Below are 56,295 nucleotides of genomic sequence, written 5' to 3'. Positions count from 1 at the left end.
CCTGGATGGCCTACGGCCTGCAGGACATGGTGATGCTCAAGCAGATGCTGCAGAACTCCGAAGGCGACGAGCGCCACAAGCGCATCGAGCAGCACAAGCTCGACGCCATGCTGGCACTGTGCGAAGAGACCCGCTGCCGCCGCCAGTCGCTGCTGGCCTACTTCGACGAGGTGCTGGAGCAACCCTGCGGGCACTGTGACAACTGCGTTGACCAGGTGCAGACCTGGGACGCCACCGAGCCTGCCCGCCAGGCCCTGTCGGCGGTGTTCCGCACCGGCCAGCGCTACGGTGTGGGCCATCTGGTCGATGTGCTGCTGGGCAAGGACACTGACAAGATCCGCAACTTCGGCCACGAGAAACTTTCTGTATTCGGCGTCGGCAAGGCCATGGCCGAGGCCGAATGGCGCTCGCTGTTCCGCCAACTGGTGGCCCGCGGCCTGGTCGACATCGACCTGGAAGGCTACGGCGGCCTGCGCCTGTCCGACAGCTGCCGGCCGCTGTTGCGTGGCGAGGTAAACCTGCAACTGCGCCGCGACCTCAAGCCGCAAACCACTGCCAAGTCCTCCAGCAGCAGTGGCGGCAGCCCGGCGAGCCAGTTGGTGCGCGGCGAGGAACGCGAACTGTGGGAGGCCCTGCGCACCCTGCGGCGCAAGCTGGCCGAAGAGCACAGCGTGCCGCCTTACGTCATCTTCCCCGACTCGACCCTGCTGGAAATGCTGCGCAGCATGCCCACCAGCCTCAGCGACATGGCCCAGGTCAGTGGCGTCGGCGCACGCAAGCTGGAGCGCTATGGCCAGGCCTTCCTCGAAGTGCTCAACGGCGCCGGTGGCACTGAGGAGGCGCCGAAGGTGGTGCTCGACCTGCGCCACGAGCTGGTCAGCCTGGCCCGCGCCGGCATGACCCCGGTGCAGATCGCCGGCCAGCTCAACTGCACCGAGAAGAACGTCTACAGCCTGCTGGCCGAGGCCATCGGCCGCCAGGAGCTTAGCCTGGAGCAGGCCCTGGACCTGCCCGAGGAGTTGATGATGGAGGTGCAGGACGCCTTCCTCGACGGCGAGGGCGAGCTGCCGGCAGTGTCGGCCATTGCCCCGCTGTTCGGTGCGCGGGTACCCGAAGGGGTGCTGCACTGCATCCGTGCCGCGCTGGCGGCGGAGTTCGAGCTCTGATCGACGCCATTTGCGTCATTGTCTGACCTTTGTCATATCAATTGACGACTTTCAGCCTTGCCTGATCAGTTGGGGCATGGTTAGCTGACTAATAATTAGTTCTATTCATCGAGTTGCTTATGCCCCTGACCGACAACCAACACCGCTTTGGCATGCAGCTGGCCCAGATGTCCCGGGGTTGGCGTGCCGAACTGGACCGCCGCCTGGCCGGGCTCAACCTTTCGCAGGCGCGTTGGCTGGTGCTGTTGCACCTGGCGCGCTTCGACGAGGCGCCCACCCAACGCGAGCTGGCCCAGAGCGTTGGCGTCGAGGGCCCGACCCTGGCCCGGCTGCTGGACAGTCTGGAAACCCAGGGCCTGGTGCGCCGCCAGGCGGTGATGGAAGACCGCCGGGCCAAGAAAATCCTGCTGTGCCCACCGGCCAAGCCGCTGATCGAGCAGATCGAGACCATCGCCAATGCCTTGCGCCTGGAGCTGTTCACCGGCGTCGACGAGGCAGACCTTGAAGTGTGCATGCGCGTGCATGCGAAGATTCTCGGCAACCTCGAAAAGTCCTGACTGCCCCACCCCTGTAGGAGATCACCCAGCCTTTTGGGCTGCGCTGTCGCGCAGAGAACTGGCCCCGCAGATGCGGCACGGTCTCCGTGGGAAGCGGCCTTGTGTCGCGATGGGGCGCGAAGCGGCCCCAAGGCTTCGGCCTCATGCAAAAATGCCGGGGCTGCTGCGCAGCCCATCGCGACACAAGGCCGCTTCCCACAGGGACCGTGTTAAATCAATGAGTTGTAGTTTGTTCTATGAGAGCCGGCTTGCCGGGGATGAGGCCGGGCCTGCTTGTAAAGATCCGGGTACAGGGCTGGTGCTGCTGGCCCTATCGCCGGCAAGCCGGCTCCTACAGGGGGCGTGGCGAATCTAGAAGGTATGCCCCAGGTTCAGGTACACCGCCTGCTCATCGGCATCATTGACCCCATAACTCAGGTTCAGCGGCCCCAGCGGCGTTTCCAGCCCGAGGAACACGCTGGCGGCATTGATGTAGCCGCTGTCGAACTGGTTGTCGTTGTTCCACGCCCGCCCGCGCTCCAGTGACCCACCCAGGTACAGCGGGAAATCCAGCGGCAGATAGGCGCGTGGCGTCAGCCGGCGGTAGTAGACCATGCGCAGCAGGCTCATGTTCTGCCCCGAGATCGAGTCCTGGCGAAAGCCCGACAGCTGCCGCGCACCGCCAAATACGAAGCTTGAGGTGACCACCTCGGCGTCATCCAGGGTGCGCCCGTAGCGCCCGCCCAGCACCAAGGTGTTGGGGCCGCTGCTCAAGGCCTTGTCGAGGTTGAGCAGCCATTGCCGGTAGTTCTGGTCTGAATCCAGCGATTTATCGTACTTGCGCAGGGTCAGGCCGATCTCTTCGCCGCTGTGCGGGAAGTACACATTGTCGAAGGTATCGAACGAGTATTTGAGCTCATAGAAACCCTCGTTGAAGCTGACCTTGGGCAAGTCCTGGTCGCCAATGCGCACGTCGGCCTGGCCCCAGGCCTTGCCGACACCCAGGCGCACCTCGCCATAGGTGCCGATCTGCCGGCCCAGGTTCAGGCCGAAGCCGTAGCGTTCCAGGCGGTATTCGGCCACCGGGTCGTTGTCCAGGGTGGCCTCGACGTTCTGCGAGCCGAGGTCTATGTAGGGCGCGACGAAGTAGCGCGAGCCGATGTCCAGCGGCTGGTAGAACTCGCTGTACAGCTCTTGCTGGTCGCCGATCTGGGCGCGAGTGAGCCATTCTGCGCCCAGGCGGTTGATGCCGTTGACCCGGTAACTGGCGCCCAGGTTGAAGGCGCTGTCGCCGCGCATGTCGTCGGACAGGTTCAGGCCCAGGCGCAGGTAGTCGGTGCCGCCGCGCCGGCCGCGGGCGTTGATCACCAGAGTGTTGTCCTCGCCCTTGTGCACCACGCGGTACTGCACCTGGTCGAAGTAATCCAGGCCGTACAGGGTGCCCATGTCGGTTTGCAGGCGGTCGAGCTGCAACGGCTCGCCCACCGGCTGGCGGATGTAGTAGCGGATCACATCGTCGCTGACCTTGGAGTCGTTCTCCACCTTGATCGCGGTGATTACCGGGGTGCGCTGGCGTGGCGAGCGGGCCACGGCCAGCTCTGCGTCACTGCCCGGCTGGCGTAGCGCAGCCAGGCGCGAGTCGAGTGCGAGGGTGGCGCGGTAGCCGGCATCGATCATGTCCTGGGCGCGGCCGAAGTCGGTGACGCCGAAGCTGGCCAGTGGCGGCTGCACCAGGATGTCGTCGCGGTGCAGGCTGGCCAGTTGCTCCTCGGAGTTGCGCCTTGTCATCAGGGTGATCGACTGGTTGAGCACATCGACCACCGTGGCCAACTGCTTGCGGTTGCGCAGCGGGGTGCCGATATCGACCACGATGGCGATGTCCACACCCATGTCGCGCACCACATCCAGCGGGATGTTGTCGGTCATGCCGCCATCCACCAGCAGGCGCCCGTCAAGCTCCACCGGGGCGAACACCGCCGGGATCGACATGCTGGCGCGCACCACCTGGGGCAGGTGGCCGCGGCGAAATACCACCTTCTCGCCGTTGGCGATATCGGTGGCCACGGCGCGGAAGGGGATCGGCAGCTTGTCGAAGTCGCGAATGTCGGCGGTGTGCGCCAGCTTGCTCTCCAGCAGCAGCGACAGGTTCTGGCCCTGGATCACCCCCAGCGGAAGGCCCAGGCTGCCATCGTCGCGAAAGCTGAGCTTCTGCTTGACCAGGAAGTCGCGGTCATCCTGCTTGCGCCGGAACGGCACATCCTTGCGTGGCGGGGCGTCCGACAGCGCTTGTTGCCAGTCGAGGGTGGTGGCCAGTTTTTCCAGCTCCTCGACACTGTAGCCAGAGGCATACAGCCCGCCGATCACCGCGCCCATGCTGGTGCCGGCGATGGCGTCGATGCGCACCCCCTGTTGCTCCAGGGCCTTGAGCACACCTATATGGGCCAGGCCGCGGGCGGCACCGCCGGACAACACCAGGCCGACCTTGGGGCGAGCGGCTTCGGTGGCGTGCAAAGTGAGCGAGGTGAGCGTCAGCAACAAGCAGAGCAGCAAACGGCGCATCGTGAGTCTCAAACCAGAGGGTAAAGACCGCTAGTATAAGCGGCCCCCCAACCGGAGATGCCCAACATGGCCGACAGCAAGCCGCATATTGTCATCACTTATTGCACCCAGTGTCAGTGGTTGCTGCGTGCGGCCTGGTTGGCCCAGGAGCTGCTCAGCACCTTCGCCGACGACCTCGGCCAGGTGGCCCTGGCCCCGGGCACCGGCGGGGTGTTCCAGATCACCTGTGACGGTGTGCAGATCTGGGAGCGCAAGGCCGATGGTGGCTTCCCCGAGGCCAAGGTGCTCAAGCAGCGGGTGCGCGACCGGATCGACCCGCAGCGCGACCTGGGCCACAACGACCGCTGATCAGGCGCTCTCGGCAACCGCCTGGCGCGCAGGTTGCCCGGCGGCCAGGCGGCTGGACAGCACGATGGCGAAGATGATCAGCGCGCCGCCGGCGAGCATGCTCACGGTTGGTTTTTCAGCGAACACCACCCAGGCCACGGCGATGCCGTAGACCGGCTCCATGCCGAACACCACCGCTGCGGTGCGGGCCTTGATCACGGCCAGGGCGGCGACGAACAGGCTGTGGGCAATGCCTGTGCAGAAGATGCCCAGCAAGGCGATCCACAGCCAGTCCAGCGGCGCCACGGCTGCAAGGCCCGGGGCTGCGAAGGGCAGCAGGCACAGGCTGACCACCAGGTTTTGCCACAGCGCCGCCTGTACCGCCGGCAGGCGCCCGGAGCCGGCGCGGTTGGTCAGTGACAACAACGAGAACAGCAGCCCCGAAAGCAGTGCCCAGAGCAGCCCGCCGGTGGCTTCGCTGGCCAGGTCGAATTCGGGGGTGACCAGTACCAGGCCGATGCTCACCAGCAGCACCAGCAGCGCTTCGTTGCGGCGGATGCGTTCGCGGAACAATACGCCTTCGAGGATGACGGTGAAGGCCGGAAAGCTGGCAAAGCCCAGGGTGGCGATGGCCACGCCGCCGACCTTGACCGCAATGAAGAAGCTCACCCAGTGCCCGGCCAGCAGCACCCCGCCCAGCAGCAGGCGGCGCAGGTCGCGGCCGTGCAAGGGTTGCCAGGCCTGGCGGGCGAGGCCGGCGAACAGGCCCAGGGCGAGCACGGCGAAGGTGGCGCGGCCGAACACGATGATCGCCGGGCTGGCGCTGGCGGCCAGTTTGCCGAATACGCCGGTGAGGCCGAAGAACAGCGCGCCGATATGCAGGGCGCCGAGGGCGGTGCGGTGGTTCATGGTGGTCCTATGCATGTGAGGTATGTCGCGCGGGCCTCATCGCGGGGCAAGCCCGCTCCCGCAGGAGGCGGAACGTGGGAGCGGGCTTGCCCCGCGATGAGGCCGGTACAGACACAGTGTAAAACCACAAGCCAACCGCTTCTGTCGCCAACCTACTGCCCGTTATCGCCAGCCTCGCGCCGCAACGCCAGCGGCGTGCAACCGAACGCACGCATCACAGCTGCGCTGAACGCGCTTTGCGAGCCATACCCCACCTGCGCCGCGACCTCGCCGACCGGCAGGCGGGTTTCGACCAGTAACCGCCGGGCCTTGAGCAGCCGTTGCTGGCGGATGTAGTCCATCGGCGTCATCCCTGCTTCGCTTGCGAACCGCGCATGCAGGCGCGCGGTGGACAGCCCGGCCAGGCGCGCCAGGTCGGCCACTTGTAGCGGGTAGGCGGCGTGCTGGTCGATATGGGCATCAAATGCGGCATAGGGCAGGCGGGTACTGGGGGCAATGGGCGCGGCCTGGGGGTTGAGGCTGGCCAGCAACAGCACCGCGCCCTGGCGGGCAATCAGCGGGTCGTCCATGGGGCTTGTGGCCAGCCAGTCCACCAGTTGCTGCTGGCGGCTGTCCAGGCCGACGGCGCCGGGGCGGTCGAGCAGGCGGCGGCTGGCGTCGGCGTGGGTGCCCAGTTGCTCGCTGAGCCAGTGCTCGCCGGGAACGTCCAGTACCAGGCAGTGGCTGCCATGGGTGCTACCGCAGGTGTGGTGGGCGCCGGAAGGCACCACGATCAGGCCCTGGCGGTCGAGCCGCGCGCCAAGGCCGTCGACCTCGAAGTCCAGGCGACCGCGCAGGGCGAATACCAGCTGCGGGTGGTCGTGGCTGTGGGCGATCAGCTCGTCGCGGTATTGGCGCAGGGAGAGTAATGGGGCGGTGGTCATTGGGGATCCCTCTTTCAAGGGGGAGTGTACACCGCTGGCCCCGGGTTGGTTGGCGGCCCTGACGCGAACACCTTGAAAGCCCAGACCGTCACATACCCGCCACCAATCTGTCACCTGCACCTGCGAGTCTGCGACAAACAGCGCCGCACCGGAGCCCCCCATGACCCACGCCGAACTCGCCCGCCCCTCCCGAAAGCTGCGTGTCCGCACCCTGTGGATCTCCGACGTGCACCTGGGCACCCGGGACTGCCAGGCCGAACACCTGTCGCACTTTCTCAAAGGCTACCAGGCCGACCGCATCTACCTGGTCGGCGACATCATCGACGGCTGGAAGCTGCGCGGCGGCATTTACTGGCCCCAGGCCCACACCAACGTCATCCGCCGCCTGCTGACCATGAGCAAGCGCGGCACCGAGGTGATCTACGTCACCGGCAACCATGACGAATTCCTGCGCCGCTACTCCAAACTCATCCTTGGCAATATCCAGCTGGTGGACGAGGCCGAGCACCTCACCGCCGACGGCCGGCGCCTGCTGGTGATCCACGGCGACCAGTTCGACGTGATCACCCGCTACCACCGCTGGCTGGCGTTCCTCGGCGACCGCGCCTACGAGTTCACCCTGGTGCTCAACCGCTGGCTCAACCACTGGCGGGCACGCTATGGCTACGGCTACTGGTCGCTGTCGGCCTACCTCAAGCACAAGGTCAAGGGCGCGGTGAACTTCATCAGCGACTTTGAAGATGCCATCGCCCACGAGTGCACCAAGCGCGGCTTCCAGGGTGTGGTGTGCGGGCATATCCACCATGCCGAAATCCGCAAGGTGGGCGAGGTGGAGTACCTCAACTGCGGTGATTGGGTTGAGTCATGCACCGCGCTGATCGAACACTGGGACGGGCAGATCGAGCTGTACCGCTTTGCCGATGCCCAGGCCCGGGAAGCGGCAAAGCGCCTGGCGGAGCTTGGCGAGCCGGCGTAAAGGCCATCGCGGGCAAGCCCGCTCCCACAAGATTGCGCGAGGCCCGAATCAAGCGCTGTACCTGTAGGAGCCGGCTTGCCGGCGATGAGGCCGGTTCAGGCAGCACAAGACAGTTGTTCCCACAGGTGCTCTGCGACGCAGTCAGAGGGCGATACGCCCCAGCAATATGTCGCGGAACATGGCGAAATCGCCCACCAGGCTGTACCACGGGTGGCTGAAGGTGGCCGGGCGGTTTTTTTCGAAGAAGAAATGCCCGGCCCAGGCGAAGCCGTAACCTGCCAGCGGCACCGCCAGCAGCAGCAACCACTTGCCACTGCCGATGCTGTAGGCCAGCAGGGCGATCACCAGGCTGGTGCCGACGAAGTGCAGGCGCCGGCAGGTGGGGTTGTTGTGCTCCCCCAGGTAGTAGGGATAGAACTCGGCAAAACTGCGGAACTGCGCTGTGCGGGTCATGGCTGTGCTTTCCGGATCTGCGGGTCGGGAACAGGATACACGGCGTGGAGCCTGAATCGAGTCTAGAGTCACTCAGAATGATGGCCAGTGACAATCAGCGCCAATTGAGTATCCTTTCGATTCACCGCAGGAGCGGTTCAGCACAAGAAGCCTGTCATGAGTGAAAGAACCACCTCGGCCAGCTGGGCCTCAGGGATCGTCAAGGCGCTCGAGCTGGAAGGGCTCGATTGCCCGGCCATGTTCCGCCAGCTGGGCCTGGACTTCGCCGCCCTCGACGACCCCGATGCACGCTTCCCCCAGGACGCCATGACCCGCTTGTGGCAACTGGCCGTGGAATTGTCCGGCAACGAGGCGATCGGCCTGAACATGGCCCGGGTGGTACGCCCGGCATCGTTCCATGTGGTCGGCTACGCGCTGATGTCCAGCCGTACCCTGGCCGAGGGCTTCCAGCGCCTGGTGCGCTACCAGCGCATCATCGCCGAAAGCTCGGATTTGAGCTTCGTGCTCGGCGCCGAAGGTTATTCGCTGATCCTGACCGTACATGGCGACCACCTGCCGCCCACCCGGCACAGTTCCGAAGCCTCGCTGGCCTGCGCCCTGGCGCTGTGCAAATGGCTCAGCGGGCGGCCGATCCAGCCGCGCCGGGTGCTGATCCAGGGGCCGCAGCCGAAGAACATCGACCCTTACAAGGTGGCGTTCCATTCACCGCTGGTGTTCGGCGCAGCGCACGACGCACTGCTGTTCGAGCGTGCCGACATGGAAGCACCGCTGCCCACGGCCAACGAAGCCATGGCGGTGCTGCATGACCGTTTTGCCGGTGAGTACCTGGCGCGTTTTTCGGAAAGCCGCGTGACCCACCGGGTACGCCAGGTGCTGTGCCGCATCCTGCCGCAAGGTGAACCCAAGCGCGAAACCGTGGCCCAGGCCCTGCACCTGTCGCAGCGCACCCTGCAGCGGCGCCTGCAGGATGAAGGCACCAGTTTCCAGGCGCTGCTCGATGACACCCGCCGCGAGCTTGCCGAGCAATACCTGGCGCAGCCCACCACCACCCTGCTGGAAACCGCCTACCTGCTGGGGTTCGCCGACCCGAGCAACTTCTACCGGGCGTTTCGCCGCTGGTTCGACGTCACCCCCAGCGAGTACCGGGCGCGCCTGGCGGTCAGTGACGCCAGAACGCCGGCATGCACAACACCAGCACCGTGATGATCTCCAGCCGGCCCAGCAGCATGCCGCCGGCGAGAATCCACTTGGCGGCGTCCGGCAGCGAAGCGAAGTTGCCCGCAGGGCCAATCACCTCGCCCAGGCCCGGCCCCACGCCCGACACGGTGCTGGCCGCGCCGGTCAGTGCGGTCATCCAGTCCAGGCCCAGCAGCGACAGCAGCAGGGCGATAATGGCGATGGTGGCGGCGAAGAAGAACGAGAAGGTCAGGATCGAACGCACGATTTCTTCGTCGAGGCGGTGACCGTTGTACTTCTGCTTGATCACCGCCCGCGGGTGGATCAGCTGGTTGAGGCTGGCCTTGAGCAGGATATACGCCACCTGGAAGCGGAAAATCTTGATGCCGCCGGCGGTCGAGCCCGAGCAGCCGCCAATGAAGCCCAGGTAGAAGAACAGCATCAGCGAGAAGTTGCCCCACAGGCTGTAGTCGCCCAGCGCAAAGCCGGTGGTGGTGACCACCGAGGTGACGTTCAGCGCCACGTGGCGCAGGGCGTCAAGCCAGTGCAGGTTGGTGGTGGCCCAGTACCAGGTGCCGAGCACGATCCAGGTGGCCACCAGCAACCCCAAAAAGCCCTGCACCTGCTGGTCGCGGATCAGCGCCTTGCGGTTGCCGCGCAAGGTTGCCACGTACAGGGTGAAGGGCACACTGCCGAGGATCATCACCACCACCGCCACCCAGTGCACGGCGGGAATGTCCCATTTGGCCAGGGACTGGTCGGAGGTGGAGAAACCGCCGGTGGAGATCGCCGACATGGCGTGGTTGATCGCATCGAACGGGCTCATGCCCGCCCACCAGAACGCCAGGCTGCCCAGCACGGTGATGCCCACGTACACCGCGACGATGTACTTGGCGACCATGTGCGAGCGCGGCATGACTTTTTCTGAGCGGTCCGAGGATTCGGTCTGGAACAGGCGCATGCCACCGATGCGCAGCAGCGGCAGGATCGCCACTGCCATACCGATGAAGCCGATGCCGCCCAGCCAGTGCAGCATCGAGCGCCACATCAGGATGCCCGGCGACATGTTGTCCAGGCCGCTGAGCACGGTGGAGCCTGTGGCGGTGATGCCGGACATGCTCTCGAAGAACGCGTCGGTGTAGCTGATGTGCTGGGTGAGCAGGAAGGGCAGGGCGGCGAACACGCCGACTACCAGCCAGCTGCTGACGGTCAGCAGGTACATGTCGCGCGGGCGCAGGTGCACATGTTCGGGGCGGCCCTGCACCACCAGGCCCAGGCCTGCGACGAAGGTGATCATGCTCGCCCAGAGGAACGACGGCATGTCGCCGGTGCGCTCGAAAATCACCAGGGTCGCCATGGGCACGACCATGCTCACCGCCAGGGTGATCAGGAAGATGCCGATGATGAAACCAATGATCCTTAAGGTCGGCAACGCCATGTGATCTGCTCTGACTGGCTACGGAAGGGGCGCCATTCTACCTGTGGGCCGGGTGTTGTAAACGGCGTCGTTGAACCGGCGTGGGAGCAGGCTTGCCCCGCGCTGGCGCTATCGCGAGGCAAGCTCGCTCCCACGTGGCCCGCTTGTTGGTGCAAAATGGCGGCACTTTCAATTTGCCAGGAGGGTAGCCCATGGAGGCTCTCGACGCTCTGCTCAATCGTGTTTCCGTGCCACGCCTGACTGAACCGGCGCCCAACGCCGCCCAGCGCGAGGCGCTGTTCCAGGCCGCGTTGCGCGCACCGGACCACGGCCAACTGCGGCCATGGCGCTTTCTGACCATCGAAGGCCAGGGCCGCGAGAAGCTCGGCGAGCTGTTCGCTGCGGCGCTGCAAGCCAAGGGCGACGCCAGCCAGGCCGCGCTGGACAAGGCCCGCGCCATGCCGCTGCGCGCGCCATTGCTGATCGTGGTGGTGGCCAGGCTGCAGGATCACTTCAAGGTGCCCAAGTCCGAGCAGCGCCTGGCGGCCGGCTGCGCGGCCCACGGCATCCTGATCGCGGCCCATGCCCAGGGCGTGGGTGCGGTGTGGCGTACCGGTGACATGGCCTTCGATGCCCATGTGCACAAGGGTTTGGGGCTGGCCGAGAACGAAGAGCTGATCGGCTACCTGTATGTCGGTACGCCGGCGACCGAGCCGCGCACGGCGCCGGTGCTGGCGACCGAGGATTACGTCAGCGCCTGGGGCGAGTGATGTGAATGGGGCCACGTTGTGGCCCTTCGCGGGTAAACCCGCTCCCACAGGTACAGCGCTGGATTCAGGCTCGGCGCGGTCCTGTGGGAGCGGGTTTACCCGCGAAGGGGCGCGCAGCGGCCCCAAAAGCCTTCAGGCTGGCGCAGCTTCACAGGGCAATTCCAACGTCGCCACAAACCCGTCCTGCGGGTGGTTACCCAGGGTCAGGCTGCCGCCATGGCGCTCGGCCGCCTTGCGCGCAATGGCCAAACCCAGCCCGTGCCCGGGGGCTTCCTGCCCTGGCGCGCGGTAGAACGGCTCGCCCAACTGCGCAAGATGCTCCTCTGCCACCCCCGGCCCATGGTCGCGCACGCTCAGCACGATGCGCCCTTGCTCGCGGCTGGCATGGATCTCGATGGGCTGCCCGGCAGGGTTGAAGCGCAGGGCATTGCGCAGCAGGTTGTCCACCGCCCGCTCGATCAGCGTCGGCCAGCCCTGCAGCGTAAGGCCTGGCTCGGCCTCCAGGCGTACTTCTTGCTCCGGCGCACTGAGCTGGGCATCCTTGCGTACGCTGCCCAGCAGCGCGTTGATGTCCACCGGCTCCGCATGGGCCTGCTCGGCGTCGACCCGGGCCAGCACCAGAATTTCGCTGATCAGCGCCTCCAGGCGGTCGCATTCGCGGGTCAGGCGCGGCCACAGCGCCTGGCGTTGCTCGGGCTCGGCGCGTTCGGCCAGGGCCAGGGCGATGCGCAACCGCGCCAGTGGTGAGCGCAGCTCGTGGGACACGTCGCGCAGCAACTGGCGCTGGCTGCCGATCAGGCTCTGCAGGCGCGCGCCCATCTTGTTGAAGTCGTTGGCCAGCACGCCGAACTCGTCGCGCCGCACGGCCAGGCGGGCCAGGCTGTTCTGCTGGTAGCTGGCCTGCCCCAGGTCGTGCACCGCGCTGCGCAGGCGGCTGAGCGGGCGGGTGATCGACAGGGTCACCAGCAGGCTGAACAGGGTCAGCACCACCAGGGCAATGCCCAACGCGCTCAATGGCCAGATCAGACTTTCACGGTGCCAGGCTTCGAGCTCCGGGTGCGGGATGCGGTAGATCAGCAGGTAGGTCTCGCCGCTGGTGGGGCTGGTGTATTCCTCGGTCAGGCGGCGCCAGGGCAGGCGGCGCTGGTCGTTGTGCTGGCGCGCCTCGAAGGCCGCGGCGCGGCGCGGGAAGGTGCCCGGCACCACGGCTTCACCGCTGTCGTCGAGTACCTGTACGTCGATCTTGAAGCGCTCTTTGCGCCGCTCGAGGAAGCGCTGCGAGGCTTCCAGGCCTTCCTGCTCGTAATGCTGCACCCAGCGGCTGGCCAGGGTGTTAAGGCCCGGGTGGCGGCTGAGAATCCAGGTGTCCTGGTTGAGCATGTGGCCCAGCAGGATCGACAAGCCGGCGACCAGGGTGATGGCCAGCCAGAAACTGGCCAGGATGCGCCAGAACAGTGAACGCAAGGCGAGCACCTCCGTGAAATGGCAAAAGCCCGGCCCGCAAGGGTGCGGGCCGGGCGTGGGGCTGACAGCTTACTGGGCCTTGTGCTGTTTTTCAGCTTTCCAGGCCTGGAACTCCTGCCATTCGGCTTTCTTGGCGGCGCGTTCCTTTTGCAGTTCGTCGAACTTCTTCTGCTGGTCGGGCTTGAGCAGCGCGCGGACTTGGCTATCGGCCTTGTCGCGGCTGGCCTTGATTTCGTCTTTCATGGCCTTCTGGTCGGCGGCCGGCAGCTTGTTCAGGTAGCGCTCGGTGATGTCGCGGCGCTGCTGCATCTGCTCGCCCATCAGCTTGCCGATCTGCTGGCGCTGGTCGCGGCTCAGGTCCAGCTGGGCGAAAGGCGCGTCACCGCGGTGGTGTGGGCCGTCGTGGCGCGGGCCACCTTCTGGCATGGCCATGGCAACGGTCGGCAGGGCAGCGGCGAACATCAGGGCGATAAGGGTCTTGCGCATGGTGTCTCTCCTGTCATGGGCCGGTGTTTACCGGATGAGCCCAGTTTAGGGAGATCAAGGTCAAGGGCGGTCAGGTGAGGGTAAAGGCAGGGTAAAGACGCAGGTAGCCGCTACGCGACCCCTGTGGGAGCGGGCTTGCCCGCGAATGCGCTGGTGGGGCAAAAGACGCAATCGCGGGCAAGCCCGCTCCTACAGGTATGCGGTTGCCTGTTACAGGCTGTAGTAATAGCCCCGGCTGCGCAGCGCGACGATGCGCGGGCGGCCGTCTGCATGCGGGCCGATCTTCTTGCGCAGGTTGCTCACGTGCATGTCCAGGCTGCGGTCGTACAGGGTGAGCTTGCGGCCCAGGCCGATTTGCGCCAGTTCCTGCTTGTCCAGCGGCTCGCCCGGCTGGCGCAGCAGCGCTTCGAGGATGCGGCTTTCGGACAGCGTCAGGGTCATCTCGCGCTCATCGATGCTGACCACGCCGCGCACCGGGCTGAACGCCAGGTCGCCGACCTCCATCTGCGTGGCCGGCGCACTGGGGTGGCTGCGACGCAGCACCGCGCGCAGGCGGGCGGTGAGCTCGCGCGGGTCGCAGGGCTTGGCCAGGTAGTCGTCGGCGCCCAGTTCCAGGCCGAGGATGCGGTCCAGCGGCTCGCCGCGGGCCGAGAGCATCAGCACCGGCAGTTCGGCGTGTTCGCTGCGCAGTTGCTTGAGCAGCTCAAGGCCGCTGCCGTCGGGCAGCATCACGTCCAGCACCACTGCCGCCGGAGCCTGGGCGGCCAGGGCCTGGCGCGCGCTCTGGCCATCGTGGCAGGCGCGCACTGCAAACCCTTCCTGGGTCAGCCAACTGCCCAGCAGTTCGCACAGTTCCTGGTCATCATCAATCAGTAACAGCTCGCTCATGTCTCACTCAATTCAACCATTGACGGCGTCTTCTGTGTCCGCCGCTGGCTAAGATACCGCAGACTACCGATAACAGTGCAACGCCCGAACCAATCAGAAACCACTGCTGCTGGTCGGTCAGCAGGCGTTGTGGCGTGCTGGCACTGGCCTGCAGCTCTTTGACTGCCAGCTTCAGGCGCTGGTTGTCCTGGCGCAGGCGGGTCAGTTGCGCGCTCTCGCGCTCGCTGTCCTGGTTCTGCAATTGTTGGGTCAGCGCGCCGCGCTGCTTCTCGCTTTCTTCCAGGCGCTGCTGCAGGTCGGTGATCCGCGCCCCGGCTTCCAGCGACAGCGGCTGTTCGGCCACGGCCAGGGGAGAGAGCAGCAACAGGCACAGCAGGAGGAACATCGGGCCTTGACGCATTGGAACTCCTGAATGGAATCGGTTCAGGAGGTTGTCGGCCGTTGGTCCGAATTTATGAATGGCCCGAAAAACAAGTCGCCTTCTTCGCGGGTAAACCCGCTCCCACAGGCAATGATGAACCTGTGGGAGCGGGTTTACCCGCGAAGAAGGCGACTCGGTATTACGGCTTGCAGCTTAAGGCAGCACTTGCTTGAACGGCTTGACCACGACCTTGTCGTACACGCCGGCGGCGATGTACGGGTCGGCGTCGGCCCAGGCTTGCGCTGCGGCCAGCGAGTCGAACTCGGCCACGATCAGGCTGCCGCTGAAGCCGGCTTCACCCGGGTCGTTGCTGTCGATGGCCGGGTGCGGGCCTGCCAGTACCACGCGGCCTTCGGCCTTGAGCTGTTGCAGGCGCTCGATGTGGGCAGGGCGCGCGGCCAGGCGCTTTTCCAGGGAATTGGCGACGTCGCTGGCGATGATGGCGTAGAGCATGTCAGTCCTTGGTCTTGGAGGTGGATGGGTCGGCGTCGTGCAGGTGACGCGAAAGATAAACGCCCTGGGCCACCAGGAAGATGACAGTCATGCCCAGGCTGCCGAACACCTTGAAGTCGACCCAGAAGTCCTGGAAGGTGAAGGCGACGAACAGGTTGGCCGCGCCGCATACCAGGAAGAACGCGATCCAGGCGACATTCAGGCGGCTCCACACGGCTTCCGGCAGCGTCAGGGCGTGGCCCATGATGCGCTTGATCAGCACCCGGTCGCCGATGAAGTGGCTGCCGGCGAAGGCCAGGGCGAACAGCCAGTTGACCACCGGCGCCTTCCACTTGAGGAAGGTCTCGCTGTGGAAGGCCAGGGTCAGTCCGCCGAACACAAGGCACGCGACCAGGGTCAGCAACTGGCCCTTTTCCAGCTTGCGATGGCGCAGGAACAGCGCGCCGTAGACCACTATAGAACTTGCGATCAGCATCGCCGTGGCGCTGTAGATGCCGCCGAATTCGAACACGTGGCCGGCGAAATCGACCGGGCGCGGGTCCAGCTTGTAGACGATGAAGAACAGCAGCAGCGGGATGAAATCGATGAATTGTTTCACAATGGCAGCCAGAAGCGGGATGTGACGGCATAATAACAAACATCGATTCCTGCGAAAGCGCCGCACCATGAATGTTGATCTGCACTGTCACAGCACGGCCTCCGATGGCGCCCTGTCGCCCACGGCACTGGTCGCCCGGGCCCACGAGCACGGGGTGCGCACGCTCTCGCTCACCGACCACGACACCCTCGAGGGCCTGCCCGAGGCGCGCCAGGCCTGCGCCGAGCGGGGCATGGCCTGGGTCAGCGGGGTGGAGCTGTCGTGCACCTGGGGTGGCGCCACCATCCATGTGCTGGGCTACGACTTCCCCCTCGACGCACCGCCCTTGCTCGAGGCCATCGCCAACCTGCACCGTGGCCGCTGGCTGCGCGCCGAGGAAATCGACCGCAAGCTGGCGGCCAAGGGCATGCCCGGTGCGCTGGACGGCGCCCGGGCGGTGCAGCAGGCGCTGGGCGACAGCGGCAATGCCCCGGCACGCCCGCATTTCGCCGAGTATCTGGTGCGTGCCGGCTTCGTCAAGGACCGTGGCGAGGCGTTTCGCAAGTGGCTGGGCGCCGGCAAGCTGGGCGACGTCAAGCTGCACTGGCCGACGCTGGACGAAACTGTCGCCACGCTGCGTGAGTCCAACGCTTGGGTGAGCCTGGCTCATCCCATGCACTACGAGCTTACCCGCAGCAAGCGCAGACGGCTGATTGCCGACTATATTCAGGCTGGAGGGCAGGCACTGGAAGTGGTCAACGGGATGATGCCGCCCGAACAGGTGGGGACGATGTCCATCCTCACCCGTGAGTTCGGCCTGCTGGCAAGCGCTGGCAGCGATTTCCACGGCCCCGGCACCTGGGGCGAGATCGGTGCCTACCGGCCATTGCCTGAGGACCTGCCACCCCTGTGGCGCCGATTCCGACATGAACAGCCTATGGCGGTATGAACAGGACGACTTCGTGAGCCAATTTTTCCAGATTCATCCGGAGAACCCGCAGGCGCGCCTGATCAAACAGGCCGTGGAAATCATCCGCAAGGGTGGCGTGGTGGTGTACCCGACCGACTCGGCCTATGCCCTGGGTTGCCAGATCGGCAACAAGGCGGCCATCGAGCGGGTGCGCAAGCTGCGTGGCCTGGACAAGACCCACAACTTCACCCTGATGTGCTGCGACATGTCGCAGCTGGGGCTGTACGCCAAGGTCGATACCGGCACCTTCCGCCTGCTCAAGGCCCATGTGCCCGGCCCTTACACCTTCATTCTCAACGGCACCCGCGAGGTACCGCGCCTGCTGCTGCACGAAAAGCGCCGCACCATCGGCCTGCGGGTGCCGGACCACGCCATCACCCTGGCGCTGCTCGAAGAGCTGGGCGAGCCGCTGATGAGCGTCAGTTTGATCCTGCCAGGTGATGACGAGCCGATGGTCGACCCCTACGAGATCCGCGAGCGCCTGGAGCACCATGTCGACCTGGTGATCGATGGCGGTTTCGGCGACCTCAAGGCGTCCACCATCATCGACCTGTCCGGCGACGAACCTGAGCTGATCCGCGAAGGCTGCGGCGACCCCACGCCGTTTCTGGTCAACGCGTGAGCCAGGTGCAAGCGCCCGAGGCGCCGGCGGTTGACGCCGAAGCGCCGTTCCAGCTGCAGCTGGCGCTGGTCTACGGTGAAGCGCTCACCGAAATGCCGGTGGACCTGTATATCCCGCCAGACGCCCTGGAAGTCTTCCTCGAAGCCTTCGAAGGCCCGCTGGACCTGTTGCTGTACCTGATCCGCAAGCAGAACGTCGACATTCTCGACATCCCGGTAGCCGAGATCACCCGCCAGTACATGAGCTACGTGGAGCTGATGAAGAACGTGCGCCTGGAACTGGCCGCCGAATACCTGGTGATGGCCGCCATGCTCGCCGAGATCAAGTCGCGCATGTTGCTGCCGCGCTCGGCCGAGGTGGAGGAAGAGGAGGGCGACCCGCGCGCCGAACTGATCCGCCGCCTGCAGGAGTACGAGCGCTTCAAGGCCGCCGCCGAGGGCATCGACGAGCTGCCGCGGGTCGGCCGCGACGTGCTGGTGCCACGCCTGGACGCCCCCCAGGCCAAGGCGCGCAAGCTGTTGCCCGACGTGGCCCTGGAGGAGATCCTGCTGTCCATGGCCGAGGTGATGCGGCGTAATGACCTGTTCGAAAGCCACCAGATCACCCGCGAGGTGCTGTCGACCCGCGAGCGCATGAGCGAAGTACTCGAGCGCCTCAAAGGCGGCGCCTTTGTGCCGTTCGTCGAGTTGTTCACCCTAGAGGAGGGCAAGCTCGGCGTGGTGGTCACCTTCATGGCGATTCTGGAGCTGGTGAAGGAATCGCTGATCGAACTGGTGCAGAATGAACCCTTCGCCCCGATTCACGTCCGTGCCCGGGCAGAGTGACCTGACGACCGATGAACCTGAACGAACCCCGCGAACTTGCCTCCTTGATCGAGGCTTTTCTGCTTGCCTCGGGCAAGCCGCAATCCCTTGACCGCCTGTACGAGTTGTTCGACGAGGCCGAGCGCCCGGCGCCGGCGGTGTTCAAAAAAGCCCTCGAGGTGTTGGCCAAGTCGTGCAATGGCCGCGCCTTCGAGCTCAAGGAGGTGGCCAGCGGCTACCGCCTGCAGATTCGCGAGGCTTATGCGCCCTGGGTTGGCCGCCTGTGGGAGGAGCGCCCGCAGCGTTATTCCCGTGCGCTGCTGGAAACCATGGCGCTGATTGCCTACCGCCAGCCCATTACCCGCGGTGAAATCGAAGACGTGCGCGGCGTGGCGGTGAACAGCAACATCATCAAGACCCTGATGGAGCGCGAGTGGATCCGTATCGTCGGCTACCGCGAGGTGCCCGGCCGCCCGGCCATGTTCGCCACCACCCGGGCGTTTCTCGACCACTTCAACCTCAAGAGCCTCGATGAATTGCCGGCATTGGCCGAGCTGCGCGAGCTGGAGCCGGTTGCCGAGCCTGAGCCTGAGTTCGATCCGGATGAAGCCCCGGTGCCGGCGCACCTGCAGGCCTTGGCCGATGCCAGTCTGGGTGATGAAGAAGAGGTGGGTGAGCCGAAGGAGGAAACCAGCTTCCGCTCGTTGCTGGTGGAACTGGATGCCATGGAAGAAGGGCTGAAGACCGATTTCGATGATTTGCGCGAGGAGCAGCCCGAGGCTTCGGTGGAAGAAGAGGGCAAGTTGCAATCCTGATTGGCTCGTAACGCCTGTGCCGGCCCTTTCGCGGGTAAACCCGCTCCTACAGGCGATGCGTTCTCTGTGGGAGCGGGCTTGCCCGCGAAGAGGCCAGTCCAGGCGCACACCGGTCATTGGGCAGAAAACAATCCCGTACCCCGAAAAACCCTCTACCCTCCAGATGCGTTAATTCCCCGAACCGCGTATGATGCGCGCCCGCTTTCACTACTACACCGGGAGGTGCCCAGATGAGTGACAAAGACCTGCAAGACCAACAACCCACCCCGCCATCCGGCGAAAAACTGCAGAAAGTGCTGGCGCGCATTGGCGTCGGCTCGCGCCGTGACGTCGAGGCCTGGATCAGCCAGGGCCGTATCAAGGTCAATGGCGTGGCCGCCACCTTGGGCCTGCGCGTCGACCTGCACGACGCCATCACCGTCGATGGCAAGCTGATCAAGCGCGTCGAGGCCGCCGAGGCGACCCGCCGGGTGATCATGTACAACAAGCCCGACGGCGAAATCTGCACCCGTGACGACCCGGAAGGCCGCCCGACCGTGTTCGACCGCCTGCCACGGCCCAAAGAAGGCCGCTGGATCAACATCGGCCGCCTCGACATCAACACCACCGGGCTGCTGCTGTTCACCACCGACGGTGAGCTGGCCAACCGCCTGATGCACCCGTCCTACGAGATGGACCGCGAATACGCGGTACGTGTGCGTGGCGAGGTCGACGACGACATGCTCGACCGCCTCAAGGCCGGTGTGATGCTCGAAGACGGCCCGGCCAAGTTCACCGACATTCAGAAGGCCCCGGGCGGTGAAGGCTTCAACCACTGGTACCACTGCGTGGTGATGGAAGGCCGCAACCGTGAGGTGCGTCGCCTGTGGGAATCCCAGGGCGTGGTGGTCAGCCGCCTGAAGCGCGTGCGCTTTGGCCCGGTGTTCCTCAACTCCGACCTGCCGATGGGCCGCTGGCGCGAAATGAGCCAGGGCGAGATCGACATCCTCGCCGCCGAAGTGGGCCTGCAGCCCGTGGCGCTGCCAGCCCTGAACCTCAAGGCCAAGGATAAGCTCGAGCGCCTGCAGCGCAAATCGACCCGCCCGCTGGGCCGTGGCGAGCGCGTGCGCACCCTGCGCCCGGCCCAGGGCGATGCAGCCCCGGCAGAGCGCCCGGCGCGTGCCCCGCGTGAGGAAGCCCCGCGCGGCAAGCCGAACCGCGGCAGCGCTGTGGCCGAACGCCCGAGCGAGATGCGCAAGCGCCCGGCGCGCCCGGACGGCGACAAGCCAGCCGGCCGTGGCCGCGGCAAGCCGCGTGGCTGATCCCGCCTGAGTGCAAGAGCCAGCCTTCGGGCTGGCTTTTTTGTACCTGCAGTTTTTGTGTCGCGGGCAATCGCCGGCAAGCCGGCTCCTACAGGGTTATGCGATTCCCTGTAGGAGCCGGCTTGCCGGCGATTGGGTCGTAAAGCGACCCCAACATACTGATCTCAATAACATTTCCGGCAAGGTTGGAAAGTTTTCAAACCGCCTCGTAAAGAAATCTATACGCCTGAGGTACGGTTTCCTTGCAAAACCCGATTTTTCCTACGGCTGTAAAGCAAACTTGCCAAGCGCTCCTTCGCCAATCCCCCCTCGCCCCGTCCCGCCCCCTTGCCCGGCCCCCGGCAAACCGTTGATATAGCCGCATTGCCGTGTGCAACGCCTGGCCACAGAGCCCGGCGAACAGAACAACAAATGGAGGCGCCATGTACGCCGATCACTGCGCCTTTTCAGGCCACATCCCCAGGACCGCTGCGTTTTTTCCACAGGAAGCGACGCAACGCGTTGACGCCTGCGCGTTTGCAGGGGTATACAATGCGCCGCGTTTTACCTGTGACCCCCTTGCGTACCGCGCACTCTTGCTGACACCCGGTTGATCTGCCCTGGGCCCTGCGCCCGTCGCTTGACTACCCGTCCAAGAAACCAAGGTAACCACCTTGCCCATTCCGCTGCGCCACGAGCGCGGTGGGTCCGATTCCGTCACAGATAAAAACAAGCAGGTGACTTCGTTCATGAGTGGACACAACCCTCAGTCCGGCGAACTCAAGCGTGGCTTGAAGAACCGCCATATCCAGCTGATCGCCCTGGGCGGCGCCATCGGCACCGGATTGTTCCTTGGCTCGGCCGGCGTGATGAAATCCGCAGGCCCGTCGATGATCCTCGGCTACGCCATCTGCGGCTTCATCGCCTTCATGATCATGCGCCAGCTCGGCGAGATGATCGTCGAGGAGCCGGTGGCCGGCTCCTTCAGCCACTTCGCCCACACTTACTGGGGCGGCTTTGCCGGCTTCTTGTCGGGCTGGAACTGCTGGGTGCTGTACATCCTGGTGGGCATGTCCGAGCTGTCGGCGGTGGGCAAGTACGTGCACTACTGGTGGCCGGAGATCCCGACCTGGGTCACGGCAGCGGGCTTCTTCGTGCTGATCAACGCCATCAACCTGATGAACGTGAAGTTCTTCGGTGAGGCCGAGTTCTGGTTCGCCATCATCAAGGTGGCGGCGATCGTCGGCATGATCGCCCTGGGTGCCTGGCTGCTGACCAGTGGCAGCGGCGGCCCGGAAGCCTCGGTGACCAACCTCTGGGCCCATGGCGGCTTCTTCCCCCACGGTGTCAGCGGGCTGGTGATGGCCCTGGCGTTCATCATGTTCTCCTTCGGCGGCCTGGAAATGCTCGGTTTCACCGCAGCCGAGGCCGACAAGCCGAAGACCGTGATCCCCAAGGCGATCAACCAGGTCATCTACCGCATCCTGATCTTCTATGTCGGCGCCCTGGTGGTGCTGCTGTCGCTGACCCCGTGGGACAGCCTGGTGGCCAGCATCGACGCCTCTGGCGGCAGCTACGGCTCCAGCCCGTTCGTCCAGGTGTTCTCGATGCTGGGCAGCGACACCGCGGCCAACCTGCTGAACTTCGTGGTGCTGACTGCAGCGCTGTCGGTGTACAACAGCGGCACCTATTGCAACGCCCGCATGCTGCTGGGCATGGCCGAGCAGGGTGACGCCCCGGCGGCCCTGGCCAAGGTCGACAAGCGCGGCGTGCCGGTACGCTCGATTTTGGTATCGGCGGCCGTGACCTTGATCGCCGTGCTGCTCAACTACCTGATGCCGCAGAATGCGCTGGAGCTGCTGATGTCGCTGGTGGTCGCCACCCTGGTGATCAACTGGGCGATGATCAGCTACTCGCACCTGAAATTCCGCCAGCACCTGGACCGTACCGGCCAGAAGCCGCTGTTCAAGGCGCTGTGGTACCCCTACGGCAACTACATTGTGCTGGCCTTCGTGGTGCTGATCCTGGGCATCATGCTGATGATCCCGGGCATCCAGGTATCGGTGTACGCGATCCCGGTGTGGCTGGTGGTGATGTATGTGGCCCACCTGCTCAAGGGCAAGCGTGGGGCGCAGGAGGCGGGTAGCGTGGCCAAGTAAGGCTGCGTTCCGCTTGAGAAAAACCCGATGCCGGGTGACTGGCATCGGGTTTTTTGTTGTCTGGGCTGGCCCTATCGCCGGCAAGCCGGCTCCTACAGGTATTTGCGCAGGGCTCGAAAATGGCGCTGTCCATGTAGGGGCCGGCTTGCCGGCGATAGGGCCCTCAAATTTGCTCGAGCAACCAGCTGCGAAACGCCCGCAACGACGGCAGCGCCTCGTTGCGCGGCGGGTAGATCAGGTAGTAGCTGCGCTGGCTGGCAAACGGCGCGCCGGCACTGACCAGCTCGCCGCTGGCCAGCTCTTCCTCGACCAGAATGCGTGGCACCAGGCCGATGCCGATACCGGCGCGTACCGCCTGGATCAGGTGCGAGGTCAGCTCGAAACTGGGCCCCAGGCGCATGGCGCGGTGGGGCAGGGCGTGGTGCGAGAACCACTCGCCCCAGGCGTGGGGATTGTTGGCCACGTTCAGCAGCAGCTGCCCGCTGATGCGCGCCGGGTCCCAGGGGCCTTCGGCCGCAGCCTGGGGCGGCAGGATCACCACCAGTTCTTCGGCGTGCAGGCGATGGCAGACCAGCCCCGGCAGGTCGTGGCTGGCCACACCGATGGCGGCGTCGATCTCGCTGGTGTCGAAGTTGATTGCCTCGATGCGCGAATGAATGTGCACCAGCATGCCGGGGTGGGCGCTGTAGAAGGCATGCAGGCGCGGCAGCAGCCACTTCGAGCCGAAGGTCGGCAGGGTGGCCAGGCGCAGGTTGCCGACCCCGGACTGGTACGCCAGCGCCTGCAGGGTGGCGCTGCGGATGCGCCCCAGGGCTTCGCTGAGTTCGCGCTGGTACAGCCGGCCAACGTCGGTCAGTTGCACCTGGCGGCCCTCGCGGCGGAACAGCGTGAGCCCCAGTTGCTGTTCCAGCGCCTGCACCTGCCGGCTCACCGCGCTTTGCGTCAGCGACAGCTCGACGGCGGCGCGGGTGTAGCTTTCATGCCGGGCGGCAGCCTCGAACGCCAGCAGCAGCGACATCGAGGGCGTGAGGTGGCGGTAATTCATTCATAAAACTCATTGATAGCGGCAGGAATATCCGTTTGCCCCTGGCGTGAAACTACAGGAACATTGGCGCATTCGTCATCCGCTATGAGAAACCCATACCGGAATTGCAGGATACACCTCCTAACCTGTAGGAGCGGGCTTGCCCGCGATGGCGTCAGCCCAGGCAACATCGATTGTGCTGCTGACGCCATCGCAGGCAAGCCTGCTCCTACAGGAGGGGCAACGCCTGAAACCGTGAACCAGCCCAAATACCAAGAGGCCATCCCCAGATGATCGCCCAGCTGCCGACCCGTGCGCCTGACGCCAACTACCCCGATTTCCTCGAAGCCCTGAAACACAGCGGCTTTGCTGGCCAGATCAGCGCCGACTACGGCACCCGCACGGTGCTGGCCACCGACAACTCGATCTACCAGCGCCTGCCCCAGGCGGCGGTGTTCCCGCTGGACGCAGGCGACGTGGCGCGCATCGCCACGCTGATGGCCGAGCCGCGGTTTCGCGACATCAAGCTGACCCCGCGCGGCGGCGGCACCGGCACCAACGGCCAGTCGCTGACCGACGGTATCGTCGTCGACCTGTCGCGGCACATGAACAAGATCCTCGAGATCAACGTCGAGGAGCGCTGGGTGCGGGTGCAGGCCGGCACCGTCAAGGACCAGCTCAACGCCGCGCTCAAGCCCCACGGGCTGTTCTTCGCCCCGGAGCTGTCCACCTCCAATCGCGCCACCGTCGGCGGCATGATCAATACCGACGCCAGCGGCCAGGGCAGCTGCACCTACGGCAAGACCCGCGACCACGTGCTGGAGCTGCACAGCGTGCTGCTGGGCGGCGAGCGCCTGCACAGCCTGCCGATCGACGACGCCGCCCTGGAGCAGGCCTGCGCTGCACCCGGCCGGGTGGGTGAGGTGTACCGCATGGCGCGGGATATCCAGCAGACCCAGGCCGAGCTGATCGAAAGCACCTTCCCCAAGCTCAACCGCTGCCTGACCGGCTACGACCTGGCGCACCTGCGTGACGAGCAGGGCCGCTTCAACCTCAACAGCGTGCTGTGCGGCGCCGAAGGCTCGCTGGGCTATGTGGTCGAGGCCAAGCTCAATGTGCTGCCGATCCCCAAATACGCCGTGCTGGTCAACGTGCGTTACTCAAGCTTCATGGACGCGCTGCGCGATGCCAACGCGCTGATGGCGCACAAGCCGCTGTCGATCGAGACCGTCGACTCCAAGGTGCTGATGCTGGCGATGAAAGACATCGTCTGGCACAGCGTCGCCGAATACTTCCCCGCCGATGCCGAGCGCCCGACCCTGGGTATCAACCTGGTGGAGTTCTGCGGTGACGAGCCGGCCGAGGTCAATGCACGGGTGCAGGCGTTCGTCGAGCACCTGCAGCGCGATACCAGCGTCGAGCGCCTGGGCCATACCCTGGCCGAGGGCGCCGAGGCGGTGACCCGCGTCTATGTGATGCGCAAGCGTTCGGTGGGGCTGCTGGGCAACGTCGAGGGCGAAGTGCGCCCGCAGCCGTTTGTCGAAGACACCGCAGTGCCGCCGGAAAAGCTCGCCGACTACATTGCCGACTTCCGCGCGCTGCTGGACGGCTACGGCCTGGCCTACGGCATGTTCGGCCACGTCGATGCCGGCGTGCTGCACGTGCGCCCGGCGCTGGACATGAAAGACCCGGCCCAGGCAGCACTGGTCAAGCCGATCTCCGATGCGGTGGCAGCGCTGACCAAGAGCTACGGCGGCCTGTTGTGGGGCGAGCATGGCAAGGGCTTGCGCTCGGAATACGTGCCGGAGTATTTCGGCGCGTTGTACCCGGCGCTGCAGCGCCTGAAGGGCGCGTTCGACCCGCACAACCAGCTCAACCCGGGCAAGATCTGCACCCCGCCAGACAGCGCCGAAGGCCTTACCCCGGTGGATGGCGTGACCCTGCGCGGCGACCTCGACCGCACCATCGATGAGCGGGTCTGGCAAGACTTCCCCAGCGCTGTGCACTGCAACGGCAACGGCGCCTGCTACAACTACGACCCCAACGACGCCATGTGCCCGTCGTGGAAGGCCACCCGCGAGCGCCAGCATTCGCCCAAGGGCCGTGCTTCGCTGATGCGCGAATGGCTGCGCCTGCAGGGCGAGGCCAACATCGACGTATTGGCGGCAGCGCGCAACAAGGTGTCGTGGCTCAAGGGCCTGCCGGCGCGGCTGCGCAACAACCGGGCGCGCAGCCAGGGCCAGGAAGACTTCTCTCACGAAGTCTACGACGCCATGGCCGGGTGCCTGGCGTGCAAGTCGTGCGCCGGGCAGTGCCCGATCAAGGTCAATGTGCCGGACTTCCGCTCGCGCTTCCTCGAGCTGTACCACGGCCGCTACCAGCGCCCGCTGCGTGACTACCTGATCGGCTCGCTGGAGTTCACCATCCCCTACCTTGCCCATGCGCCGGGGCTGTACAACGCGGTGATGGGCTCGAAGTGGGTCAGTGGTCTGCTGGCCGACAAGGTCGGCATGGTCGACAGCCCGTTGATCAGCCGCTTCAACTTCCAGGCCACTTTGACCCGCTGCCGGGTGCAGGTGGCCAGCGTGCCGGCGCTGCGCGAGCTGACCCCGGCCCAGCGCGAGCGCAGCATCGTGCTGGTGCAGGATGCCTTCACCCGCTACTTCGAGACGCCGCTGCTGGCGGCCTTCATCGAACTGGCCCATCGCCTGGGCCACAAGGTATTCCTGGCGCCCTACAGTGCCAACGGCAAGCCGCTGCACGTGCAGGGCTTCCTCGGCGCCTTCGCCAAGGCGGCGATTCGCAACGCCACCCAGCTCAAGGCCCTGGCCGACTGCGGCGTGCCGCTGGTGGGCCTGGACCCGGCCATGACCCTGGTCTATCGCCAGGAATACCAGAAGGTCGATGGCGTGGAGTGCCCGCAGGTGCTGCTGCCGCAGGAGTGGTTGATGAGCGTGTTGCCCGAGCAGGTTGCGGCCAGCACTGGCAGCAGTTTCCGCCTGATGGCGCACTGCACCGAGAAGACCAACGTGCCGGCCAGCACCAAGCAATGGGAGCAGGTGTTCGCGCGCCTTGGGCTCAAGCTGGTGACCGAGGCCACCGGTTGCTGCGGCATGTCCGGCACCTACGGGCACGAGGCGCGTAACCAGGAGAGTTCGAAGACCATTTTCGAGCAGTCCTGGGCGACCAAGCTGGACAAGGAAGGCGAGGCGCTGGCCACCGGTTATTCGTGCCGCAGCCAGGTCAAGCGCATGACCGAGAAGCAACTGCGCCACCCGCTGGAAGTGGTGTTGCAGTTCGCGTCGCGCTGACCGGTTGTAGTCCTGTACCGGCCTCTTCGCGGGTAAACCCGCTCCCACAGGCTCTGAGTTATCCCTGTGGGAGCGGGTTTACCCGCGAAAAAGCCGGCACTGATCGTGACTGGTTCAGCTGCTTTCGCGCAATCGCCGCGCCTGCCGGTACAGGTACAAGCTCAGCACCAACCCGCAAGCTGCAGCCGAGGCGGCGAACAGGAACATCGAAGCAAAGCCGAACCCCGCCGCCACCGCGCCCACCAGCGGCCCGGTGATCCCCAGCGACAGGTCGATGAACAGCGAATAGGCCCCCACCGCCGCGCCGCGGTTGGCTGCCGACACCTGGTTGACCGCTTCCACCCCCAGCGCCGGGAACACCAGCGAAAAACCGAACCCGCTCAACGCCGCGCCCGCCAGGGCCGTCCCAGCATCGGGGGCCAGCCACAGCATCAGCAGCCCCAGGGTTTCCACCGACAGGCAGACGATGGCCACGCGAAAGCCGCCCAGGCGGTTGATCATGTTGCCGAACAACAGCCGCGCGCAGATGAAGCTGGCGCCGAACAGGCTCAAGGTCAGCGCCGCGTTGGGCCAGTCACGGCTGGCGTAGTACAGGGTGATGAAGGTGGCGATGGTGCCAAAGCCGATCGAGCCCAGGGCCAGCCCCGAGCCGTGCGGGAACACCTTGCCCAGTACCTGCATGAACGGCAGGCGCTTGCCGCTGACCACCGGCGCCGCCTGCTTGGGCCAGGCCAGCAGCAGGCCGAGCACACCCAGCAGGATGATGCTCACGCCCATGCTCCATAGCCCGAGGTTTTTCACCATCACCACCCCCAGCGGGGCACCGATGGCCAGCGCGCCGTAGCTGGCGATGCCGTTCCACGAGATCACCTTGGCGGTGTTGTCGGCGCCCACCCGGCCGATGCCCCAGCCGATGGAGCCCGAGCCCACCAGGCTTTCGGCGCTGCCCAGCACCAGCCGGCCGACCAGCAGGCAGGCCAGGCTCAGCCAGGGCCAGGGGGTGAGGAAGTGGCAGGCGAGCATGAACACGCCGCTCAGGCCGCAGCCGGCCAGGCCCCACATGACGGCTTTCTTGCTGCCGAGGTTGTCGATGATGCGGCTGGCGGTAGGTCGGCTGAGCAGGGTGGCGAGGTACTGCACGCTGATCACCAGGCCCGCGATCACCGCGCTGAAACCCAGCTGGTTGTGCACATAGCCCGGCAGTACGGCGAGGGGGATGCCGATGTTCAGGTAGCCGATGAAGGTAAAGAGGACGATGGAGACGACTTGCAGGGTGACCGCAAGGGGGCGCGGTGAATCGGGCATGGGGGCCTTCGGCGGGTAGTGGTTCTGGACGGTGTGAAAACGCGATGGCGGGGAGGTTCCCGCAGGCCAGCCGTTTTCACACTGTCGATGGGGGCGCGGTTATTCCTGGTCGGCGCTGGATTGATCGTCGCTACCTGGTTCGACGGCAGGCGTCGGTTCGGCGTGGGCAGCAACGGATTGCTCTTCAGGGTTCAGGCTTGGGAAGGGAAGATTCGGGATTTCATGCATCTCGTCGTTCCTCGCAAGTGTGAGTGAAAAGGCAGCGCTTGGCGCATGTGTGGAGCTTCGAAAAGCTGGGGCAGGATACAGCAGTCTGGATGACAGTTTGAGAATTTTCCGATTCGCTTGTCGGTTTTTGCGGGCGGATATCGGACAGGGCAGGGGGCAGGCGGGTGCTTTTCTGTAGGAGATTACCCAGCCCTGCGGGCTGCGCTGTCGCGCAGAGAACTCGGCGCGAACCCGCCGCGACCCCTGTGGGAGCGGGCTTGCCCGCGAACACCGGCGAAGCCGGTGCCAGACACCGCGTCGCCTGCTTCGCGGGCAAGCCCGTTCCCACAGGTCCCTGCTAAATCAATGAGTTATGTGCAGTTCTATGAGAGCCGGCAAGCCGGCTCCTACAGAGGGGGATGGTGTTACTTGCGGCCTTCGGCGCCTTCGGCAACTTTATCGGTGCGTGCGCACATGATGAAGTCGTTGCGGTGCAGGCCCTTGATCGAGTGGCTCCACCAGGTCACGGTAACCTTGCCCCACTCGGTCAAAAGGCCTGGGTGATGGCCTTCGGCTTCGGCGATTTCGCCGATGGCGTTGGTGAAGGCCAGGGCGTGCTTGAAGTTCTTGAACAGGAATACGCGCTCGAGCTCCATGTGGCCGTCGCGCACTTCGATGTTCCAGTCCGGGATTTCGCGGATCAGTACCGCCAGCTCTTCGTCGGTGACTTTCGGCGCGTCGGCGCGGCAGGCTTCGCAGTGGGCTTGGTTCAAGGCATTCATGGCTGTTGTCCGGTTTGAGTTGTTATCGGCAAGGGGCGGCTCAGGCCGCTGCCTTGGGTGGAAACTTCGGTGCGTGCAGGCCCAGCTGCATGGCCTGCTGGACCATGCCCGGGATGTCCTCGTGGGCCAGGTCGAACAGGCGCTTGAGGTTGGGCAGCACGAAGTACACCGGTTGCAGGATGTCGATGCGGTACGGGGTGCGCATGGCCTCGACCGGGTCGAAGGCCTGGTACTCGGGCTCGCCGGATAGACTGTAGACGGTCTCCTTGGGCGAGGAGAGGATGCCGCCGCCGTAGATCTTGCGGCCCTGTGCGGTTTCCATCAGGCCGAACTCGATGGTCATCCAGTACAGGCGCGCCAGGTATACGCGCTGCTCCTTGGTGGCCGCCAGGCCGAGCTTGCCGTAGGTGTGGGTGAATTCGGCGAACCAGGGGTTGGTCAGGAGCGGGCAGTGGCCGAAGATCTCGTGGAAGATGTCGGGCTCTTGCAGGTAGTCGAGTTCTTCCGGGGTGCGGATGAAGGTGGCTACCGGGAAGCGCTTGCTGGCCAGCAGCTCGAAGAAGGTCTGGAAGGGGATCAGCGCCGGTACCCGGGCAACCTGCCAGCCGGTGGTGGCGCCCAGCACCTTGTTCACTTCACCCAGTTGCGGAATGCGCTCGCGGGGCAGCTTCAGCTGCTCGATGCCGTCGAGGTATTCCTGGCAGGCACGGCCTTCGATGACCTTCATCTGCCGGGTGATCAGGGTGTTCCATACCCCGTGCTCTTGCTCGGGGTAGTCGATAAAACCCTGCGCATCGGGCTCGCGTGCCACGTAGTGCGTCTGTTTCATGTGGCTCTCCTGGTGAGGGCTTTCTTGTTATGGGCAAGACATGCAACAGAATTAACCCTGCAGCCGTTGCATTGCACGGGGTGCGAGCGCCATGTCGGGGCTGTGCTTGGCGCTATTTCGTAACGATAAGTTTACAAAATGCGGCCGCAGCCGGAAAATCTACGCCATATCGAGCAGTGATCGGCTGCTTTTGTCAGGTTTTCTTTACGACTTTTGTGCGTGGCCAGCAGATAGTTGCCGCGCTTCGAGGCTATTCATGCGTATCAAAGTGCACTGCCAGAACCGCATCGGCATCCTGCGCGACATCCTCAACCTGCTGGTGGAGTACGGCATCAACGTGCTGCGCGGCGAGGTGGGGGGCGACCATGGCAACGCCATCTACCTGCACTGCCCGAACCTGATCAACTTGCAGTTCCAGGCGCTGCGGCCCAAGTTCGAGGCCATCACCGGGGTGTTCGGGGTCAAGCGCGTCGGCTTGATGCCCAGCGAGCGGCGGCACATGGAGCTCAACGCGCTGCTGGGTGCGCTGGACTTCCCGGTGTTGTCGATCGACATGGGTGGCAGCATCGTCGCGGGCAACCGCGGCGCGGCGCAGTTGCTGGGGGTACGGGTGGACGAGGTGCCGGGGCTGCCGCTGTCGCGCTATGTCGAGGACTTCGACTTGCCCGAGCTGGTGCGGGCCAACAAGTCGCGTATCAATGGCCTGCGGGTCAAGGTCAAGGGCGATGTGTTCCTGGCCGATATCGCGCCGTTGCAGTCCGAGCATGATGACAGCGAAGCCCTGGCCGGCGCGGTGCTGACCCTGCATCGCGCCGACCGTATCGGCGAGCGCATCTACAACGTGCGCAAGCAGGAGCTGCGGGGCTTTGACAGCATCTTCCAGAGCTCGAAGGTGATGGCTGCGGTGGTGCGCGAGGCGCGGCGCATGGCGCCGCTGGATGCGCCGCTGCTGATCGAGGGCGAGACCGGCACCGGCAAGGAACTGCTGGCCCGCGCCTGCCACCTGGCCAGCCCCCGTGGCCAGGCGCCGCTGATGGCGCTCAACTGTGCAGGCTTGCCGGAGTCGATGGCCGAGACCGAGCTGTTCGGTTACGGCCCGGGGGCATTCGAGGGTGCGCGGGCCGAGGGCAAGCTCGGGCTGCTGGAACTGACGGCCGGCGGTACGTTGTTCCTCGACGGGGTAGGGGAGATGAGCCCGCGGTTGCAGGTGAAGCTGTTGCGTTTTCTGCAGGATGGCTGCTTTCGCCGGGTGGGCAGCGACGAGGAGGTATACCTGGATGTGCGGGTGATCTGCGCGACCCAGGTGGACTTGTCCGAGCTATGCGCCCGCGGCGAGTTCCGCCAGGACCTCTACCACCGGCTGAACGTGCTGTCGCTGCACATCCCGCCGCTGCGCGAGTGCATGGATGGCCTGGATGGTTTGGTGCAGCACTTTCTCGACCAGGCCAGCCGGCAGATCGGCTGCCCGATGCCGCGCTTGCTGCCGGCGGCCATGGACAAACTGGCGCAGTACCACTGGCCGGGTAATGTGCGGCAACTGGAGAACGTGTTGTTCCAGGCGGTTTCGTTATGTGAGGGCGGCGTGGTGAAAGGCGAACATATTCGCCTGCCGGATTATGGCGTGCGCCAGCCGTTGGGCGAGTTTTCGCTGGAAGGGGAACTTTCGGATATTGTCGGGCGTTTTGAAAAGGCCGTGCTTGAAAGTTTACTTGGCGAGTTTCCCAGCAGTCGGGCGCTGGGGAAAAGATTGGGTGTGTCGCACACGACCATTGCCAACAAGTTGCGGGATTATTCCCTGGGCAAGTCGGCAGAGTGAAGGCGATTATTCAATAGCCTGTTAATGAGGCATTAACTTCATCGCGGGCAAGCCCGCTCCTACAGGTATGGCGCTGCACTCAGGCTTTGCGCTGTACCTGTGGGAGCGGGCTTGCCCGCGAAGGGTGCTGAATCAATCAACCGTTGGAACAACCGTTCCCCATCACGCGGTATTCGAGAATGTGCTTCTGGCCCTTGGAGTCCTCGTAGGTCATGCGGGCGGGCACGACTTCGCAGACGTTCGGGACTTCGCTCATGGAAATGACGCGGGCGATGTCCAGGTGCTGCGAGTAACTGTACTGTTCAACCGGAATCTGCTCGGCATCTTTTGCCTCGCCGGCCATTGCCGCGCCGCAAAGACTGCCAAGTACCAATACCAGTAAAGCTTTCATTTTCTATTTACCTGTCTAAGGTCGTGAGGGGGCACGCGGCACTTTTGGCGCCGCGAGTACAGCAAGTTTTAGATGGTTTGATTAGTTGCCGATTAACACGTTGCCTTCGTGGGGGCTGTGACCAGTTAGTTAATCGCGTTGCCGTTGCTGGCGAGGTGAATTTTATGGCGCTGGTGGCGGCTGAAACAGAGGGTCTTTTGATAAAGACTTTTGACAGAAATCGTAACAATCCCTCTGGCGTTACCTTCGCTCATGGCTGTATGCCACGATCTAGAGCGGTCGTGCCAATTTTGGGCGGGTGCGGCCCGTCGCGTTACTACCAACGTCGAATGGTGTTTGGCGCTCTGGTACAGTTACAAACAGTTCCATACAAAAACAACTATTACACCGAGGTAACACAGATGAGTGCGGCTCCACTGTATCCCGTTCGTCCCGAGGTTGCGGCCAGTACCCTGACCGACGAGGCCACCTACAAGGCCATGTACCAGCAATCGGTGATCAACCCGGACGGCTTCTGGCGCGAGCAGGCCCAGCGTCTGGACTGGATCAAGCCCTTCACCAAGGTCAAGCAGACCTCGTTCGACGACCACCATGTCGATATCAAGTGGTTCGCCGACGGCACTCTGAACGTCTCCTCCAACTGCCTGGACCGCCACCTCGAAGAGCGCGGCGACCAGTTGGCAATCATCTGGGAGGGCGACGACCCTTCCGAGCACCGCAACATCACCTACCGCGAGCTGCACGAGCAGGTCTGCAAGTTCGCCAACGCCCTGCGTGGCCAGGACGTGCACCGTGGCGATGTGGTGACCATCTACATGCCGATGATCCCCGAGGCCGTGGTGGCCATGCTGGCCTGTGCCCGCATCGGCGCAATCCACTCGGTGGTGTTCGGCGGCTTCTCCCCTGAGGCGTTGGCCGGGCGCATCATCGACTGCAAGTCCAAGGTGGTGATCACCGCCGACGAAGGCGTGCGCGGCGGGCGTCGTACCCCGCTCAAGGGCAACGTCGACCTGGCGCTGACCAACCCTGAAACCAACAGTGTGCAGAAGATCATCGTGTGCAAGCGCACCGGTGGCGACATTGCCTGGCACCAGCACCGCGACATCTGGTACGAAGACCTGATGAAGGTCGCCTCCAGCCACTGCGCGCCGAAAGAAATGGGCGCCGAAGAGCCGCTGTTCATCCTTTATACCTCGGGCTCCACCGGCAAGCCGAAGGGTGTGCTGCACACCACCGGTGGCTATCTGGTGTACGCCGCGCTGACCCACGAGCGGGTGTTCGACTACCGCCCGGGCGAAGTCTACTGGTGCACCGCCGACGTGGGTTGGGTCACCGGCCACAGCTACATCGTCTACGGCCCGCTGGCCAACGGCGCCACCACCCTGTTGTTCGAAGGCGTGCCGAACTACCCGGACATCACCCGCGTGTCGAAGATCGTCGACAAGCACAAGGTCAACATCCTCTACACCGCCCCGACTGCCATCCGCGCCATGATGGCCGAAGGGCAGGCGGCGGTGGCCGGCGCCGATGGCTCCAGCCTGCGCCTGCTGGGCTCGGTGGGCGAGCCGATCAACCCGGAAGCCTGGAACTGGTACTACAAGACCGTCGGCAAGGAGCGTTGCCCGATCGTCGACACCTGGTGGCAGACTGAAACCGGCGGCATCCTGATCAGCCCGCTGCCGGGCGCCACCGGCCTGAAACCTGGCTCGGCCACCCGCCCGTTCTTCGGTGTGGTGCCGGCGTTGGTGGACAACCTGGGCAACCTGATCGAGGGCGCCGCCGAGGGCAACCTGGTGATCCTCGATTCGTGGCCAGGCCAGTCGCGTTCGCTGTACGGCGACCACGACCGCTTCGTCGACACCTACTTCAAGACCTTCCGTGGCATGTACTTCACCGGTGACGGTGCCCGCCGCGACGAGGACGGCTACTACTGGATCACCGGCCGCGTGGATGACGTACTCAACGTGTCCGGCCACCGCATGGGCACCGCCGAGATCGAAAGCGCCATGGTGGCCCACTCGAAGGTGGCCGAAGCTGCTGTGGTGGGGGTACCCCACGACATCAAGGGCCAGGGCATCTATGTGTACGTCACCCTGAACGCCGGCGAGGTGCCGAGCGAGCAACTGCGCCTTGAGCTGAAAAACTGGGTGCGCAAGGAAATCGGCCCGATCGCCTCGCCGGACGTGATCCAGTGGGCGCCCGGCTTGCCGAAAACCCGCTCGGGCAAGATCATGCGCCGCATCCTGCGCAAGATCGCCACGGCCGAATACGACGCCCTGGGTGATATCTCCACCCTGGCCGACCCAGGCGTGGTGCAGCACCTGATCGACACCCACAAGGCCATGAGCCTGGCGTCGGCCTGACCCGTCTCCTACAGAGGGCGCGCGATGCCCGAACCAGGCGCCGTACCTGTGGGAGCGGCTTTAGCCGCGAAGCAAGCGACGCGGTGGATGGCACCGGCTCTGCCGGTGTTCGCGGCTGAAGCCGCTCCCACAGGGATTGCATAAGCTTCACGCCAGTGCCGTACCTGTAGGAGCCGGCTTGCCGGCGATGAGGCCGGTTCAGGTAGCACAAGACAGTTGCTCCCACAGACTCTGCTCAAGGCTCAACGAAAACCCCGCCGCGCAACCGGCGGGGTTTTTGCTTTACTTAAAGAATTGTTACTCCGACATTCATCGGTAACCAATCCTGTCGGACAGTTCGCACAATAGTGGGGCTTGCGGGAACATTTCTGCGCCATCCAGGGGCGTTTTTGTAGTCGTTTTCTGCACTGGGGCACGCTGCGCTTGCCGGAATTCAAGGCTTTGCCAATAATGGGCGCGCTTATTGCTTTGGGTAAAGGTTATTTTTCTTTTGCGCTTGCATAATATGCAAGAGCTGTCAATATCGCCCGCCGCGGTTTCAGGCGCTTCTATAACTAGTTGTCGCTTTGAAGAAATATCGACTAACGGGCTGTCGCTAAAATGCCACTCACTCGCTCGTGGTCTGCGACCTTGGTCGAAACCTGCGCGGCTCGCGTTGTACCCATTCGCATATCGGGCAGCCGTTGCACCTGCCTTGTATTGCCCCGTACCGATGGAGTTACCTGATGAAGAAGCTCGCACTGCTTGGCGCCCTGGCGCTTTCCGTGTTTTCCCTGGTATCGCAGGCCGATGAGAAACCGTTGAAGATCGGTATCGAGGCCGCCTACCCACCGTTCGCTTTCAAGCAGCCTGATGGCAGCATCGCCGGCTTCGACTACGACATCGGCAACGCCCTGTGCGAAGAGATGAAGGCCAAGTGCACCTGGGTCGAGCAAGAGTTCGACGGCCTGATCCCGGCACTGAAGGTGCGCAAGATCGACGCCATCCTGTCGTCCATGTCGATCACCGAAGACCGCAAGAAGTCCGTCGACTTCACCAAGCGCTACTACCTGACCCCGGCCCGCCTGGTCATGAAGGAAGGCACTGCGGTCAGCGACAGCCTGGATGAGCTCAAGGGCAAGAAGATCGGCGTGCAGCGTGGCTCGATCCACGACCGCTTCGCCAAGGAAGTGCTGGCCCCGAAAGGCGCCACCGTAGTGCCTTACGGCACTCAGAACGAGATCTACCTGGACGTTGCTGCCGGCCGCCTGGACGGTACCGTGGCCGATGCCACCCTGCTCGAAGACGGTTTCCTGAAAACCGACGCCGGCAAGGGCTTTGCCTTCGTCGGCCCATCGTTCACCGACGTTAAGTACTTCGGTGACGGCGTCGGCATCGCCGTGCGCAAGGGCGACAAGGCCAACGCCGACCGCATCAACGCGGCCATCGACGCCATCCGTGCCAACGGCAAATACAAAGAGATCGAGAAGAAGTACTTCAACTTCGACATCTACGGTCCAGACTCGAAGTAAACCGTCGAGTTTCACCTGTGCAATGGTGCAAACAGCAGAAGCTCTGAGGTTTGCACCATTTTTCATTCCCAAGCCCTGAGGAATCCGAATCATGTTGAAAGGCTATGGGGCAGTCATCCTCGACGGGGCGTGGCTGACGCTGCAGCTCGCCCTGTCGTCGATGGCCCTGGCCATTGTCCTCGGCCTGATCGGCGTGGCGCTGCGCTTGTCGCCGGTACGCTGGCTGGCCTGGCTGGGGGATCTTTACTCCACGGTGATCCGTGGCATCCCTGACCTGGTGCTGATCCTGCTGATATTCTACGGCGGCCAGGACATCATCAACCGGGTGGCGCCGCTGCTCGGCTACGACGACTACATCGATCTGAACCCGCTGGCTGCCGGTATCGGTACCCTGGGCTTCATTTTTGGTGCCTACCTTTCGGAAACCTTCCGCGGCGCCTTTTTGGGCATCCCCAAGGGCCAGGCCGAGGCCGGCGCGGCCTATGGCATGAGCGGCGTGCAGGTGTTCTTCCGGATCATGGTGCCGCAGATGATCCGCCTGGCCATCCCAGGTTTTACCAACAACTGGCTGGTGCTGACCAAGGCCACCGCACTGATTTCGGTGGTGGGCCTGCAGGACATGATGTTCAAGGCCAAGCAGGCGGCCGATGCCACCCGCGAGCCTTTCACCTTCTTCCTGGCGGTGGCGGCACTGTACCTGGTGCTGACCAGCGTCTCGCTGCTGGCGCTGAAGTACCTCGAGAAGCGCTACTCGGTTGGCGTCAAGGTGGCTGAATTATGATCTTTGACTACAACGTCATCTGGGAGGCCATGCCGCTGTATGTCGGCGGCCTGCTGACCACCCTCAAGCTGCTGGCGCTGTCGCTGTTCTTCGGCCTGCTGGCGGCCGTCCCGCTGGGCCTGATGCGGGTGTCCAAGCAGCCGGTGGTGAACATGACCGCCTGGCTGTACACCTACGTGATCCGTGGCACGCCGATGCTGGTGCAGCTGTTCTTGATCTACTACGGCCTGGCCCAGTTCGAAGCGGTGCGCGAGAGCTTCCTGTGGCCGTTGCTGTCCAGTGCGACCTTCTGTGCCTGCCTGGCATTTGCCGTCAACACCAGCGCCTACACCGCCGAGATCATCGCCGGCAGCCTCAAGGCCACGCCCCATGGCGAGATCGAGGCAGCCAAGGCCATCGGCATGTCGCGCATGAAGATGTACCGGCGCATCCTGCTGCCCTCGGCGTTGCGCCGCGCATTGCCGCAGTACAGCAACGAAGTGATCATGATGCTGCAGACCACCAGCCTGGCCTCGATCGTCACCCTGATCGACATCACCGGTGCCGCGCGCACGGTCAACGCCCAGTACTACCTGCCTTTCGAGGCCTATATCACGGCGGGCGTGTTCTACCTGTGCCTGACCTTCATCCTCGTGCGCCTGTTCAAGCTGGCCGAACGCCGCTGGCTCGGCTACCTGGCGCCGCGCAAGCACTGACCGCTCTGTGAGAACCGACAGCATGTACAAACTGCAAATCCAAGACCTGCACAAGCGCTACGGCAGCCACGAAGTGCTCAAGGGCGTCTCCCTCGAGGCCAAGGCGGGCGATGTGATCAGCATCATCGGCTCCAGTGGTTCGGGCAAGTCCACCTTCCTGCGCTGCATCAACCTGCTCGAGCAGCCCCATGCCGGCAAGATCCTGCTGAACAACGAAGAGCTCAAGCTGGTGGCCGGCAAGGACGGCGCGCTCAAGGCCGCCGACCCGAAACAGCTGCAGCGCATGCGCTCGCGGCTGTCGATGGTGTTCCAGCACTTCAACCTGTGGTCGCACATGACGGCGCTGGAGAACATCATCGAGGCGCCGGTGCATGTGCTGGGTGTCAACAAGAAAGAAGCACTGGAAAAGGCCGAGCACTACCTGGCCAAGGTGGGCGTGGCCCATCGCAAGGATGCCTTCCCCGGCCATATGTCCGGCGGTGAGCAGCAGCGTGTGGCGATTGCCCGGGCCCTGGCCATGGAGCCTGAGGTGATGCTGTTCGACGAGCCTACCTCGGCGCTGGACCCGGAGTTGGTGGGCGATGTGCTCAAAGTGATGCAGTCGCTGGCCCAGGAAGGCCGCACCATGGTGGTGGTCACCCACGAGATGGGCTTTGCCCGCGAGGTGTCCAACCAGTTGGTATTCCTGCACAAGGGGCTGGTGGAAGAGCGCGGTTGCCCGCGCGAAGTGCTGGCCAACCCGCAGTCGGAACGGCTCAAGCAGTTCCTCTCTGGCAGCCTGAAGTAAAGGCTGCACTTTTGCACCAGAATGGGGCATGCTGCGCAGCGCGCGCAGCGTGCTCTGTGCCGCAGTTGCGAACAATCCTTTCCAAGGTTTTGGACCACGCCCTATGACCACCCAGCGAATCGGCTTTCTCATCTGGCCCGGCACCCGGCCGCTGACCCTGGCGTTGGCGGAAGAGGTGTTGCTGGTGGCCCAGCGGGTGCACCCGGACGTGGTCTACGAGCTGGCCTTTTTGCAGGCCGAGGCGGGCCAGGAGGGTGCCTGGCGCCTGCCGGGCGAGGCCTGGAACGGCCGCCTGGAAGGCTGCCACAAGCTGTTCCTGGTGGCCGACGAGCCGCCTGCAGCAATGGGTTCGGCGCTGTCTGCGGCGCTCAAGCAGCTGGCCCGCGGCGGCTGCATGATCGGCGGGCTGTCGGCTGGGGTGTACCCGCTGGCGGCCCTTGGCCTGCTCGATGGCTACCGCGCCGCGGTGCACTGGCGCTGGCAGGATGACTTTGCCGAGCGCTTCCCCAAGGTGATCGCCACCAGTCATTTGTTCGACTGGGACCGTGATCGCCTGACCGCCTGTGGCGGCATGGCGGTGACCGACCTGCTGCTGGCAGTGCTGGCCCGAGACCACGGTGCTGAGCTGGCCGGCGCGGTGTCCGAAGAGCTGGTGGTCGAGCGCATCCGCGAAGGTGGCGAGCGCCAGCGCATCCCGCTGCAGAACCGCCTGGGCTCCAGCCACCCCAAGCTGACCCAGGCGGTGCTGCTGATGGAGGCCAACATCGAAGAGCCGCTGACCACCGACGAGATCGCCCAGCATGTGTGCGTGTCGCGCCGGCAGTTGGAGCGCATCTTCAAGCAGTACCTGAACCGCGTACCCAGCCAGTACTACCTGGAGCTGCGCCTGAACAAGGCGCGGCAGATGCTGATGCAGACCAGCAAGTCGATCATCCAGATCGGCTTGTCCTGCGGGTTCTCCTCCGGGCCGCATTTCTCCAGCGCCTACCGCAATTTCTTCGGCGCCACGCCGCGCGAAGACCGCAACCAGCGGCGCAGCAGCAGCCCGTTCGAGCTCAGTTCGGCGCCGGCTGAAAAGGGCTGACGGCGGCGCTCAGGGGGCTTTGTCGACACGCAGGTTGTGCATGTCCGGGCATGCGGCGAGGATGTCGAGGGGGCGGTGCAGCAGTTCGCGCGCCGTACGTTTGTAAAGCGCCGAGCCAACGATCTGCTCGATGGGTTGGTCGATGATGTTGCCGAATGAGATTTCCGGGAACTGCTTGGTCATCACCACTCGCCCGTCGATGTCGATGTCCAGCTTCACGCCCATCTTGTAGTAGGGGTTCTCTGGGCGGTAGCGGCCCTGGTAGTAGTCCTGTAGCTGCTGCGGCGCAAGGTTCGGGCTGACCAGTACCGGGATCGGGCTTGGGTGGGCCTGGATACGCGCCAGTGTGCTGTTGACCATCTCCACATAGTTGTCATCGAAATGGCCGAGGTCGTAACCCTCGGCAGATTGCGCCTGTGTGCCGTGCTCGGTGCATAACTGGCTGAACTGCACCCGGGCTTCAGGGTTGGCTATCCACAGGTGGTTGAACACCATCCAGTCGACCCCCATGGCTGCACACTCCTCGATGACGGTTTCGCTATGCAGCATGTTGCTGGCAAGCAATGTCGACTCTACGCCGACGATCCATTTCAGGCCGTCACGCTTGGCCTCGGCCAGGCGGCGGATCGCCCCGGTGGTCACTGCGTGGTAGCCGTCGCCTCGGATGCCATCGTGCACAGCCTTGGGGCCGTCGATCGAAATCAGGAAGGCCAGGCGGTCGTGATAGCGGCTCAGGGTATCGAAATGCTTGTCCAGTAGCGTGCCATTGGTGCAGATCACCATGTGGCAGCCTGCCTCTGCCAAGGCCTGAACGAACAGGGAAAACTGTGGGTGCAGCATCGGTTCGCCGCCTGTCAGCACGACTTCGCAGGGGTGCTTGCGAACGAAATCGAACAAGTGCCGGCACTCGTCGAAATCCAGGCGGGTTTTCTTGAGGTTGCGGTGAAAGCCTTTTGCACCCTCGTGGTCGAGCCCATCCTCGCGCCACTGGAAGCACATGGAGCACCGCAGGTTGCAGGCGCTGAGCAGCTTGAGGGAAATTTTCGAGATGCCTTGGCTGTGCACCTCGCCAGTGCTGGCGAAGGCCTGGATCGCTGCCTTGAGTTGGTCGGCGCGTTGTCGGTAGCGCGCCATGTAGTCGGCATTGCGCTGCAGAAAGTGCTGCCGCGCGATATTGCTGGGTACGGGGCGGGTTACATCAGTCGTCCACATTGAAAGCTTGCTCCAGGGTCAGCAGGTTTGAGGTGATGGTTCGGGTTGCGGTGGTGTCAATCAGTGAGCGGGCGCTGTCGCTCAGTTGTGTGCGTTTGTGGGCCAGGCTGCTCAATGCTTCAGCCAGTTTCTGGGGGGTGGTTGCATCCAGTGCTGCCCCGTGGGTCAGAAAATGGACGGCATTGCGCCGTTCGTGTTCGGTGATCGGCGTGGCCAGCAACAGTGGGCAGCCGTGTTGCGCAGCCTCGCTCAAGGTCAGCCCGCCAGGCTTGGAGAGCACCGCCCAACTGCTGGCGTAGAGTGGGCCGAGGTTTGGCTGTGAGGGCAGCAGCAGCAGGCGGCCAGCTTTTATCGAGCAGGCATGGCGTTGCCTGAGGTGTTCGAGCAGGGTGGGGTTGTCGCCGCAGAGTGCGGTGACTCGCCTCACGGCGCAGTGCTGCAGCGCGTGTTCGAGGCAGTCATAGGCGCCACCGAGCCCCCACCCCCCGCCAGTGACCAGCAGGTGGCCGGCCTCGGGGGCCGGGTGGTGTTCGTGTTCGTCTAATGGAATACCCAGTGGCAGCAGCGTGATATTGCGTGCCCGCAACCAGTCGAGGGTGGCGTTGCTTACCAGGCGTGGCGTCACCAGTGCGTCCACAGGCAGGCGCCAGCCAGCAGAGGTGCAATAGTCGCCGAGCAGGCCCACGACTTTGAATTGCAGCCCTAGGCGCCGACGCAGTTCGATCAGGAAAAACGCGGCCAGGTAGCTGGTGGCCATCACCACGCGTACCCGGCTCAGGCTGTGGCGTGCTGCCGGGGTTGGCCTGTGCAGCAGGCCGAGTGCGCGATACAGCCAGGCGAATCGCCAGGGTTGAAGGTGCCAGCGGCTTAAGGAGTCGCGCTGCTGCTGGCACTCGTTGCGGTACTGGTCCAGCAAAAGGGCGTGCAGCCACGGCGGTATCAGCTGGCGCAAAGAAATGACGCAGCTGGCATGACCCGCCGTGGCCAGGCTTGCCTCCAGGCGCCGAGCCATGACCTGTGGGCCGAACCCGGCTTCGACATAGACCAGCGCAATGCGCGCGCTCATGGCGCGCAATGCCTGGCGCCGAGGCTGGTGCGCAGCGCCTGCAGGTCGATGCACTGAATGCGCATGTCGCTGCCGGGGCCGTAGAAGTCCTTCAGTGTGCCGCTTTCGACTGCGCCAAGCTTTGCCCAGATGGCGTACATGTTGCTTTTGCCAGGTGCGGCGTAGGTTTCCACATAGCCTTGGTTGGCATGGGTGTGCTGGAGGATATGCCGCAGGGTATCGAATTGCATGCGCATCTTCATGGCGCCAGACAGCCTGCGGCTGGCAATGAAGAACCCGCCCCAGACTACGTGGGGCGGGTCGCAGCGGCGTTGGTGGTAGCCGCAAAGGCCGGCCCGCTCACCCTCGATGTGGTACTGGAAGTAGCGCCTGCCGTCGTCGATGCCGGCCTCGCGGCAGCTCACATGGTACTGGCTGGTCGCCAGGGCTTCGTGTGCCAGTGCGGGCGGGGCGTTGGTCTCGAGAAAGGGCTGCAGCTGTTCCAGGGTCAGTTCGCTGCGCTGCAGCGGGGCGGTGTTTGACCGCATGATCAATCGGGCGAAATCAAGGCGCATGGGGCGCTCCGTGACATGAATTTTTACCAGTTGGCGCTCGAATGTGCGTCTGGCGGCCATGCTAGAGAGGGCTGTTCGCGAGGGATGCAGGACTGATGGATTTCGTGCGTAGGCAGGTTCTTTGATGAGTGTAGGAGGGGTCTTCTGGCGGCAACTAAGCCAGGCGGCTTCTGGCTGCCGGATTTTTTCCAAAGGGTGTGGGAGCAACGTTACACTGCGCGATTGCGACAGTGTTTGTCGCATTGCCGAAAGCCTTGGTAAAACAGGGTTTGGCGCTGTAACAAGTTGTCGCCTGGCAGCAAGGACAGGCGCCGATCAGTCCTTACAATCCCCCCATCGCTCGCCACTTCCAGGCCAGCGTTCCTCTTCAGGAGACTCAGATGTCCGTTGAGCAAGCCCCGGTGCAACGTGCCGATTTCGACCAGGTGATGGTCCCCAACTATTCGCCGGCGGCCTTCATTCCTGTGCGAGGCGAGGGTTCCCGAGTGTGGGACCAGTCGGGCCGCGAGCTGATCGACTTTGCCGGCGGCATCGCGGTGAATGCCCTGGGCCACTGCCACCCGGCGCTGGTCAAGGCGCTGACCGAGCAGGCCAACACCCTCTGGCACGTCTCCAACGTGTTCACCAACGAGCCGGCCCTGCGCCTGGCCCACAAGCTGGTGGACGCTACCTTTGCCGACCGCGCGTTCTTCTGCAACTCCGGCGCCGAATCCAACGAGGCCGCCTTCAAGCTGGCCCGGCGTGTCGCCCACGACCGCTTCGGCCCTGAAAAGCACGAAATCATCGCCACCGTGAACAGCTTCCACGGCCGAACCTTGTTCACCGTCAGCGTCGGTGGCCAGCCGAAGTACTCCGACGGTTTCGGCCCGAAGATCACCGGCATCAGCCATGTGCCGTACAACGACCTGGAAGCGCTGAAAGCACAGATCAGCGACAAGACCTGCGCCGTGGTGATCGAGCCGATCCAGGGCGAGAGCGGTGTGGTACCGGCCGACAAGGCTTATCTGGAAGGCGCGCGCAAGCTGTGTGACGAGCACAACGCCCTGCTGATCTTCGACGAAGTGCAGACCGGCGTTGGCCGCACCGGCTCGCTGTATGCCTACCAGCACTACGGCGTGACCCCGGACATCCTGACCAGCGCCAAGAGCCTGGGCGGCGGCTTCCCGATCGGCGCCATGCTGACCACCAGCGAGCTGGCCAAGCACCTGGCCGTCGGCACCCACGGCACCACCTACGGCGGCAACCCGCTGGGCTGCGCCGTGGCTTGCGCCGTGCTGGACGTGATCAACACCCCAGAGACCCTGGCCGGCATCAAGGCCAAGCACGAGCGCTTCAAGACCCGCCTGGAGCAGATCGGCCAGCAGTACGGCCTGTTCACCCAGGTGCGTGGCGTCGGCCTGCTGATCGGCTGCGTGCTCAGCCAAGCCTGGGTCGGCAAGGCCAAGGATGTGCTCAACGCCGCTGAGAAAGAGGGCGTGATGGTGCTGCAGGCCGGCCCGGACGTGGTGCGCTTCGCCCCGAGTCTTGTCGTCGAAGATGCCGATATCGACGAAGGCCTGGACCGCTTCGAGCGCGCCGTGGCGCAGCTGACCAAGGCCTGATCGGCCCTTTCGCCGGCTCCGCGACGGGCCGGCGATACCTGAATTCCAATGCGGGCACCTGCTTGCAGGTAGTGGCGCGTGCCCGCAGTTTTTCCGTGCCGAAGTGAGCGGCACGCTATCCCGAAAGGAGTGACACCATGCTGGTGATGCGCCCCGCGCAAATGGCGGATCTGAACGAAGTGCAGCGCATGGCTGCCGACAGCCCCGTTGGTGTCACCTCGCTGCCGGACGACGCCGGCCGCCTGGGCGACAAGATCGCCGCCTCGGAAACCTCCTTCGCCGCCGAAGTGAGCTTCAACGGCGAGGAGAGCTACTTCTTTGTGCTCGAAGACAGCGTCAGCGGCAAGCTGGCCGGCTGCTCGGCCATCGTCGCCTCGGCGGGTTATTCCGAGCCGTTCTACAGCTTTCGTAACGAGACCTTCGTGCACGCCTCCCGGGAGCTTAAGATCCACAACAAGATCCACGTGCTGTCGCTGTGCCACGACCTCACCGGCAACAGCCTTTTGACCAGCTTCTACGTGCTGCCGGAGCTGGTGAACAGCGGCTGGGCCGAGCTCAACTCGCGCGGGCGCCTGCTGTTCATGGCGGCGCACCCCGAGCGCTTCGCCGATTCGGTGGTGACCGAAATCGTCGGCTACAGCGACGAGCAGGGCGAGTCGCCGTTCTGGGATGCCATCGGGCGCAACTTCTTCGACCTCAACTACGCCGACGCCGAGCGTCTGTGCGGGCTGAAAAGCCGCACCTTCCTCGCCGAGCTGATGCCGCACTACCCGATCTACGTGCCGCTGCTGGACGACGCCGCCCAGGAAGCCATGGGCCAGGTGCACCCGCGTGCGCAGATCACCTTCGACATCCTCATGCGTGAAGGCTTCGAGACCGAGCACTACATCGACATCTTCGACGGTGGCCCGACCCTGCACGCGCGCGCCTCGAGCATTCGCTCGATCGCCCAGAGCCGCGTGGTGCCGGTGAAAGTCGACGACACGCCGGTCAAGGGCGGGCGCCCGTACCTGGTGTGCAACGGCCAGTTGCAGGATTACCGCGCAGTGCTGCTGGAGCTGGACTGGGTGCCGGGCAAACCGGTCAGCCTGAGCAGCGAGGCCGTCGAGGCGCTGGGTGTGGGTGAAGGCGCCAGCGTGCGCCTGGTGGCGGTCTGAGGGTTCGCCGCAGGCGAGTCGCAACAGTGAGTTTCGCGGCAGGCCAGGCCCGCCGCACAAGGAGATAGCATGATCGTTCGTCCCGTACGCAGCAGCGATTTACCCGCGCTGATCGAGCTGGCCCGCAGCACTGGCACCACCGGCCTGACCACCTTGCCGGCCAACGAAGAGCGCCTGGCACGGCGCGTCGGCTGGGCCGAGAAGAGCTTCCGTGGCGAAGCCGAGCGCGGCGACACCGACTACCTGTTCGTGCTGGAAAACGACGAAGGCCTGGTAGTTGGCATCAGCGCTATCGCCGGCGCCGTCGGCCTGCGCGAGCCCTGGTACAACTACCGCGTTGGCCTGACCGTCAGCGCCTCGCAAGAGCTGAACATCTACCGCGAGATCCCCACGCTGTTCTTGGCCAACGACCTGACCGGCAACTCCGAGCTGTGTTCGCTGTTCCTGCGCAGCGACTACCGCAGCGGGCGCAACGGCCACCTGCTGTCGAAGTCGCGCATGCTGTTCATTGCCGAATTCCCCGACCTGTTCGGCAAGAAGCTCATCGCCGAGATGCGCGGCATGTCCGATGAGGCCGGCCGTTCGCCGTTCTGGGAGAGCCTGGGCCGGCATTTCTTCAAGATGGAGTTCAGCCAGGCCGACTACCTCACCGGGGTGGGCAACAAGTCGTTCATCGCCGAGCTGATGCCCAAGTTCCCGCTGTACACCTGCTTCCTGTCGGAAGCTGCGCGCAGCGTGATCGGCCGCGTGCACACCGACACCGAGCCTGCGCTGGCGATGCTCAAGCGTGAGGGCTTCAACTATCAAGGGTTTGTCGACATCTTCGACGCAGGCCCGGCCATCGAGTGCGAGACCGCGAAGATTCGCGCGGTGCGCGAGAGCGAAACCCTGGTGCTGGCCGTGGGCACGCCGGGCGATGACGCCACCCCGTACATCATCCACAACCGCAAGCGCGAGGACTGCCGCATTACCGCCGCGCCTGCGCGCCTGGCGGCCGGCACCCTGGTGGTCGACCCGCTGACCGCCAAGCGCCTGCGCATGGGCGCCGGCGACAACGTGCGCGCCGTGCCGCTGACCGCCGCCCGGGAGGCCCAGTAAATGACCACGCACTACATCGCAGGGCAATGGCTCGCAGGCAAAGGCGAGGCGCTGCAGTCGCTGAACCCGGTCACCCAGGCGGTGGTCTGGGCGGGGCAGGGCGCTGATGCCGGCCAGGTGGAGGCTGCAGTCAGTGCAGCCCGCGAGGCGTTCCCGGCCTGGGCGCAATTGAGCCTGGAGGCACGCATCAGCGTGCTGGAAGCCTTCGCCGGCAAACTCAAGGCGCGTGCTGATGAATTGGCGCGCTGCATCGGTGAGGAAACCGGCAAGCCGCTGTGGGAGTCGGCCACCGAAGTCACCAGCATGGTCAACAAGGTGGCGATCTCGGTGCAGAGTTACCGCGAACGTACTGGCGAGAAGAGCGGCCCGCTGGCCGATGCCACGGCGGTACTGCGGCACAAGCCTCACGGCGTGGTGGCGGTGTTCGGCCCCTACAACTTCCCCGGCCACCTGCCCAACGGGCATATCGTGCCGGCGCTGCTGGCGGGCAACTGCGTGGTGTTCAAGCCCAGCGAGCTGACGCCGAAGGTCGCCGAGCTGACGGTGCAGTGCTGGGCCGAGGCCGGGCTGCCGGCCGGGGTGCTCAACCTGGTGCAGGGCGCCCGCGAAACCGGCGTGGCGCTGGCGGCCAATACAGGTATCGACGGTTTGTTCTTCACCGGCTCCAGCCGCACCGGCAACCTGCTGCACCAGCAGTTCGCCGGGCGCCCGGACAAGATCCTCGCGCTGGAAATGGGTGGCAACAACCCGCTGGTGGTGGATGAGGTCAAGGACCTGGACGCGGCGGTGTACACCATCATCCAATCGGCGTTCATCTCGGCCGGCCAGCGCTGCACCTGCGCCCGCCGCCTGCTGGTGCCGCAAGGTGCCTGGGGTGACCAGCTGATCGCGCGCCTGGTCGAGGTCAGCCGCACCATCAGCGTGGGTGCCTTCGACCAGCAACCGGCGCCGTTCATGGGCTCGGTGATCTCGCTGCAGGCTGCCCAGGCTTTGCTGGCGGCCCAGCGCGAGTTGCTTGGCAAGGGAGCCGTGGCGCTGCTGGACATGACCCAGCCCCAGGCCACTGCCGCCTTGCTGACCCCGGGCATCATCGATGTGACCGCGGTGGCCGGGCGCCCGGACGAAGAATTCTTCGGCCCGCTGCTGCAGGTGATCCGCTATGCCGACTTCGACGCCGCCATCAATGAAGCCAACAATACCCAGTACGGCCTGGCCGCCGGGCTGCTGTCGGACTCCAACGCCCGCTACCAGCACTTCTGGCTGCGCAGCCGCGCCGGCATCGTCAACTGGAACAAGCAACTGACCGGCGCCGCCAGCAGCGCGCCGTTCGGAGGCGTTGGCGCCAGCGGCAACCACCGCGCCAGCGCCTACTACGCGGCCGACTACTGCGCTTACCCCGTGGCATCGCTGGAGACCGCCAGCCTTGCATTACCGGCGACCCTGACGCCGGGCGTCACCCTATAACAACAGGTCTCGGAGCCTAGCCGATGAAATCCTACGAAGTGAATTTTGATGGCCTGGTGGGGCCGACCCACAACTACGGCGGCCTGTCGTACGGCAACGTGGCCTCGCAGAGCAACAGCCAGCAGGGCTCCAGCCCGCGCGAGGCGGCGCGCCAGGGCCTGGCGAAAATGAAGGCGCTGATGGAAATGGGCTTCCAGCAGGGCGTACTGGCGCCGCAGGAGCGCCCGGATGTGGCCGCGCTGCGCCGCCTGGGCTTCACCGGGTCGGATGCCGAGGTGATCCAGCGCGCGGCGAAAGACGCCATGCCGCTGCTGGTGGCCAGTTGCTCGGCCTCGAGCATGTGGGTGGCCAACGCCGCCACCGTCAGCCCCAGTGCCGACACCGCAGACGGGCGCGTGCATTTCACTGCTGCCAACCTCAACTGCAAGTACCACCGCAGTATCGAGCACCCGACCACCAGCCGTGTGCTGCAGGCGATGTTCAATGACCAGCAGGTATTTGCCCACCACCAGGCGCTGCCGGCGGTGGCGCAGTTCGGTGACGAGGGCGCGGCCAACCACACGCGTTTCTGCCGCAGCTATGGCGAGGCCGGGGTCGAGTTCTTCGTCTATGGCCGCAGCGCCTTCGACAGCCGCTACCCGGCGCCGCAGAAGTACCCGGCGCGGCAAACCCTCGAGGCCTCGCAGGCAGTGGCCCGGCTGCATGGCCTGAGCGAGGGCGGGGTGGTCTACGCTCAGCAGAACCCGGCGGTGATCGACCAGGGCGTGTTCCACAACGATGTGATCTCGGTGGGCAACGGCGAGGTGTTGTTCTATCACGAGGACGCCTTCCTCGACACCGACGCGGTGCTTGGCCAACTGCAGGCTAAACTGGCCAGCAAGGGCGGTCATTTCCAGGCCATTTGCGTGCCGCGTGCTGCGGTCACGGTGGAAGATGCGGTGCGCTCCTACCTGTTCAACAGCCAACTGCTCAGCCGCGACGACGGCTCGATGCTGCTGGTGGTGCCGGAAGAGTGCCGCAACAACGAGCGCGTATGGGCTTATCTTTCGCAACTGACCAGCCAGGGCGGGCCGGTGAAGGAGGTCAAGGTGTTCGACCTCAAGCAGAGCATGCAAAACGGCGGCGGCCCTGCCTGCCTGCGTCTGCGCGTGGCGCTGAAGGAATCGGAACTGGCGGCGGTCAACCAAGGGGTTATCATGACCGCCCCGCTGTACGACACCCTGGTGCATTGGGTCGACAAGCACTACCGCGACCGCCTCGGCGAAGCGGACCTGGCCGACCCGCAACTGCTGGTAGAGTGCCGTACCGCACTGGATGAATTGACCCAGATCCTCAAGTTGGGTTCGGTGTATCCGTTCCAACGCCAACCTTGATAGAGAGAGTTTTGCAATGTCCGACGCCCTGCGCCTGATCCTGGAAGATGAAGACGGCACCCAGCTGGAAACCTCCTGCACCCGCTTTGCCGTGGTCTGGCAAGGCAAGGAAGTGTGGATTCAGCAAGACGGCCGCGGTCAGTTGCTGATTGGTGTGGATGTCGAGGAAGGCGACGCCGAGTACGCCAACCTGCTGCTGCGCCCGATGGCCACCAACCTGGTCAGCCTGCAGCTGGAAATGGAGCCGGCCGAAGTCGGCGACGATGACGACCACGTGCATGGCCCGGACTGCGGCCACCACCACTAAGGAAGCGCCTATGCTCGCCCTTGGCAAACTGCTTGAGCTGACCCTCACCGATCACGAACCGGCCGAGAAGACCCAAGTGACTCCCAGGGGCGTGCGTTTGCGCTGGTTGGGGGAGGGCGCGCTCGAGGTGCGTCCGGCCGAAAGCGAGGATTGCGGCCTCGACCTGTTGCTGTCTGCCGGCATCCATGGCAACGAAACAGCGCCGATCGAACTGCTCGAGCGCCTGTTGCATGGCGTGGCTAATGGCAAGATCAAGCCCCGGGCGCGGGTGTTGTTCCTGTTTGGCAACCCGGCGGCGATTCGCAAGGGCGAGCGCTACATCGAGCAGGACATCAACCGCCTGTTCAATGGCCGCCACGAGCTTTCCAGTGGTTTCGAGGCGCTGCGCGCCGCGGAGCTCGAACAATTTGCCCGGGTGTTCTTCAGCAAGCCCGAGCGTACCCGCCTGCACTACGACCTGCACACCGCAATCCGTGGCTCGAAGATCGAGCAGTTCGCCTTGTACCCCTACAAGGAGGGCCGCACCCATTCCCGGCGTGAGCTGGCTCGCCTGGCTGCGGCAGGGATGGAGGCGGTGCTGTTGCAGAGCAAGTCTTCGATCACCTTCAGTGCCTTCACCTACGAGCAGCTTGAGGCCGAGGCCTTCACCCTCGAACTGGGCAAGGCGCGGCCATTCGGGCAGAACGACGAGGTCAATCTGGACAAGCTCGAAGCGCGCATCATTCAGATCATCGAAGGCACCGAGCCTGAGACCGGCGACTCGCTCGACGGCCTGAAGTTGTTCAGCGTGGCCCGCGAGATCATCAAGCACAGCGACAACTTCCACCTGCACCTGCCGGCGGACATCGAGAACTTCTCCGAGCTGAGCAAGGGCTACCTGCTGGCCGAGGACCTGGCCGAGATGCGTTGGGTGGTGGAGGAGGAGGGCGCGCGGATCATTTTCCCCAACCCCAAGGTACGCAATGGCCTCAGGGCGGGGATTCTGGTGGTGCCGGACGCGGGTGAGCGCCTGGCTTGATCAGGGCGGTCAGCGGTAGCGGGTGCGCGGTGGCAAGCCCAGTTCGTAACGCAAGGCGTTTTCGTTGAACGGTTTCGGGTTGGTGTCGATTGGCGGTGTATTCGGGTCGTCATCAAAGTCGAAGGGGGCAACGCCGGTGGCAAGCCCTACGGTCTGCTGCTCTGCGTCGCCGATCACGCTGCCGGTGGCGTAGTTCCAGACGTGGCAGAGTTCGTGGTAGAGCATCACCAGTGAAGGTGTGCCGAAGCGATGGGCCAGCGGGTTGTAGAGGATCTTGCAGTTACGGATGCGAGCACCGCGTTGGCCGTTGCGCACCCGCGCATCGCCTTCGCTGGGCTCGTAGCCGGCGAAGGCATTGTCCAGTACCGCTGTGTAGGTGATCGCCACCTTGACGCCCATGGCCACCAGTTCGGCGAGCAGTACCGAGGCGGCAGGGCTGGCTCGCAGCATGTCCAGCTGGCGGCTGACCTTTTCCACATAGGGGCGGTCGCCCTGGATGTCGAAGGTTTGCGCGTAGGCTGGCGGCAAGCCGGGCTGGGCCGGTTCGAACAGTAGCGGAGCATCGAACCCGTCTATTTCGCCGATGGCACCGCGATTGGCATAGATACGCGCATCCAGGGTGCCGGTAGCGATGCGGTTGCTGCCGGCCAGTGCTTCCAAGTTAGCGCGCCCGTCTTCCACTTTCAGCCCGTCATTGCCCGGGCCGGCATACAGCAGTGCTTGCGCGGCGTTGCTGCTGATGAAGTCATTGCCGGCACCCGCGTCGATTTCAACGTCTTGCTGGCCATCGGCAACGACGACGTCGTTGCCTGGCCCTGCGTCCACCACCACGCTGCCGCCGCTGGCTGCTGAGGGGGCGCGGTGCAGGCGTATCTCGTCATCGCCCTCGCCGGTTTCCAGTACCAGTTGGCAGTCGGCCCAGGTTTGCACCATCAACTGGTCATTGCCGCTACCGGTCTTGATGTGTAGCGTGTGCTCCGCTGGCAGGGCCATTTCGTAGCAAATACCCCCGATACGCAGTTCAACACCCGCCGCGCAAGGTTGCACCGAAAGGTCGCTGGCCTGTTGAAGGGCTGTGATGCGCAGGCAGTGATCCTCGCGCGCGGCCGACAGCAGGTGGTCGCGGTAGGGCAGGGTGTCAAGGTGGCTGGCAAGGCCGTTGTGGCTGATGCTGATCCGGTCCAGTTGCATGCAGGCTTCCTCTTTGAAGTGAAACCCGATCCTAGGCGCACAGCCGTAGGTGCTACGGGTGCCTGGATACCACCTCTGCTCGGCGCGCAGGCACATGCGTCGCCTGTTTCGTGCGGCGAGCCAGCCGGTTTGATTCACCGTACAGTCCATTTTCATCCTGCGGCGACGCAACAGGCTTGCCAGTAGCGAAAGGCAGGCTTTAGCATCGCGATCAAGCCGTTACCTTTGCTTTAGCCTGACAAACCGCCCAAACGACGGTTTCTATTGCATAAACACACTGCACCGAGACTGCAGGACCGATATAATGCGGCCCTTTGCCGTCGTTTCGTCGATTCGACGTGGCCGCCGTTTCCGTGGAAGAACCTATGAAAAGCGCAGAAATCCGTGAAGCCTTCCTTCGCTTCTTCGAAGAGCAAGGGCACACTCGCGTAGCCTCCAGCTCCCTGATCCCGGGCAATGACCCGACCCTGCTGTTCACCAACGCCGGCATGAACCAGTTCAAGGACTGCTTCCTCGGCCAGGAAAAGCGCGCCTACACCCGCGCGGTCAGCAGCCAGAAGTGCGTACGCGCCGGCGGCAAGCACAACGACCTGGAAAACGTCGGCTACACCGCCCGTCACCACACCTTCTTCGAGATGCTGGGCAACTTCAGCTTCGGCGACTATTTCAAGCGCGATGCCATCACCTTCGCCTGGACCTTCCTGACTTCCGACAAGTGGCTGAACCTGCCCAAAGAGAAGCTGTGGGTCACCGTGTACGCTAGCGACGACGAGGCCTACGACATCTGGACCAAGGAAGTCGGCGTGCCGGCCGAGCGCATGGTGCGCATCGGCGACAACAAAGGCGCTCCGTACGCTTCCGACAACTTCTGGACCATGGGTGACACCGGCCCGTGCGGCCCGTGCACCGAGATCTTCTATGACCACGGCGCCGACATCTGGGGTGGCCCGCCCGGCTCGCCGGAAGAAGACGGCGACCGCTACATCGAGATCTGGAACAACGTCTTCATGCAGTTCAACCGCACCGCCGACGGTGTCCTGCACCCGCTGCCGGCGCCGTCGGTGGATACCGGCATGGGCCTTGAGCGCATCAGTGCGGTGATGCAGCACGTGCACTCGAACTACGAGATCGACCTGTTCAAGAGCCTGCTGGACGCCGCCGCGCAAGCCATTGGCTGCCGCAACGAAGAGCAGTCGTCGCTCAAAGTGGTGGCCGACCACATCCGTTCCTGCGGCTTTTTGATCGCCGACGGCGTGCTGCCGTCCAACGAAGGCCGTGGCTACGTGCTGCGCCGTATCATTCGCCGCGCCTGCCGTCACGGCAACAAGCTGGGCGCCACCGGCAGCTTCTTCCACAAGGTGGTGGCGGCGCTGGTCAACGAGATGGGCGAAGCCTTCCCCGAGCTTAAAAATCAGCAGGCGCATATCGAGCGCGTGCTGAAAACCGAAGAAGAGCAGTTTGCCAAGACCCTCGAGCAGGGCCTGCGCATCCTCGAGCAGGACCTGGCCCAGCTGCAGGGCAAGGTGGTACCGGGCGACGTGGTGTTCAAGCTGTACGACACCTACGGCTTCCCCATGGACCTGACCGCCGACATCGCCCGCGAGCGCGAGCTGACCATCGACGAAGCCGGTTTCGAGCGTGAAATGGAGGCCCAGCGCGAGCGTGCCCGTTCCGCCAGCGCCTTCGGCATGGACTACAACAGCCTGGTCAAGGTCGACACCGCTACCGAGTTCCTCGGCTACGACGCCACCGAAGGGCAGGGCAAGATCATCGCCCTGTACAAGGACGGCCAGGCTGTCGACCAGTTGGGCGAAGGCGAGCAGGGCGTAGTGGTGCTGGACCGTACCCCGTTCTACGCCGAATCCGGCGGCCAGGTGGGTGACACCGGCTACCTGCAGGCCGGCAACGCGCGTTTCGATGTGCGTGACACCACCAAGACCGGCGGCGCCTTCCTGCACCACGGCGTGGTTGCCAGCGGTGCGCTGGTGATTGGCTCGCCAGTCGACGCGAAGGTCGATGCCGACGTGCAGCACGCCACCTCGCTGAACCACTCGGCCACCCACCTGCTGCACGAAGCGCTGCGCCAGGTACTGGGCGAGCACGTGCAGCAGAAGGGCTCGCTGGTCGACAGCCAGCGCCTGCGTTTCGACTTCAGCCACTTCGAGGCGGTCAAGCCTGAGCAGATCAAGGCCCTGGAAGACATCGTCAACCGCGAAGTGCGCAACAACACCCCCGTACAAACCGAACTGACCGACATCGAGACCGCCAAGGCCAAGGGCGCCATGGCGCTGTTCGGCGAGAAGTACGGCGACACCGTGCGCGTGTTGAGCATGGGTGGTGATTTCTCGGTGGAGCTGTGCGGTGGCATTCATGCCAAGCGCACCGGCGACATCGCGCTGTTCAAGATCATCAGCGAAGGCGGCGTGGCCTCTGGCGTGCGCCGTATCGAAGCGGTCACCGGCGCTGCCGCGCTGGCTTACCTGAACGCTGCCGAAGAGCAGGTCAAGGAAGCGGCGCAGCTGGTCAAGGGTAACCGTGACAACCTGATCGACAAGCTGTCGGCTGTGCTCGAGCGCAACCGCCAGCTGGAAAAGCAGCTGGAACAGCTGCAGGCCAAGGCCGCCAGCGCCGCCGGGGATGATCTCTCCAACGCGGCTGTTGAGGTCAAGGGTGCCAAGGTCCTCGCCGCCCGCCTGGACGGGCAGGATGGCAAGGCCCTGCTGGCGCTCGTCGATCAGCTGAAGAACAAGCTCGGCCACGCAGTGATCCTGCTGGGCAGCGAGCATGAGGGCAAGGTCGTGCTGGTGGCTGGCGTGACCAAGGACCTCTCCGGCCAACTCAAGGCTGGCGACCTGATGAAACAAGCCGCTGCAGCGGTCGGTGGCAAGGGCGGTGGCCGCCCGGACATGGCCCAGGGTGGTGGCGTCGACGTCGCCGCGCTGGACAATGCCCTGGCCCTGGCAGTGCCGTTCGCCGAGCAGGGACTTTGAGATGCCGGGGCGGCGGTCTGGTCGCCGCCCCGCATGTTGGATTGTTTTTTGGGGCCCCTTGCGGGCCGAGGCACCTTTGAAATGGCGTTGATCGTACAGAAATTTGGCGGCACCTCTGTCGGTTCCATCGAGCGGATCGAGCAGGTAGCCGACAAGGTCAAGAAATTCCGTGAGTCGGGCGACGACCTGGTGGTTGTGCTGTCGGCCATGAGCGGTGAAACCAATCGCCTGATCGACCTGGCCAAGCAGATCTCCGACAAACCGGAGCCACGCGAGCTGGACGTGATCGTTTCGACCGGCGAGCAGGTGACCATCGCGCTGCTGGCCATGGCCCTGATGAAGCGTGGCGTGGAGGCGGTGTCGTACACCGGCAACCAGGTGCGCATCCTCACCGACAGTGCGCACAACAAGGCGCGCATCCTGCAGATCGATGACCAGAAGATCCGTGCCGACCTGAAAGCCGGCCGCGTGGTTGTGGTTGCAGGTTTCCAGGGCGTCGACGAGCAGGGCAACATCACCACCCTGGGCCGTGGCGGCTCGGACACCACCGGCGTGGCCCTGGCGGCGGCGCTGAAGGCCGACGAGTGCCAGATCTACACCGACGTCGACGGCGTCTACACCACCGACCCGCGCGTTGTGCCGCAAGCCCAGCGCCTGGAGAAGATCACCTTCGAAGAGATGCTGGAAATGGCCAGCCTCGGTTCCAAGGTGCTGCAGATCCGCTCGGTGGAGTTCGCCGGCAAGTACAACGTTCCGCTGCGCGTGCTGCACAGCTTCAAGGAGGGTCCGGGTACCCTCATTACCATCGATGAAGAGGAATCCATGGAACAGCCGATCATTTCCGGTATCGCCTTCAACCGTGATGAGGCCAAGCTGACCATTCGTGGCGTACCGGATACCCCGGGCGTTGCGTTCAAGATCCTCGGCCCGATCAGCGCTTCGAACATCGAAGTGGACATGATCGTGCAGAACGTCTCGCACGATAACACCACCGACTTCACCTTCACCGTACACCGCAACGAGTACGAGAAGGCGCTGAGCGTGCTGGAGAACACCGCCCGCGAAATCGGCGCGCGTGAAGTGATCGGTGATACCAAGATCGCCAAGGTTTCCATCGTCGGTGTCGGCATGCGTTCCCACGCAGGTGTCGCCAGCCGCATGTTCGAAGCCCTGGCCAAGGAGAGCATCAACATCCAGATGATCTCCACCTCCGAAATCAAGGTTTCGGTGGTGATCGAAGAGAAGTACCTGGAGTTGGCCGTTCGTGCGCTGCACACCGCGTTCGAGCTCGACGCGCCTGCCCGACAGAGCGAGTAACATCTTGCCCAGAGGGGCGCGGCTTGCCGCGCCCTTCGCGTTTCTGGCTGTTGGAGGCGCTCCTGTCCAGGTGCCTTTGCCGGCCTGAGGGCTTGCCCGAGAAAGCGCACAAACGCATTCCGGGCAAAGCCAAGGGTTCTTGCCGTTGTCCCCGGCAAGGCCCTGCTTTACCCAAGACTGTTGTCCCTGAAAGATCATTAAGGAGAAATGTATGTTGATTCTGACTCGCCGGTGCGCCGAGAGCCTGATCATTGGCGATGGTGAGATCACCGTGACGGTGCTGGGCGTCAAAGGCAACCAGGTGCGTATTGGCGTTAGCGCGCCCAAGGAAGTGGCTGTTCACCGCGAGGAAATCTACCTGCGGATCAAGAAAGAGAAGGATGAAGAGCCAAGCCTTTAATTTTTTTGAAGTTTTTTTCAAAAAAAGGGTTGCAAACGAGGAAGGGTGTGTTTAATATTCGCCTCGTGTTGCGGTGAGGTGGCCGAGTGGCCGAAGGCGCTCCCCTGCTAAGGGAGTATACCTCATAAGGGTATCGGGGGTTCGAATCCCCCCTTCACCGCCATTATTTGCGTAGGTCGCCGGAAAAGGTCAAAAACTTAAGTCGTTGAAATTAAACGAAAAAGTTCTTGATAAAATGATTTAGCGGCCTATAATGCGCGGCAAGACACGGACTCATAGCTCAGCTGGATAGAGTACTCGGCTACGAACCGAGCGGTCGCAGGTTCGAATCCTGCTGAGTCCGCCACTTTTGAAGTGGCTTTGATTGCAAGGCTGCTTCAGATAACCAGTGGTAACCTGGTCTAAAAATACCAACCACGGACTCATAGCTCAGCTGGATAGAGTACTCGGCTACGAACCGAGCGGTCGCAGGTTCGAATCCTGCTGAGTCCGCCACTTTTGAAGTGGCTTA

The 56,295-nt window shown here is 64.3% G+C and carries 51 protein-coding genes and 3 tRNA genes (1 of these 54 cut by a window edge); 33 read left to right on the top strand and 21 right to left on the bottom strand.

All coding sequences use genetic code 11. The annotated features are described in order from the left end of the window. Together recQ and ACI2KK_RS01935 are read left to right on the top strand one after the other, a co-directional pair. Positions 1-1,166: the 3' portion of a DNA helicase RecQ gene (gene recQ, locus ACI2KK_RS01940; protein ID WP_404667666.1), read on the top strand. 982 nt of this gene lie to the left of the window's left edge; 1,166 of the gene's 2,148 nt are visible here — the last part of the coding sequence; its start codon lies beyond the left edge, outside the window; it ends in the stop codon at positions 1,164-1,166. A 119-nt stretch (positions 1,167-1,285) separates the two neighbouring features. Further along, the gene (locus tag ACI2KK_RS01935; protein WP_369987512.1) at positions 1,286-1,723 is read left to right on the top strand and encodes a MarR family transcriptional regulator; all 438 of its coding nucleotides are present in this window, start codon (positions 1,286-1,288) and stop codon (positions 1,721-1,723) included. A gap of 351 nt (positions 1,724-2,074) precedes the next feature. Here the strand turns inward: ACI2KK_RS01935 and ACI2KK_RS01930 are convergent, their stop codons facing one another. Then, positions 2,075-4,261 (bottom strand): patatin-like phospholipase family protein, encoded by a 2,187-nt coding sequence (locus tag ACI2KK_RS01930; protein WP_404667665.1) that lies wholly within the window; start codon positions 4,259-4,261, stop codon positions 2,075-2,077. Positions 4,262-4,327: 66 nt separating this feature from the next. Between ACI2KK_RS01930 and ACI2KK_RS01925 the strand changes: the two genes are divergently transcribed. Further along, entirely contained in the window at positions 4,328-4,609 is a 282-nt protein-coding gene (locus tag ACI2KK_RS01925) for a SelT/SelW/SelH family protein (RefSeq protein ID WP_217839746.1), read from the top strand. On the opposite strand, the gene ACI2KK_RS01920 is transcribed toward ACI2KK_RS01925, so the two are convergent. Then, entirely contained in the window at positions 4,610-5,497 is an 888-nt protein-coding gene (locus ACI2KK_RS01920; protein WP_404667664.1) for a DMT family transporter, read from the bottom strand. Between the two features lie 152 nt (positions 5,498-5,649). Next, on the bottom strand, positions 5,650-6,420 hold the full coding sequence (locus ACI2KK_RS01915; protein ID WP_404667663.1) for an AraC family transcriptional regulator: 771 nt from the start codon (positions 6,418-6,420) through the stop codon (positions 5,650-5,652). Positions 6,421-6,580: 160 nt separating this feature from the next. On the opposite strand from ACI2KK_RS01915, the gene ACI2KK_RS01910 reads away from it, so the two are divergent. Beyond that, a complete protein-coding gene (locus ACI2KK_RS01910; RefSeq protein WP_404667662.1) occupies positions 6,581-7,396 on the top strand; it encodes a UDP-2,3-diacylglucosamine diphosphatase in 816 nt (271 codons plus the stop codon). Between the two features lie 141 nt (positions 7,397-7,537). On the opposite strand, the gene ACI2KK_RS01905 is transcribed toward ACI2KK_RS01910, so the two are convergent. Further along, the gene (locus ACI2KK_RS01905) at positions 7,538-7,849 is read right to left on the bottom strand and encodes an Mpo1-like protein (RefSeq protein ID WP_404667661.1); all 312 of its coding nucleotides are present in this window, start codon (positions 7,847-7,849) and stop codon (positions 7,538-7,540) included. A 156-nt stretch (positions 7,850-8,005) separates the two neighbouring features. Between ACI2KK_RS01905 and ACI2KK_RS01900 the strand changes: the two genes are divergently transcribed. Further along, positions 8,006-9,052 carry an AraC family transcriptional regulator gene (locus tag ACI2KK_RS01900; RefSeq protein ID WP_217839741.1) on the top strand — a complete coding sequence of 349 codons (1,047 nt, stop codon included), beginning with the start codon at positions 8,006-8,008 and terminating at the stop codon, positions 9,050-9,052. Here ACI2KK_RS01900 and ACI2KK_RS01895 read toward each other — a convergent pair. Continuing rightward, positions 9,009-10,463 (bottom strand): TrkH family potassium uptake protein, encoded by a 1,455-nt coding sequence (locus ACI2KK_RS01895; RefSeq protein ID WP_404667660.1) that lies wholly within the window; start codon positions 10,461-10,463, stop codon positions 9,009-9,011. The genes ACI2KK_RS01900 and ACI2KK_RS01895 overlap by 44 nt on opposite strands. Before the next feature lie 191 nt (positions 10,464-10,654). On the opposite strand from ACI2KK_RS01895, the gene ACI2KK_RS01890 reads away from it, so the two are divergent. Beyond that, complete coding sequence (locus ACI2KK_RS01890; protein WP_404667659.1) at positions 10,655-11,212, top strand: NAD(P)H nitroreductase; 558 nt, start codon at positions 10,655-10,657, stop codon at positions 11,210-11,212. Positions 11,213-11,344: 132 nt separating this feature from the next. Here ACI2KK_RS01890 and ACI2KK_RS01885 read toward each other — a convergent pair whose 3' ends face one another. From ACI2KK_RS01885 to ACI2KK_RS01860, 6 genes are all read right to left on the bottom strand, one after another. Further along, a complete protein-coding gene (locus ACI2KK_RS01885; protein WP_404667658.1) occupies positions 11,345-12,676 on the bottom strand; it encodes an ATP-binding protein in 1,332 nt (443 codons plus the stop codon). Between the two features lie 69 nt (positions 12,677-12,745). Beyond that, on the bottom strand, positions 12,746-13,162 hold the full coding sequence (locus ACI2KK_RS01880) for a Spy/CpxP family protein refolding chaperone (protein ID WP_217839737.1): 417 nt from the start codon (positions 13,160-13,162) through the stop codon (positions 12,746-12,748). Between the two features lie 210 nt (positions 13,163-13,372). Beyond that, on the bottom strand, positions 13,373-14,050 hold the full coding sequence (locus tag ACI2KK_RS01875; protein ID WP_217839736.1) for a response regulator transcription factor: 678 nt from the start codon (positions 14,048-14,050) through the stop codon (positions 13,373-13,375). Positions 14,051-14,057: 7 nt separating this feature from the next. Then, positions 14,058-14,450 (bottom strand): translation initiation factor 2, encoded by a 393-nt coding sequence (locus tag ACI2KK_RS01870; protein ID WP_404667657.1) that lies wholly within the window; start codon positions 14,448-14,450, stop codon positions 14,058-14,060. A 174-nt stretch (positions 14,451-14,624) separates the two neighbouring features. Further along, positions 14,625-14,924: a YciI family protein gene (locus tag ACI2KK_RS01865; RefSeq protein WP_015271283.1), complete on the bottom strand. Its 300-nt coding sequence runs from the start codon at positions 14,922-14,924 to the stop codon at positions 14,625-14,627. Position 14,925: 1 nt separating this feature from the next. Further along, positions 14,926-15,522, bottom strand: a complete 597-nt coding sequence (locus tag ACI2KK_RS01860) for a septation protein A (protein ID WP_404667656.1) — start codon at positions 15,520-15,522, stop codon at positions 14,926-14,928. A gap of 67 nt (positions 15,523-15,589) precedes the next feature. Between ACI2KK_RS01860 and ACI2KK_RS01855 the strand changes: the two genes are divergently transcribed. The 6 genes from ACI2KK_RS01855 (at position 15,590) to ACI2KK_RS01830 (ending at position 22,150) form a co-directional block, all read left to right on the top strand. Next, the gene (locus ACI2KK_RS01855) at positions 15,590-16,450 is read left to right on the top strand and encodes a PHP domain-containing protein (RefSeq protein ID WP_404667655.1); all 861 of its coding nucleotides are present in this window, start codon (positions 15,590-15,592) and stop codon (positions 16,448-16,450) included. Positions 16,451-16,463: 13 nt separating this feature from the next. Then, entirely contained in the window at positions 16,464-17,093 is a 630-nt protein-coding gene (locus tag ACI2KK_RS01850) for an L-threonylcarbamoyladenylate synthase (RefSeq protein ID WP_217839732.1), read from the top strand. A gap of 125 nt (positions 17,094-17,218) precedes the next feature. Beyond that, on the top strand, positions 17,219-17,917 hold the full coding sequence (locus tag ACI2KK_RS01845; protein WP_404667764.1) for a segregation and condensation protein A: 699 nt from the start codon (positions 17,219-17,221) through the stop codon (positions 17,915-17,917). 11 nt (positions 17,918-17,928) lie between these two features. Then, on the top strand, positions 17,929-18,711 hold the full coding sequence (gene scpB, locus ACI2KK_RS01840) for an SMC-Scp complex subunit ScpB (RefSeq protein ID WP_404667654.1): 783 nt from the start codon (positions 17,929-17,931) through the stop codon (positions 18,709-18,711). 230 nt (positions 18,712-18,941) lie between these two features. After that, entirely contained in the window at positions 18,942-20,012 is a 1,071-nt protein-coding gene (gene rluB, locus ACI2KK_RS01835) for a 23S rRNA pseudouridine(2605) synthase RluB (RefSeq protein WP_404667653.1), read from the top strand. A 728-nt stretch (positions 20,013-20,740) separates the two neighbouring features. Continuing rightward, positions 20,741-22,150, top strand: a complete 1,410-nt coding sequence (locus tag ACI2KK_RS01830; RefSeq protein ID WP_404667652.1) for an amino acid permease — start codon at positions 20,741-20,743, stop codon at positions 22,148-22,150. A 163-nt stretch (positions 22,151-22,313) separates the two neighbouring features. Here the strand turns inward: ACI2KK_RS01830 and ACI2KK_RS01825 are convergent, their stop codons facing one another. Further along, complete coding sequence (locus ACI2KK_RS01825; protein ID WP_404667651.1) at positions 22,314-23,195, bottom strand: LysR substrate-binding domain-containing protein; 882 nt, start codon at positions 23,193-23,195, stop codon at positions 22,314-22,316. 269 nt (positions 23,196-23,464) lie between these two features. Here ACI2KK_RS01825 and ACI2KK_RS01820 point away from each other — a divergent pair, with 269 nt between their 5' ends. Further along, on the top strand, positions 23,465-26,485 hold the full coding sequence (locus tag ACI2KK_RS01820) for an FAD-binding and (Fe-S)-binding domain-containing protein (protein WP_404667650.1): 3,021 nt from the start codon (positions 23,465-23,467) through the stop codon (positions 26,483-26,485). A gap of 114 nt (positions 26,486-26,599) precedes the next feature. Here ACI2KK_RS01820 and ACI2KK_RS01815 read toward each other — a convergent pair whose 3' ends face one another. The 4 genes from ACI2KK_RS01815 to phhA all read right to left on the bottom strand — a co-directional run bounded on the left by ACI2KK_RS01815 (position 26,600) and on the right by phhA (position 29,608). Further along, complete coding sequence (locus ACI2KK_RS01815) at positions 26,600-27,790, bottom strand: MFS transporter (protein WP_404667649.1); 1,191 nt, start codon at positions 27,788-27,790, stop codon at positions 26,600-26,602. Between the two features lie 99 nt (positions 27,791-27,889). Beyond that, the gene (locus tag ACI2KK_RS01810; protein WP_263975033.1) at positions 27,890-28,018 is read right to left on the bottom strand and encodes a hypothetical protein; all 129 of its coding nucleotides are present in this window, start codon (positions 28,016-28,018) and stop codon (positions 27,890-27,892) included. 404 nt (positions 28,019-28,422) lie between these two features. Continuing rightward, positions 28,423-28,779: a 4a-hydroxytetrahydrobiopterin dehydratase gene (locus ACI2KK_RS01805; RefSeq protein WP_404667648.1), complete on the bottom strand. Its 357-nt coding sequence runs from the start codon at positions 28,777-28,779 to the stop codon at positions 28,423-28,425. Between the two features lie 40 nt (positions 28,780-28,819). Further along, positions 28,820-29,608 (bottom strand): phenylalanine 4-monooxygenase, encoded by a 789-nt coding sequence (gene phhA, locus ACI2KK_RS01800; protein WP_404667647.1) that lies wholly within the window; start codon positions 29,606-29,608, stop codon positions 28,820-28,822. A 256-nt stretch (positions 29,609-29,864) separates the two neighbouring features. On the opposite strand from phhA, the gene ACI2KK_RS01795 reads away from it, so the two are divergent. Beyond that, a complete protein-coding gene (locus ACI2KK_RS01795; protein WP_217839723.1) occupies positions 29,865-31,424 on the top strand; it encodes a sigma-54-dependent transcriptional regulator in 1,560 nt (519 codons plus the stop codon). A 136-nt stretch (positions 31,425-31,560) separates the two neighbouring features. Here the strand turns inward: ACI2KK_RS01795 and ACI2KK_RS01790 are convergent, their stop codons facing one another. Beyond that, a complete protein-coding gene (locus ACI2KK_RS01790; protein ID WP_003260110.1) occupies positions 31,561-31,815 on the bottom strand; it encodes a DUF2790 domain-containing protein in 255 nt (84 codons plus the stop codon). 401 nt (positions 31,816-32,216) lie between these two features. Here ACI2KK_RS01790 and acs point away from each other — a divergent pair, with 401 nt between their 5' ends. The 6 genes from acs (at position 32,217) to argR (ending at position 39,036) form a co-directional block, all read left to right on the top strand. Beyond that, a complete protein-coding gene (acs, locus tag ACI2KK_RS01785; protein ID WP_217839722.1) occupies positions 32,217-34,178 on the top strand; it encodes an acetate--CoA ligase in 1,962 nt (653 codons plus the stop codon). A 725-nt stretch (positions 34,179-34,903) separates the two neighbouring features. After that, positions 34,904-35,689: an ABC transporter substrate-binding protein gene (locus ACI2KK_RS01780; RefSeq protein WP_217839721.1), complete on the top strand. Its 786-nt coding sequence runs from the start codon at positions 34,904-34,906 to the stop codon at positions 35,687-35,689. A 91-nt stretch (positions 35,690-35,780) separates the two neighbouring features. Continuing rightward, on the top strand, positions 35,781-36,470 hold the full coding sequence (locus ACI2KK_RS01775) for an ABC transporter permease (protein ID WP_166883285.1): 690 nt from the start codon (positions 35,781-35,783) through the stop codon (positions 36,468-36,470). Further along, positions 36,467-37,165: an ABC transporter permease gene (locus tag ACI2KK_RS01770; protein ID WP_404667646.1), complete on the top strand. Its 699-nt coding sequence runs from the start codon at positions 36,467-36,469 to the stop codon at positions 37,163-37,165. Before ACI2KK_RS01775 ends, ACI2KK_RS01770 begins: the two co-directional genes overlap by 4 nt. 22 nt (positions 37,166-37,187) lie before the next feature. After that, positions 37,188-37,952, top strand: coding sequence for an ABC transporter ATP-binding protein (locus ACI2KK_RS01765; RefSeq protein ID WP_404667645.1), 765 nt, complete (start codon positions 37,188-37,190; stop codon positions 37,950-37,952). Positions 37,953-38,055: 103 nt separating this feature from the next. Then, complete coding sequence (gene argR, locus ACI2KK_RS01760; protein ID WP_404667644.1) at positions 38,056-39,036, top strand: transcriptional regulator ArgR; 981 nt, start codon at positions 38,056-38,058, stop codon at positions 39,034-39,036. A 9-nt stretch (positions 39,037-39,045) separates the two neighbouring features. Here the strand turns inward: argR and ACI2KK_RS01755 are convergent, their stop codons facing one another. The 3 genes from ACI2KK_RS01755 to ACI2KK_RS01745 are packed head-to-tail and all read right to left on the bottom strand — an operon-like array spanning position 39,046 to position 41,841. Continuing rightward, on the bottom strand, positions 39,046-40,248 hold the full coding sequence (locus ACI2KK_RS01755) for a radical SAM protein (protein WP_404667643.1): 1,203 nt from the start codon (positions 40,246-40,248) through the stop codon (positions 39,046-39,048). Then, complete coding sequence (locus tag ACI2KK_RS01750; protein WP_404667642.1) at positions 40,235-41,314, bottom strand: hypothetical protein; 1,080 nt, start codon at positions 41,312-41,314, stop codon at positions 40,235-40,237. The genes ACI2KK_RS01755 and ACI2KK_RS01750 overlap by 14 nt, the downstream gene beginning before the upstream one ends. Further along, positions 41,311-41,841, bottom strand: a complete 531-nt coding sequence (locus tag ACI2KK_RS01745) for a hypothetical protein (protein ID WP_404667641.1) — start codon at positions 41,839-41,841, stop codon at positions 41,311-41,313. Before ACI2KK_RS01745 ends, ACI2KK_RS01750 begins: the two co-directional genes overlap by 4 nt. A gap of 407 nt (positions 41,842-42,248) precedes the next feature. Here ACI2KK_RS01745 and ACI2KK_RS01740 point away from each other — a divergent pair, with 407 nt between their 5' ends. From ACI2KK_RS01740 to astE, 7 genes are all read left to right on the top strand, one after another. Next, on the top strand, positions 42,249-43,469 hold the full coding sequence (locus ACI2KK_RS01740; RefSeq protein WP_369987486.1) for an aspartate aminotransferase family protein: 1,221 nt from the start codon (positions 42,249-42,251) through the stop codon (positions 43,467-43,469). A gap of 137 nt (positions 43,470-43,606) precedes the next feature. Continuing rightward, complete coding sequence (aruF, locus tag ACI2KK_RS01735) at positions 43,607-44,626, top strand: arginine/ornithine succinyltransferase subunit alpha (RefSeq protein WP_404667640.1); 1,020 nt, start codon at positions 43,607-43,609, stop codon at positions 44,624-44,626. A gap of 69 nt (positions 44,627-44,695) precedes the next feature. Continuing rightward, positions 44,696-45,724, top strand: coding sequence for an arginine N-succinyltransferase (gene astA / locus ACI2KK_RS01730; protein WP_404667639.1), 1,029 nt, complete (start codon positions 44,696-44,698; stop codon positions 45,722-45,724). Next, positions 45,725-47,188, top strand: coding sequence for a succinylglutamate-semialdehyde dehydrogenase (gene astD, locus ACI2KK_RS01725; protein WP_404667638.1), 1,464 nt, complete (start codon positions 45,725-45,727; stop codon positions 47,186-47,188). 23 nt (positions 47,189-47,211) lie between these two features. Continuing rightward, entirely contained in the window at positions 47,212-48,561 is a 1,350-nt protein-coding gene (astB, locus tag ACI2KK_RS01720; protein ID WP_404667637.1) for an N-succinylarginine dihydrolase, read from the top strand. Between the two features lie 16 nt (positions 48,562-48,577). Beyond that, complete coding sequence (locus tag ACI2KK_RS01715) at positions 48,578-48,868, top strand: topoisomerase II (protein WP_404667636.1); 291 nt, start codon at positions 48,578-48,580, stop codon at positions 48,866-48,868. A 10-nt stretch (positions 48,869-48,878) separates the two neighbouring features. After that, on the top strand, positions 48,879-49,886 hold the full coding sequence (gene astE, locus ACI2KK_RS01710) for a succinylglutamate desuccinylase (RefSeq protein WP_404667635.1): 1,008 nt from the start codon (positions 48,879-48,881) through the stop codon (positions 49,884-49,886). Between the two features lie 9 nt (positions 49,887-49,895). On the opposite strand, the gene ACI2KK_RS01705 is transcribed toward astE, so the two are convergent. After that, positions 49,896-51,077, bottom strand: coding sequence for a M91 family zinc metallopeptidase (locus tag ACI2KK_RS01705; RefSeq protein WP_404667634.1), 1,182 nt, complete (start codon positions 51,075-51,077; stop codon positions 49,896-49,898). A gap of 365 nt (positions 51,078-51,442) precedes the next feature. Between ACI2KK_RS01705 and alaS the strand changes: the two genes are divergently transcribed. The 6 genes from alaS (at position 51,443) to ACI2KK_RS01675 (ending at position 56,279) form a co-directional block, all read left to right on the top strand. Next, positions 51,443-54,067, top strand: coding sequence for an alanine--tRNA ligase (gene alaS / locus ACI2KK_RS01700; RefSeq protein WP_404667633.1), 2,625 nt, complete (start codon positions 51,443-51,445; stop codon positions 54,065-54,067). Between the two features lie 81 nt (positions 54,068-54,148). Continuing rightward, a complete protein-coding gene (locus ACI2KK_RS01695; protein ID WP_217839707.1) occupies positions 54,149-55,384 on the top strand; it encodes an aspartate kinase in 1,236 nt (411 codons plus the stop codon). Positions 55,385-55,595: 211 nt separating this feature from the next. Then, complete coding sequence (gene csrA / locus ACI2KK_RS01690) at positions 55,596-55,784, top strand: carbon storage regulator CsrA (protein WP_003254503.1); 189 nt, start codon at positions 55,596-55,598, stop codon at positions 55,782-55,784. 72 nt (positions 55,785-55,856) lie between these two features. Beyond that, positions 55,857-55,947, top strand: a tRNA-Ser gene (locus ACI2KK_RS01685). A 106-nt stretch (positions 55,948-56,053) separates the two neighbouring features. Continuing rightward, positions 56,054-56,130, top strand: a tRNA-Arg gene (locus ACI2KK_RS01680). A gap of 72 nt (positions 56,131-56,202) precedes the next feature. Further along, a tRNA-Arg gene (locus tag ACI2KK_RS01675) sits at positions 56,203-56,279 on the top strand. The last annotated feature ends 16 nt before the right edge of the window (positions 56,280-56,295 follow it).

This window comes from Pseudomonas sp. NPDC089406 (assembly GCF_044900265.1).
GTDB lineage: Bacteria > Pseudomonadota > Gammaproteobacteria > Pseudomonadales > Pseudomonadaceae > Aquipseudomonas > Aquipseudomonas fakonensis.
Note: the sequence above shows the minus strand (reverse complement) of the source record. Positions and strands in the feature narration are given on the sequence as shown.

Coding starts and splice junctions, on each gene's coding strand:
- ACI2KK_RS01935 (WP_369987512.1), top strand. CDS start 1,286: ATGCCCCTGACCGACAACCAACACCGCTTTGGCATGCAGCTGGCCCAG.
- ACI2KK_RS01930 (WP_404667665.1), bottom strand. CDS start 4,261: ATGCGCCGTTTGCTGCTCTGCTTGTTGCTGACGCTCACCTCGCTCACT.
- ACI2KK_RS01925 (WP_217839746.1), top strand. CDS start 4,328: ATGGCCGACAGCAAGCCGCATATTGTCATCACTTATTGCACCCAGTGT.
- ACI2KK_RS01920 (WP_404667664.1), bottom strand. CDS start 5,497: ATGAACCACCGCACCGCCCTCGGCGCCCTGCATATCGGCGCGCTGTTC.
- ACI2KK_RS01915 (WP_404667663.1), bottom strand. CDS start 6,420: ATGACCACCGCCCCATTACTCTCCCTGCGCCAATACCGCGACGAGCTG.
- ACI2KK_RS01910 (WP_404667662.1), top strand. CDS start 6,581: ATGACCCACGCCGAACTCGCCCGCCCCTCCCGAAAGCTGCGTGTCCGC.
- ACI2KK_RS01905 (WP_404667661.1), bottom strand. CDS start 7,849: ATGACCCGCACAGCGCAGTTCCGCAGTTTTGCCGAGTTCTATCCCTAC.
- ACI2KK_RS01900 (WP_217839741.1), top strand. CDS start 8,006: ATGAGTGAAAGAACCACCTCGGCCAGCTGGGCCTCAGGGATCGTCAAG.
- ACI2KK_RS01895 (WP_404667660.1), bottom strand. CDS start 10,463: ATGGCGTTGCCGACCTTAAGGATCATTGGTTTCATCATCGGCATCTTC.
- ACI2KK_RS01890 (WP_404667659.1), top strand. CDS start 10,655: ATGGAGGCTCTCGACGCTCTGCTCAATCGTGTTTCCGTGCCACGCCTG.
- ACI2KK_RS01880 (WP_217839737.1), bottom strand. CDS start 13,162: ATGCGCAAGACCCTTATCGCCCTGATGTTCGCCGCTGCCCTGCCGACC.
- ACI2KK_RS01875 (WP_217839736.1), bottom strand. CDS start 14,050: ATGAGCGAGCTGTTACTGATTGATGATGACCAGGAACTGTGCGAACTG.
- ACI2KK_RS01870 (WP_404667657.1), bottom strand. CDS start 14,450: ATGCGTCAAGGCCCGATGTTCCTCCTGCTGTGCCTGTTGCTGCTCTCT.
- ACI2KK_RS01865 (WP_015271283.1), bottom strand. CDS start 14,924: ATGCTCTACGCCATCATCGCCAGCGACGTCGCCAATTCCCTGGAAAAG.
- ACI2KK_RS01855 (WP_404667655.1), top strand. CDS start 15,590: ATGAATGTTGATCTGCACTGTCACAGCACGGCCTCCGATGGCGCCCTG.
- scpB (WP_404667654.1), top strand. CDS start 17,929: ATGAACCTGAACGAACCCCGCGAACTTGCCTCCTTGATCGAGGCTTTT.
- rluB (WP_404667653.1), top strand. CDS start 18,942: ATGAGTGACAAAGACCTGCAAGACCAACAACCCACCCCGCCATCCGGC.
- ACI2KK_RS01830 (WP_404667652.1), top strand. CDS start 20,741: ATGAGTGGACACAACCCTCAGTCCGGCGAACTCAAGCGTGGCTTGAAG.
- ACI2KK_RS01825 (WP_404667651.1), bottom strand. CDS start 23,195: ATGAATTACCGCCACCTCACGCCCTCGATGTCGCTGCTGCTGGCGTTC.
- ACI2KK_RS01820 (WP_404667650.1), top strand. CDS start 23,465: ATGATCGCCCAGCTGCCGACCCGTGCGCCTGACGCCAACTACCCCGAT.
- ACI2KK_RS01815 (WP_404667649.1), bottom strand. CDS start 27,790: ATGCCCGATTCACCGCGCCCCCTTGCGGTCACCCTGCAAGTCGTCTCC.
- ACI2KK_RS01810 (WP_263975033.1), bottom strand. CDS start 28,018: ATGCATGAAATCCCGAATCTTCCCTTCCCAAGCCTGAACCCTGAAGAG.
- ACI2KK_RS01805 (WP_404667648.1), bottom strand. CDS start 28,779: ATGAATGCCTTGAACCAAGCCCACTGCGAAGCCTGCCGCGCCGACGCG.
- phhA (WP_404667647.1), bottom strand. CDS start 29,608: ATGAAACAGACGCACTACGTGGCACGCGAGCCCGATGCGCAGGGTTTT.
- ACI2KK_RS01795 (WP_217839723.1), top strand. CDS start 29,865: ATGCGTATCAAAGTGCACTGCCAGAACCGCATCGGCATCCTGCGCGAC.
- ACI2KK_RS01790 (WP_003260110.1), bottom strand. CDS start 31,815: ATGAAAGCTTTACTGGTATTGGTACTTGGCAGTCTTTGCGGCGCGGCA.
- acs (WP_217839722.1), top strand. CDS start 32,217: ATGAGTGCGGCTCCACTGTATCCCGTTCGTCCCGAGGTTGCGGCCAGT.
- ACI2KK_RS01780 (WP_217839721.1), top strand. CDS start 34,904: ATGAAGAAGCTCGCACTGCTTGGCGCCCTGGCGCTTTCCGTGTTTTCC.
- ACI2KK_RS01775 (WP_166883285.1), top strand. CDS start 35,781: ATGTTGAAAGGCTATGGGGCAGTCATCCTCGACGGGGCGTGGCTGACG.
- ACI2KK_RS01770 (WP_404667646.1), top strand. CDS start 36,467: ATGATCTTTGACTACAACGTCATCTGGGAGGCCATGCCGCTGTATGTC.
- ACI2KK_RS01765 (WP_404667645.1), top strand. CDS start 37,188: ATGTACAAACTGCAAATCCAAGACCTGCACAAGCGCTACGGCAGCCAC.
- argR (WP_404667644.1), top strand. CDS start 38,056: ATGACCACCCAGCGAATCGGCTTTCTCATCTGGCCCGGCACCCGGCCG.
- ACI2KK_RS01755 (WP_404667643.1), bottom strand. CDS start 40,248: ATGTGGACGACTGATGTAACCCGCCCCGTACCCAGCAATATCGCGCGG.
- ACI2KK_RS01750 (WP_404667642.1), bottom strand. CDS start 41,314: ATGAGCGCGCGCATTGCGCTGGTCTATGTCGAAGCCGGGTTCGGCCCA.
- ACI2KK_RS01745 (WP_404667641.1), bottom strand. CDS start 41,841: ATGCGGTCAAACACCGCCCCGCTGCAGCGCAGCGAACTGACCCTGGAA.
- ACI2KK_RS01740 (WP_369987486.1), top strand. CDS start 42,249: ATGTCCGTTGAGCAAGCCCCGGTGCAACGTGCCGATTTCGACCAGGTG.
- aruF (WP_404667640.1), top strand. CDS start 43,607: ATGCTGGTGATGCGCCCCGCGCAAATGGCGGATCTGAACGAAGTGCAG.
- astA (WP_404667639.1), top strand. CDS start 44,696: ATGATCGTTCGTCCCGTACGCAGCAGCGATTTACCCGCGCTGATCGAG.
- astD (WP_404667638.1), top strand. CDS start 45,725: ATGACCACGCACTACATCGCAGGGCAATGGCTCGCAGGCAAAGGCGAG.
- astB (WP_404667637.1), top strand. CDS start 47,212: ATGAAATCCTACGAAGTGAATTTTGATGGCCTGGTGGGGCCGACCCAC.
- ACI2KK_RS01715 (WP_404667636.1), top strand. CDS start 48,578: ATGTCCGACGCCCTGCGCCTGATCCTGGAAGATGAAGACGGCACCCAG.
- astE (WP_404667635.1), top strand. CDS start 48,879: ATGCTCGCCCTTGGCAAACTGCTTGAGCTGACCCTCACCGATCACGAA.
- ACI2KK_RS01705 (WP_404667634.1), bottom strand. CDS start 51,077: ATGCAACTGGACCGGATCAGCATCAGCCACAACGGCCTTGCCAGCCAC.
- alaS (WP_404667633.1), top strand. CDS start 51,443: ATGAAAAGCGCAGAAATCCGTGAAGCCTTCCTTCGCTTCTTCGAAGAG.
- ACI2KK_RS01695 (WP_217839707.1), top strand. CDS start 54,149: ATGGCGTTGATCGTACAGAAATTTGGCGGCACCTCTGTCGGTTCCATC.
- csrA (WP_003254503.1), top strand. CDS start 55,596: ATGTTGATTCTGACTCGCCGGTGCGCCGAGAGCCTGATCATTGGCGAT.